At 46.8% G+C, this 57,671-nt stretch carries 54 protein-coding genes (1 of these 54 running past the window's edge); 10 read left to right on the top strand and 44 right to left on the bottom strand.

The window, feature by feature from the left end:
- The 3 genes from ACKTSF_RS11155 to ACKTSF_RS11145 all read left to right on the top strand — a co-directional run.
- Nucleotides 1–506, top strand: the end of a protein-coding gene (locus ACKTSF_RS11155; RefSeq protein ID WP_407889457.1) for an agmatine deiminase family protein. The gene continues 526 nt to the left of window position 1, outside the view; 506 of the gene's 1,032 nt are visible here — the last part of the coding sequence; its start codon lies beyond the left edge, outside the window; its stop codon occupies nt 504–506.
- An 80-nt stretch (nt 507–586) separates the two neighbouring features.
- Nucleotides 587–997, top strand: coding sequence for a hypothetical protein (locus ACKTSF_RS11150; protein ID WP_407889455.1), 411 nt, complete (start codon nt 587–589; stop codon nt 995–997).
- Between the two features lie 299 nt (nt 998–1,296).
- Entirely contained in the window at nt 1,297–1,863 is a 567-nt protein-coding gene (locus ACKTSF_RS11145) for a hypothetical protein (RefSeq protein ID WP_407889453.1), read from the top strand.
- A gap of 316 nt (nt 1,864–2,179) precedes the next feature.
- Here the strand turns inward: ACKTSF_RS11145 and ACKTSF_RS11140 are convergent, their stop codons facing one another.
- From ACKTSF_RS11140 to ACKTSF_RS11110, 7 genes are all read right to left on the bottom strand, one after another.
- Nucleotides 2,180–2,773, bottom strand: a complete 594-nt coding sequence (locus ACKTSF_RS11140) for a hypothetical protein (protein WP_407889451.1) — start codon at nt 2,771–2,773, stop codon at nt 2,180–2,182.
- Nucleotides 2,774–3,154: 381 nt separating this feature from the next.
- On the bottom strand, nt 3,155–3,427 hold the full coding sequence (locus ACKTSF_RS11135) for a DUF3781 domain-containing protein (protein WP_407889449.1): 273 nt from the start codon (nt 3,425–3,427) through the stop codon (nt 3,155–3,157).
- Nucleotides 3,411–3,662, bottom strand: coding sequence for a hypothetical protein (locus tag ACKTSF_RS11130; protein ID WP_125579977.1), 252 nt, complete (start codon nt 3,660–3,662; stop codon nt 3,411–3,413). The genes ACKTSF_RS11135 and ACKTSF_RS11130 overlap by 17 nt, the downstream gene beginning before the upstream one ends.
- 123 nt (nt 3,663–3,785) lie before the next feature.
- The gene (locus ACKTSF_RS11125; protein WP_407889448.1) at nt 3,786–4,478 is read right to left on the bottom strand and encodes a 2,3-diphosphoglycerate-dependent phosphoglycerate mutase; all 693 of its coding nucleotides are present in this window, start codon (nt 4,476–4,478) and stop codon (nt 3,786–3,788) included.
- 151 nt (nt 4,479–4,629) lie between these two features.
- Entirely contained in the window at nt 4,630–5,730 is a 1,101-nt protein-coding gene (locus ACKTSF_RS11120) for an AI-2E family transporter (RefSeq protein ID WP_407889447.1), read from the bottom strand.
- Between the two features lie 218 nt (nt 5,731–5,948).
- Nucleotides 5,949–7,133, bottom strand: a complete 1,185-nt coding sequence (locus ACKTSF_RS11115) for an ROK family protein (protein WP_407889445.1) — start codon at nt 7,131–7,133, stop codon at nt 5,949–5,951.
- A gap of 556 nt (nt 7,134–7,689) precedes the next feature.
- Nucleotides 7,690–8,577, bottom strand: coding sequence for a hypothetical protein (locus ACKTSF_RS11110; RefSeq protein ID WP_407889443.1), 888 nt, complete (start codon nt 8,575–8,577; stop codon nt 7,690–7,692).
- 209 nt (nt 8,578–8,786) lie between these two features.
- Between ACKTSF_RS11110 and ACKTSF_RS11105 the strand changes: the two genes are divergently transcribed.
- Nucleotides 8,787–9,989, top strand: a complete 1,203-nt coding sequence (locus ACKTSF_RS11105) for a class I SAM-dependent methyltransferase (protein ID WP_407889441.1) — start codon at nt 8,787–8,789, stop codon at nt 9,987–9,989.
- Between the two features lie 173 nt (nt 9,990–10,162).
- On the opposite strand, the gene ACKTSF_RS11100 is transcribed toward ACKTSF_RS11105, so the two are convergent.
- From ACKTSF_RS11100 to ACKTSF_RS11050, 11 genes are all read right to left on the bottom strand, one after another.
- Nucleotides 10,163–10,510 carry an AzlD domain-containing protein gene (locus ACKTSF_RS11100; RefSeq protein ID WP_407889439.1) on the bottom strand — a complete coding sequence of 116 codons (348 nt, stop codon included), beginning with the start codon at nt 10,508–10,510 and terminating at the stop codon, nt 10,163–10,165.
- Nucleotides 10,511–10,527: 17 nt separating this feature from the next.
- On the bottom strand, nt 10,528–11,253 hold the full coding sequence (locus tag ACKTSF_RS11095) for an AzlC family ABC transporter permease (protein WP_407889463.1): 726 nt from the start codon (nt 11,251–11,253) through the stop codon (nt 10,528–10,530).
- Between the two features lie 287 nt (nt 11,254–11,540).
- Nucleotides 11,541–12,035: a GNAT family N-acetyltransferase gene (locus ACKTSF_RS11090; protein WP_407889437.1), complete on the bottom strand. Its 495-nt coding sequence runs from the start codon at nt 12,033–12,035 to the stop codon at nt 11,541–11,543.
- An 86-nt stretch (nt 12,036–12,121) separates the two neighbouring features.
- A complete protein-coding gene (locus tag ACKTSF_RS11085; protein ID WP_434056356.1) occupies nt 12,122–15,091 on the bottom strand; it encodes a YhgE/Pip family protein in 2,970 nt (989 codons plus the stop codon).
- Between the two features lie 411 nt (nt 15,092–15,502).
- Nucleotides 15,503–16,828 carry a serine hydrolase gene (locus ACKTSF_RS11080; RefSeq protein ID WP_407889433.1) on the bottom strand — a complete coding sequence of 442 codons (1,326 nt, stop codon included), beginning with the start codon at nt 16,826–16,828 and terminating at the stop codon, nt 15,503–15,505.
- Nucleotides 16,829–16,908: 80 nt separating this feature from the next.
- On the bottom strand, nt 16,909–18,078 hold the full coding sequence (locus ACKTSF_RS11075) for a sensor histidine kinase (RefSeq protein WP_407889431.1): 1,170 nt from the start codon (nt 18,076–18,078) through the stop codon (nt 16,909–16,911).
- Between the two features lie 450 nt (nt 18,079–18,528).
- Nucleotides 18,529–19,218 (bottom strand): response regulator transcription factor CroR, encoded by a 690-nt coding sequence (croR, locus tag ACKTSF_RS11070; RefSeq protein ID WP_020089649.1) that lies wholly within the window; start codon nt 19,216–19,218, stop codon nt 18,529–18,531.
- 181 nt (nt 19,219–19,399) lie between these two features.
- The gene (locus ACKTSF_RS11065; protein ID WP_407889429.1) at nt 19,400–19,573 is read right to left on the bottom strand and encodes a hypothetical protein; all 174 of its coding nucleotides are present in this window, start codon (nt 19,571–19,573) and stop codon (nt 19,400–19,402) included.
- A gap of 161 nt (nt 19,574–19,734) precedes the next feature.
- Nucleotides 19,735–20,874, bottom strand: coding sequence for an IMP dehydrogenase (guaB, locus tag ACKTSF_RS11060; RefSeq protein WP_407889427.1), 1,140 nt, complete (start codon nt 20,872–20,874; stop codon nt 19,735–19,737).
- A gap of 197 nt (nt 20,875–21,071) precedes the next feature.
- Nucleotides 21,072–22,718: a teichoic acid glycosyl transferase gene (locus ACKTSF_RS11055; RefSeq protein WP_407889425.1), complete on the bottom strand. Its 1,647-nt coding sequence runs from the start codon at nt 22,716–22,718 to the stop codon at nt 21,072–21,074.
- A 229-nt stretch (nt 22,719–22,947) separates the two neighbouring features.
- On the bottom strand, nt 22,948–23,478 hold the full coding sequence (locus tag ACKTSF_RS11050) for a hypothetical protein (protein WP_407889423.1): 531 nt from the start codon (nt 23,476–23,478) through the stop codon (nt 22,948–22,950).
- A gap of 193 nt (nt 23,479–23,671) precedes the next feature.
- On the opposite strand from ACKTSF_RS11050, the gene ACKTSF_RS11045 reads away from it, so the two are divergent.
- On the top strand, nt 23,672–23,908 hold the full coding sequence (locus ACKTSF_RS11045) for a hypothetical protein (RefSeq protein ID WP_407889421.1): 237 nt from the start codon (nt 23,672–23,674) through the stop codon (nt 23,906–23,908).
- A 113-nt stretch (nt 23,909–24,021) separates the two neighbouring features.
- Here ACKTSF_RS11045 and ACKTSF_RS11040 read toward each other — a convergent pair whose 3' ends face one another.
- The 15 genes from ACKTSF_RS11040 to ACKTSF_RS10970 form a co-directional block, all read right to left on the bottom strand.
- Nucleotides 24,022–24,747, bottom strand: coding sequence for a DUF1129 domain-containing protein (locus ACKTSF_RS11040; RefSeq protein ID WP_407889419.1), 726 nt, complete (start codon nt 24,745–24,747; stop codon nt 24,022–24,024).
- Between the two features lie 16 nt (nt 24,748–24,763).
- Nucleotides 24,764–25,864, bottom strand: a complete 1,101-nt coding sequence (gene ychF / locus ACKTSF_RS11035; RefSeq protein WP_407889417.1) for a redox-regulated ATPase YchF — start codon at nt 25,862–25,864, stop codon at nt 24,764–24,766.
- Between the two features lie 5 nt (nt 25,865–25,869).
- The gene (locus ACKTSF_RS11030) at nt 25,870–26,076 is read right to left on the bottom strand and encodes a DUF951 domain-containing protein (protein WP_125701740.1); all 207 of its coding nucleotides are present in this window, start codon (nt 26,074–26,076) and stop codon (nt 25,870–25,872) included.
- Nucleotides 26,077–26,093: 17 nt separating this feature from the next.
- Nucleotides 26,094–26,978: a ParB/RepB/Spo0J family partition protein gene (locus tag ACKTSF_RS11025; RefSeq protein ID WP_407889415.1), complete on the bottom strand. Its 885-nt coding sequence runs from the start codon at nt 26,976–26,978 to the stop codon at nt 26,094–26,096.
- Nucleotides 26,968–27,735: a ParA family protein gene (locus ACKTSF_RS11020; protein WP_407889413.1), complete on the bottom strand. Its 768-nt coding sequence runs from the start codon at nt 27,733–27,735 to the stop codon at nt 26,968–26,970. The genes ACKTSF_RS11025 and ACKTSF_RS11020 overlap by 11 nt, the downstream gene beginning before the upstream one ends.
- A 14-nt stretch (nt 27,736–27,749) precedes the next feature.
- Nucleotides 27,750–28,580 (bottom strand): nucleoid occlusion protein, encoded by an 831-nt coding sequence (gene noc / locus ACKTSF_RS11015; RefSeq protein ID WP_407889412.1) that lies wholly within the window; start codon nt 28,578–28,580, stop codon nt 27,750–27,752.
- Between the two features lie 19 nt (nt 28,581–28,599).
- The gene (gene rsmG, locus ACKTSF_RS11010; protein ID WP_407889410.1) at nt 28,600–29,328 is read right to left on the bottom strand and encodes a 16S rRNA (guanine(527)-N(7))-methyltransferase RsmG; all 729 of its coding nucleotides are present in this window, start codon (nt 29,326–29,328) and stop codon (nt 28,600–28,602) included.
- Nucleotides 29,329–29,622: 294 nt separating this feature from the next.
- Nucleotides 29,623–30,504 (bottom strand): metallophosphoesterase family protein, encoded by an 882-nt coding sequence (locus ACKTSF_RS11005; RefSeq protein WP_407889408.1) that lies wholly within the window; start codon nt 30,502–30,504, stop codon nt 29,623–29,625.
- Nucleotides 30,505–31,228: 724 nt separating this feature from the next.
- Nucleotides 31,229–32,143, bottom strand: a complete 915-nt coding sequence (gene rihC / locus ACKTSF_RS11000) for a ribonucleoside hydrolase RihC (RefSeq protein ID WP_407889406.1) — start codon at nt 32,141–32,143, stop codon at nt 31,229–31,231.
- 84 nt (nt 32,144–32,227) lie between these two features.
- Entirely contained in the window at nt 32,228–33,544 is a 1,317-nt protein-coding gene (locus ACKTSF_RS10995) for an NCS2 family permease (RefSeq protein WP_407889404.1), read from the bottom strand.
- Nucleotides 33,545–34,214: 670 nt separating this feature from the next.
- Entirely contained in the window at nt 34,215–35,474 is a 1,260-nt protein-coding gene (locus ACKTSF_RS10990) for a NupC/NupG family nucleoside CNT transporter (protein WP_407889402.1), read from the bottom strand.
- A gap of 287 nt (nt 35,475–35,761) precedes the next feature.
- Nucleotides 35,762–36,589, bottom strand: a complete 828-nt coding sequence (locus tag ACKTSF_RS10985) for an alkaline phosphatase family protein (protein ID WP_407889400.1) — start codon at nt 36,587–36,589, stop codon at nt 35,762–35,764.
- Between the two features lie 732 nt (nt 36,590–37,321).
- Entirely contained in the window at nt 37,322–37,627 is a 306-nt protein-coding gene (locus ACKTSF_RS10980; protein ID WP_407889398.1) for a hypothetical protein, read from the bottom strand.
- 295 nt (nt 37,628–37,922) lie between these two features.
- Nucleotides 37,923–38,564 (bottom strand): SDR family oxidoreductase, encoded by a 642-nt coding sequence (locus ACKTSF_RS10975; protein WP_407889396.1) that lies wholly within the window; start codon nt 38,562–38,564, stop codon nt 37,923–37,925.
- A gap of 388 nt (nt 38,565–38,952) precedes the next feature.
- Nucleotides 38,953–39,219, bottom strand: coding sequence for a hypothetical protein (locus ACKTSF_RS10970; RefSeq protein WP_125701751.1), 267 nt, complete (start codon nt 39,217–39,219; stop codon nt 38,953–38,955).
- Between the two features lie 414 nt (nt 39,220–39,633).
- On the opposite strand from ACKTSF_RS10970, the gene ACKTSF_RS10965 reads away from it, so the two are divergent.
- The gene (locus ACKTSF_RS10965) at nt 39,634–40,242 is read left to right on the top strand and encodes a hypothetical protein (protein WP_407889394.1); all 609 of its coding nucleotides are present in this window, start codon (nt 39,634–39,636) and stop codon (nt 40,240–40,242) included.
- 139 nt (nt 40,243–40,381) lie between these two features.
- Nucleotides 40,382–40,645, top strand: a complete 264-nt coding sequence (locus ACKTSF_RS10960) for a hypothetical protein (RefSeq protein WP_407889392.1) — start codon at nt 40,382–40,384, stop codon at nt 40,643–40,645.
- A gap of 328 nt (nt 40,646–40,973) precedes the next feature.
- Here the strand turns inward: ACKTSF_RS10960 and ACKTSF_RS10955 are convergent, their stop codons facing one another.
- On the bottom strand, nt 40,974–41,360 hold the full coding sequence (locus ACKTSF_RS10955) for a MarR family winged helix-turn-helix transcriptional regulator (RefSeq protein WP_407889390.1): 387 nt from the start codon (nt 41,358–41,360) through the stop codon (nt 40,974–40,976).
- Nucleotides 41,361–41,587: 227 nt separating this feature from the next.
- Nucleotides 41,588–42,376, bottom strand: coding sequence for a hypothetical protein (locus ACKTSF_RS10950; protein WP_407889388.1), 789 nt, complete (start codon nt 42,374–42,376; stop codon nt 41,588–41,590).
- Between the two features lie 326 nt (nt 42,377–42,702).
- On the opposite strand from ACKTSF_RS10950, the gene ACKTSF_RS10945 reads away from it, so the two are divergent.
- On the top strand, nt 42,703–43,335 hold the full coding sequence (locus tag ACKTSF_RS10945) for a hypothetical protein (RefSeq protein WP_407889386.1): 633 nt from the start codon (nt 42,703–42,705) through the stop codon (nt 43,333–43,335).
- Between the two features lie 62 nt (nt 43,336–43,397).
- On the opposite strand, the gene ACKTSF_RS10940 is transcribed toward ACKTSF_RS10945, so the two are convergent.
- The 5 genes from ACKTSF_RS10940 to ACKTSF_RS10920 all read right to left on the bottom strand — a co-directional run bounded on the left by ACKTSF_RS10940 (nt 43,398) and on the right by ACKTSF_RS10920 (nt 48,911).
- The gene (locus tag ACKTSF_RS10940; RefSeq protein ID WP_407889384.1) at nt 43,398–44,783 is read right to left on the bottom strand and encodes a hypothetical protein; all 1,386 of its coding nucleotides are present in this window, start codon (nt 44,781–44,783) and stop codon (nt 43,398–43,400) included.
- A 190-nt stretch (nt 44,784–44,973) separates the two neighbouring features.
- Nucleotides 44,974–46,362, bottom strand: coding sequence for an S-layer protein (locus tag ACKTSF_RS10935; protein ID WP_407889382.1), 1,389 nt, complete (start codon nt 46,360–46,362; stop codon nt 44,974–44,976).
- A 189-nt stretch (nt 46,363–46,551) separates the two neighbouring features.
- Nucleotides 46,552–47,082 carry a helix-turn-helix domain-containing protein gene (locus tag ACKTSF_RS10930; protein ID WP_407889380.1) on the bottom strand — a complete coding sequence of 177 codons (531 nt, stop codon included), beginning with the start codon at nt 47,080–47,082 and terminating at the stop codon, nt 46,552–46,554.
- 209 nt (nt 47,083–47,291) lie between these two features.
- A complete protein-coding gene (locus tag ACKTSF_RS10925) occupies nt 47,292–48,356 on the bottom strand; it encodes an FRG domain-containing protein (protein WP_407889378.1) in 1,065 nt (354 codons plus the stop codon).
- Entirely contained in the window at nt 48,357–48,911 is a 555-nt protein-coding gene (locus ACKTSF_RS10920; protein WP_407889376.1) for an ImmA/IrrE family metallo-endopeptidase, read from the bottom strand. It abuts the gene before it with no gap.
- Nucleotides 48,912–49,409: 498 nt separating this feature from the next.
- Here ACKTSF_RS10920 and ACKTSF_RS10915 point away from each other — a divergent pair, with 498 nt between their 5' ends.
- Nucleotides 49,410–50,717, top strand: coding sequence for a tyrosine-protein phosphatase (locus ACKTSF_RS10915; protein ID WP_407889374.1), 1,308 nt, complete (start codon nt 49,410–49,412; stop codon nt 50,715–50,717).
- Nucleotides 50,718–51,168: 451 nt separating this feature from the next.
- The gene (locus tag ACKTSF_RS10910) at nt 51,169–52,530 is read left to right on the top strand and encodes an S-layer protein (RefSeq protein ID WP_407889372.1); all 1,362 of its coding nucleotides are present in this window, start codon (nt 51,169–51,171) and stop codon (nt 52,528–52,530) included.
- A gap of 135 nt (nt 52,531–52,665) precedes the next feature.
- On the opposite strand, the gene ACKTSF_RS10905 is transcribed toward ACKTSF_RS10910, so the two are convergent.
- The 4 genes from ACKTSF_RS10905 to ACKTSF_RS10890 all read right to left on the bottom strand — a co-directional run bounded on the left by ACKTSF_RS10905 (nt 52,666) and on the right by ACKTSF_RS10890 (nt 57,492).
- Nucleotides 52,666–54,093, bottom strand: a complete 1,428-nt coding sequence (locus ACKTSF_RS10905; protein ID WP_407889370.1) for an Eco57I restriction-modification methylase domain-containing protein — start codon at nt 54,091–54,093, stop codon at nt 52,666–52,668.
- 3 nt (nt 54,094–54,096) lie between these two features.
- Entirely contained in the window at nt 54,097–54,693 is a 597-nt protein-coding gene (locus tag ACKTSF_RS10900; protein WP_407889461.1) for an HNH endonuclease, read from the bottom strand.
- A gap of 79 nt (nt 54,694–54,772) precedes the next feature.
- The gene (locus ACKTSF_RS10895; protein WP_407889368.1) at nt 54,773–55,270 is read right to left on the bottom strand and encodes a hypothetical protein; all 498 of its coding nucleotides are present in this window, start codon (nt 55,268–55,270) and stop codon (nt 54,773–54,775) included.
- A gap of 107 nt (nt 55,271–55,377) precedes the next feature.
- Nucleotides 55,378–57,492, bottom strand: a complete 2,115-nt coding sequence (locus ACKTSF_RS10890) for a sensor histidine kinase (protein WP_407889366.1) — start codon at nt 57,490–57,492, stop codon at nt 55,378–55,380.
- Nucleotides 57,493–57,671: the final 179 nt, after the last annotated feature.

Below are 57,671 nucleotides of genomic sequence, written 5' to 3'. Positions count from 1 at the left end.
TCAGTCAGGCCAAGGCAGAGGCCTATTTGACGAAATACTTCGGCGTGACCCACTTTATCTGGCTCGACGGTGTTGTCGGTGAAGATATCACTGATGCCCACATCGATGGTATGGCGCGGCTCTTCGATGATCAGACTATCCTAACCGTGTCAAAGACTGACTTTTATCAACTCTACGAAGGGATCCACCGACAAGATTACACGAAGCTCCAAAACGCGACCAATGCTCACGGTAAACCCTATAAGCTTGTGACACTGCCAATGACTGCTAAAAACGTGCGGGGCTTGGACTACAAGGGTAGCTATCTTAATTATTACGCGGGTAATGATGCCGTCCTCGTGCCAACTTATCACGATAAGAATGATCAGACCGCGCTAAAAATATTCAGTCGCCTTTATCCAGATAGAAAGGTTGTCGGTATTGATGTGACCGCGCTGTATCAATACGGCGGAATGCTGCACTGCGTAACCCAGCAGCAGCCCCAGGCATTAACGCCCAGTCATTGACCCTGAAAAGCGACGCATCACCACCTCTAAGTCTGCTATACTGGTATTAGCAATGTTCTACCAGAGAAACTTTGAGGAGGATGAACAATATACATCGTGGCGTGTCACTTTTTCTACTTTCCTTAGCAGTACTGACACTGAGCGGCTGTGCCAAGGTCGCTTCAGAGAAAACGGGGACTGATTATCTCAAGATCTACAACGCCCACAATCACCGGATTTTTACGGCAACTGGTCGTCGAAGCAAGACGCTTGTTTCCCACATCCCACAGACTTACAACAATATTTCTAATAAGAAGATTCCGCAATCTGCGAATCCCAGCTACCGGTATGTCATGCACAAAGAAAAGCACGACATTACAATCACCATGCAAGTCTACGCAAATTACCGCTATGCCAAGTTATCTGGTGTGCCGGTCATTGGCGGTGGGACCGTCAAGCTCACGTCAAGAAATTACCAGAAATTGAACCATCCTCAAAACTTTATCGATTAACCTTTATTCGTCAAAAACGGCTAGACTCCCCTAAATCGGGGAATCTAGCCGTATTTGTTTGCTCACTGTTCTGATAGTCGATTGACCGTAATCAACCGGTAGTTACAGACATTGACGGTCAATTACCCCCTAATCACTGCCGTTCATCCTATTTAGAAATGCATTAAAATCCGAAGTTGCAAGTATTATCCTTTCATAACAGATAGAAACATGGTCATAGCTGTACAGCATTAAATCAACTATAATTAGATAAAGTGAGGATTGAATCTTAGTCACAAATTCTATTACGGAGGTTATTCATGCGTCCATTTAAAATCGATACTGGTTATCAACATTTTAGCGGCATCATTTCTCACTATGGGAAGGATCTCGATGGTAGACCCGTAACGGCTATTATAAATGTTGAAGATGATTCCGGTCGATTAATTACTGATCATATTTGGGTACAGCACTGGCTTAAGCCACGAAAAGGTTCAGAAGAAAAGAACATTGGAAAAATCATTTCATTTACCGCTAAGCCTGTTCTCTACACCCGCCACAATGCTCAGACACAGGATTATAGCTTGGATAATTTCGGTAGAATATTTCGGGCCATACCACTTCCAACAGAACTAAGTCCCAAATTTTGTAAACGAATGCGTCGCCACCAAAACAATTACTTTGCTGGCGTCATTCATCAACACCAGTTAAGTTTTATTGGCCAAGGCAGTGATGGAAAAATTACAGAGACAACTGAAAATACACGCTTTTTCACCGGGATTAACGAGCTAATTTCCAAGACATCCCCCTATCTTAACAATCACACTCCGGTCATATTCAAAGTAATCATTTATCAGGGAATTCTCTTTCTTGGTATTACGCGTTAATGTGGTGTAGCTGTCAGATTTGTAAAAATCCTGAACTTAAGCAACGAGCAAACAAATACGGCCGCAAATTTTAAGAACAATGACAATCATTACGACGAAATCAACGCAATGCCGTCAGCTCAATCTAACAGGTTCAAGGAAACTGTGTCATATCACCTATGCGACTTGTTTCTTTAATTTATGTGGATTCAAAAATAGTTCTAAAATATCTGTTGTTGGTAATCAGATAAATCCGATTACTGGCTACGGATATTTTAGAACCTCTATTTCGAATGAAAAATCCTGTTGACGAACGGGTAATCTTTAGTTCCACACTTTATATTTTTTCTAGAGCCTGCCAGTTTCCTAGGTATTTTTCAGCATTCAGATCATCAGTTCTTGTTTCCAAGATCTCACCATTCTTCGTCTTCTGGAAATAGAAGTGGTATTTCCCGTCCTCGAGAATCTTCTTATTAAGCATTTCTTTCATTTCCTTGTGGTTTAATACAAAGACTGCTGGTTCAGTATCCGTTTCCACAAAAAAGATATAGCCCTCGAATGAATTTTTTGAAAACGCTTCCTTTTCAACCATAAACCAAGAGCTCCACTCAAGGTTCCCCTCCGATTTAACAGAATCATGGGCATAATTTCTGGAACGCCGTAACATAATTTTATGAGTTTCATTTAACATAAGACCTCCACCATCTCTTAAACTGGCCTTATCAAAGGTTAAATTGCTTTTAGCATTTAGTCTTTGGATTTTTTCGATGACCTCTGCCTTGTTAAATTTAGTCATTGTGCTAGCTTTTTCTGATGAGATTTTTTCTTTATCTGGAAATATTTCTGAAATTGTTTTTTTCAATTTCTCCACTTCATTTCCTAATCTGTTAACCTTTTCCATTGTTTCTAGCAGTAAGCTTTCGTAATTCATTCTCATTTCCTCCTAAAAAATCTTTTGAATTTTTCTATACATTTATACTAATACGATTTTTTAAATAAATCAACAGATATTATATAAAATCTGAAGATATTTTGGATGATTCTAGTTTTGATGATGCTCGTCAAATAATGGGACGCTGGTCTTTGACGCTGAAATATAATATGAGTCCCAGCAGCAGTTCTTGCTGACAACCTTTACTCAGGCAATGAATATGAATGGCTTTCACCATCATATAGCGGGTCGTAATAATCGCCATACGTTTAACTAATTTGCTAATGAAAATCTGAATGATGACGATATCAAACGATTATCAACCGGCTTATCACAAAAAGGCTAGATTCCCCTAACAGGAAATCTAGCCGTATTTGTTCGCTATTCTGATAGTCGATTGACCGTAATCAACCGGTAGTTACAGGCATTGACGGTCAGCTGTACTCTGCGCCTCTGATTTGCCACGTAATAGTTCTTACCACGCCGTCCAACCAAAGAGTCCGGATCACCCAAGATAGCCTGTACCCATACCTCAGTCTCACTGCGGGACCAGTCAACCGCAAGTTTCTTATTCACCCGTTCATACATCAGCTCGGTATAACAGATGTTCTCACTGATTTTAACCAGTAAGTCCTGACTAGCTAGCGTCGGCATTTTCCGTCACAAACGTATGCTTGTCATCAAGCACGTACTGGAATTCAACGGCGTTCAACATCAAGCTAGCCTTGAACAGCGCCTTGATGCCCTGCTCATTGCTCATGACCACAAAGAATTCCCTATCAGTGCCACTCACGCGTTGGAAAGTCTCATACTCTCCCTTGAAACCTTCTTTACGGAACAGCGCGATAATCTTCATCATTTCAATCTGGGTGACTTCTTTTTCTGCCAATGCAATCTCTTTTCTTTATGCTAAATTTTCGGTCAAAAGTGGCCCACCTAGTGACCACTAGTGACATTTTTTCCCATGAAAAAGCCGCCTCTACATTCAAGGCGGCTTCAACGAATCAGATAATTACTTACCCATCTTCGTCTTGCTAGTCATGTTTAACTTGTCATCGAAGTCGTAGACAACTGGTTCACCGGTTGCCATTTCAAGATCCATGATGTCGTCATCAGAGATCCGTTCGATGTATTTGCTTAAGGCCCGCAGAGAATTACCATGAGCGGCGATGATGACGTTCTTGCCATCAAGCAGCTTTGGGGCAATTTCGTCTTCCCAGAAAGGCATAACGCGTTCCAGGGTAACCTTTAAGTTTTCGCCACCAGGCACGATGTTGGGGTCCAAGTTAGCGTAACGTGGGTCCTTAACAGCTGAGCCTTCAGCGTCTGCGGCCAAAAGTGGTGGCAAGACATCGTAAGAACGACGCCAGATGTGCACTTGGTCGTCACCGTACTTTTCAGCGGTTTCCTTCTTGTTCAAGCCTTGCAATGCACCGTAGTGACGTTCGTTCAAACGCCAAGTCTTGGTTTCTGGAATCCAAAGTTGGTCTGATTCTTCCAAAACGTAGTGTAACGTCTTGATTGCCCGCTTCAGAACTGACGTGTAAGCGTAGTCGAATTTCATGCCAGATTCCTTGATCTTTTGACCAGCAGACTTGGCTTCTTCAACACCCTTTTCGCTTAAATCAACGTCAACCCAACCAGTGAACTTGTTGGCCAAGTTCCATTCACTTTGGCCGTGGCGAATCAATACTAATTTTGCCATCACTTATAACCTCTTTCTTTGGTAGAATACCTTGTTATTTTACACCATCTAGCGGTGAATTTCAGCTTAATTGTGAGGTTCTTTTCATGACACCGCTTACTTGTCGGCATTTCTCCCCACAACGGTTGTCAGACCAGTAATCCAACTCGGACTAGTCATCATCCTCATCAGACCCGTCCGACTTCCCATGATGATGCCGATACTCGCGAATCTTCTGCACGTCGACCTGTGGCCGCGGATGCAGGCCATGAACTGGCCGCACACCCAAGATATCTAGGAAGAAGGTGAAGATTGGCACCCCCACAATCAGCCCCCAGACACCGAATAGTTGTTCGCCCGCTAGTAATACCACAAAGGTATAGAAGATTGGCAACTCCGTACGGCTCGACATGAATTTCGGATTCAACACATAGGCTTCTAACGCATGGACCACCACGATCATCACGAGAATATAGACGATGTAGCGGACCCCGCCGACCGAATAACCCAATATCGTCAACGGTACCACAGAAACGATAACCCCGGCGACTGGAATCAAGCTCAGAATGAAGATCATAATCGCCAACGTTGGCAGCTGTGGCATATGCATAATGGCCAGCACCACCGTCGTAATCACCGTATTGCAGAGGGCAATAAAGAATTGGGCTTCCAGCACGACACCAAACGTATTCACGAACTTCGTCGCAAAGAAGTTGATGTCTTGGAAAATCCACCCATAGGTACTCGTCAGGAAATGCTTGGAGAACGATGCCATTTGCTTACTTTCAATCGTAAAGAAGTAACTCAGAATCATCGACATAAACAGCGTTAACCCAAACGACCCAATGGTGGAGATGTACGTCAAAACAACCTTAGCCCCATTTTGCAGCTGGTTAACCACATCGGAACTCTTAATATAATCCGAAATCCACCGGATGACCTCATTACCATCCGTCTGCGGGTTCTGGTAGAACTTAAAGAGTGTCTCTCCACCCTTCATAGACGACGTGATCAACGCCGGCAAGTAGGTCGTAATCGCCAAATACAAGCCACCAATGATGATGATGTAGGCCACCGACACAATCAGTGCTGGCGGTAGCTTGACCACCTTTCGCACCGCTTTGACCAGTTGTAAAATCAGAAAAGTAAAAATAAACGTTAGCAAGATCATATTCATTTCAGACCGGATCAGCCACAAAATAAAGATCAGCACGACTAACACCACGAAACGGCGGAGTCGAATGTTAGCGATAAATCGTTCCCACAAGCTCAATTATAAATCCCCCATTTCATCTTAGTTTCATTATACAACATCGCGCTTGAATCCCTAGCGATTTTTGACCACTACTCGGCCATTACCGGTCGAAGCGGTGACGCCCACCGTTTGCGGCTTAGTAAAAAGCTTTGATTTAGGTTATTTCAGACTAAAAACCGCGATGAACGGGCGCTCAAAGGCCCATTCATCGCGGTTCAGTGTAACCATATTTTCAATTATGACTCGACACCCTCCAAGACGGCCGACCGCTGATTGCTAAACGTCAATTGCAAGTCGTCCAAGGCCAGTGCCTTGTGGATGATAGCCGAAGCCCCACCCTTCAAGGATGCTTCCTTCGCATTCTTAGTTAATAGCAGCGGTGCCTTACGAATGATCGCCATGTCATCGACATACTTTCTCACGGTATCCATCATCTCTGGCAAGAGCTCCAGGATCGGTGCATTCACGATGATTGCGTCCGGAGCGAAGGTATTCGACAGATTGCCGAGCACCTTGGCCAGGTAGTACGAGAATTCATCGAGGATTGACAACAGCTCTGGCCGGTGTCCCAGATAATCCCGGCGAATCCGGTTAACATCCACGCGATCCAGCTTCTGATACGCCATGATCCGTTGCAGGACGGTTCCTTCCGCCACGTACTGGTTGACCGTCTGCATACTCTTTTCCTGATAGCGATCCGCCAGTGGACAGGTTCCAATGTTCCCCGCCTCACCGTTATGGCCGCGATAGAGGTGGCCCTCCGTCACAATTCCGGCGGAGACCTGGTCACGAATCGTCACGGAGATCAAGTTGCGATAGATCCCCTCACCAGCGAAGTCCCGCTCGTAAATAGCGGACTCGTTGGCTAAGTTTTCCAAAATAACGGGAACTTGGAACTTGTCACTGAAGTACTTCGCCAGATCAAAGTTCTTGAAACCCTTCAATGAAGCCCCTAAGATTTGATTGTCATAAATAATGCCGTCCAGACCAAAGGCGATACCCAGCAGACGATTGTCACTCTCCGCCACGGTCGTTGCAATCTTCTCATCGATCATATCCAACACCGTCGTAAGATCTACGTCGCGGGTGGACACGCTCGCATAATTCTCAGACCGACCATCCAGCCGACTGCTGATCATCGAGAACCGTTGCCGTAAAATGTTGATGCTGACGACATAGCCATACCCCACGTTTAGCAATGCCATGACTGGTTTCCGTCCACCGTTACGCGTGCTAACACCGTGGCCCACCTCGCGGATCAGGCCTTCGTGCAACAGTTGACTGTAAATGTCGGAAACGGTCACTTTATTTAAACTAAGATTCCGGGAAATTTGACTACGCGAAATGGGCCCTGCGTTAACGATCTGCTGAAGCACTTGCTTCTCATTAGTTGTCCGCATGATATGTTTGTTGATAATCATAATTTTCTGTAACACTCGCTCACTGTGACTTCGTGGTGATTCGGGAATCAAATCAGTTTTAGGTCTCGCCCCATCCCCCAAGATTGGTGCTCACCTAGCCACTGTGAGAAGCGTTACTCTACCCCCCTTAGTAGAATTTTCTGATTCTAAGTACATAGTAAATCACGCTTACCAATTTGGCATGAAAAACGACTTGTGAACTTTTTGGGGACTTTTAGGGCTGTCGTGGCGGGAACTCCTTGCTGTGATAGGCTTTCTAGCCACAAAAATGCTTGTAGACCAATTAATTTCATTATATACCTACATAAACTATTTGTTTGATAAACTTACCATCTTGTCAAATTTTAGAACTTATTCGTTAGAAATGGTAAGTTTGCCTACCAAATTGATTAACTGAATTTACAACTCAGAAAAAATGTGACTTGCCACCTAAGCGACCAGAAAGTCAGGTCACCTTTGGAAAAAGACCGATTGTGGTTGCTAAATTTTTCATATCACGCGCATCACGCGCAAAGAAAAAAGGAACACCACCGTAGTCGCGTCCCTTGCTAGAAATTTATTTCAAATATTGTTGCGTGTACTTTGTCAGGGAAAGCCCCTTCTTGTTGGCCTGTTGCAGGGCCACCCGCACATCCTGATCACTCATGGCGTCGGCCTGACCGCCAGCGGCGTTAATCGTCTGCCGTGCGCTACCAATCTGACCATTGGTAATCGTCTTGCCATCCAGTTCCTTCTGGCTCTGCGTGACGGTGTACTCGTTACTACCAGAGTAGTTACTTGCCGCTTGCTTCTCAGAAGACGTCAGTGAGGCACTAGAGCTGCTAGCAACACTGCTACTACTGTCCGTAGAGGATGAGGACGATGCTGCCGAACTGGTTTCACTCGTTTGTCCAGCGTTATTCGACTTCCGTAATGCCAAGGCTTCCTCATACAAATTCTTGTAGTAGCTCTGACGGAACTTCGTATTGTTGAAGAGTTCATCCAGCGTGGTGTTGGACTGTCCATAGTTCAGCGCCTTATTTTCACCTTGCGCCTTGTTTAAGATCTGTTTGAATTGTTTAACGTTGGCCCTGATGTCCTTAACCTGCTTATAACGATCCTTAGCACGTTTGACCAGCACCGTTGATGCATTCGTCGTGTCCTTGACTTCCCCGTAATAGCCCTGGGCACTGCTAAAATGCCGCGCTTCCAAGGCATTCTCCCCGGAAACATACCGTTGTGTCTGCGTCAGGTAGTGCTGCGCCGTCTGATCGTTCAGGCGCCGTTTCAAGGCATTCTGGAAATAGCTCTCTGCCTGTGTGTAATGTTTACTTTGAATGGCTGTACGCCCGTTAGCCATTGCCGCTTGGTACTCTTTAGCTGTTGCGTGATGATTCGAATACGCATAACCGCCAATCAGCAGTGCCACAACGATTGTTGCCACGACCCATACCCATTTTTTCAAAATGAAAGACCTCCGCTGGTTAATTATGTTTATATTATACCATGCCTGTTCCGTGAATCGTTGAATTTTACTGGGCTAAGTCAGGTAAAGAGAACGTTAAGCGCTTACATTGAAACCTCCCCCTTACGTTCACCCTATTGATAGGCGTATAATGGCGTAGTAATTTTGTTTCTTCCATTTTAATGAGGAAACCGGAAAGGACCCATGACATGCTTGAAAAAACTTTCTACAAAACGTTTCTGAGCCACACCTTTAACATCCCTGTCCGCGTCAACTATTGGGACGGCACCAGCGATGTATACGGGACCGGCACTCCTGACATCACCATCACCATTCACGAGGCCATCCCGGTTAAGGAGATTTCCCGCAATGCCTCTATTGCATTGGGTGAAGCCATCATGGATGGCAAGATTGAAATCGACGGGAGCATTGAAGACTTACTGACGGCCGCTTACGAAAACGCCGACAGTTTCTTCCACAACTCGAAGTTCATCCACTTCCTGCCGAAGCAAAAGCACACCGAAAAGGAAAGTAAGGCCGATGTGCAGAACCACTACGACATTGGAAATAACTTCTATCAGCTGTGGCTCGACGATACCATGACGTACTCCTGTGCCTACTTTGAATCACCCGATGATGATTTGCACACAGCACAAGTCAACAAGGTTCACCATATTATTAAGAAATTAAACCCACAACCTGGCAAAACATTGCTTGATATCGGCTGTGGCTGGGGTACCCTGATGTTAACGGCAGCTAAGGAATACGGCCTGCACGTAACAGGGATTACCTTGAGTCAAGAACAATACGATTACGTCAACCAACGGATTCAAGACGAAGGCTTAACCGATGTTGCCGAAGTTCGTTTGGAAGACTACCGTGAATTGGGCAACGAACAGTGGGATTACATTACCTCTGTTGGGATGTTCGAACACGTTGGCCAAGAAAATTTGGGCCAATACTTCGACTGCGTTCAAAAGTACCTGATGAATGATGGCGTTGCCTTGATCCACGGGATTACCCGTCAACAAGGTGGTGCCAACAACGGCTGGTTAAACAAGTGGATCTTCCCAGGCGGCTACGTTCCCGGGTTGGTTGAAAACACCACGCACATCATTGAAAATGGCCTTCAGATTGACGACATGGAACCCCTTCGTCGGCACTACCAAAAGACGGTGGAGATCTGGGACAAGAACTTCAATGAGCACCGTGACGAAGTTGCCAAGATGTTTGACGAAAAGTTCGTGCGGATGTGGGATCTTTATCTCCAAGCTTGCGCGGCATCGTTCAAATCTGGTAATATTGACGTGATTCAGTATTTGATTTCGAAGGGTCCCTCTGCCCGGATGTTACCTATGACGCGGGACTACATGTACGATGGTACACACGCCCAAGCACCGGTAACGGACTAATTCAAATTTTCAGGTGACCGCGGATCATCTGATACTTAAAGCACCACTCGACTCGGATTGATCACCGGGTTGGGTGGTGCTTTTTGGTTCCGGGTAAAGGCTATGGTACCACTATTCTTACCCTAAAAAGGGACCTCACCAACCGGCAAGGTCCCATTAATTTATAAATTTGGTCACGCCATGAACATCGATAAGATGAAGACGCCAATCAGGCCCACGATAACCGAGATGGCCATCGAACGGGTACGGTAAGCGACAAAAATCACGATCACTGCCGCCAACATTTCTGAATACTTGTCGAGTAGCAGCGCGTAACTGGCACTGTCGATGAAGATATCCTTCACGACCAGCGCCGTAAACAGTGATACCGGCACGAACTTCATCCATTCGTTAAACCATTCCGGAATCGCCCGCTTCGTGAACAACATCAGCGGGAAGAAACGCGGGATAAAGGCCACAATAAAGCCTAAGATAATTAGCCAAAAGTGTTGCGTACTGTTCCACGTATTAACTGCGTTCATATAGCTCTCCCTGTGTCCTAATTAGCATCCGAATGCTCCACGGCTTCCTTCTTGGACCCCGGACTTCGCAGGCGCCACAGCCAATGACTGTCAGGCAACCGTTTGCGGAGCGTGGCTTCCAATCCGAAACCAATCAGTGAAGCAATAATTGTCGAAATAACCAACCCTAACGTGCTCTTGGTCAGCATCATGCAGACCGCTGCGAGCACTCCTGAAATCAGGCAAATCACGATGGTCAGGCGATTCTTGATCTGCATAACGATCATGTACAAGAACAGCGCTGTCAGCGCAAAATTAACGATACTGAGGTCAATCTTCAAGGCACTGCCAATCAGACTCCCAACAACGTTACTAGCCGCCCAGAATAGCAAGGAATAATGCTCCACCATTAGAGCTTCCCTACCCGTCCACTTTTTATCAGTGGCAAATTTTAAGTAGTTAATGGCGTAATTTTCATCGTTTAACGAAACCGCGAACATGAATAGAAAGCGGTTAGATGAGCCTTTTAAGTATGGTGATAAACTCGAACTCAGTAATGCATACCGTAATTCCAGGAAAAACAGCATCAAAACAATTGATAGTAATGGGGAATTAATAGTCAACATCGTGGCAATTAAAAATTGTGCCCCACCGGAAAAGATCAACAAAGAAACTAATCCAGTCAGTAAGGTATTGAACCCTGCCGCGTGTAGCAAAATCCCACAAGCCAGCCCAATTGGAATGTAGCTTAAATTAAGGGGCATGGCTACCCGCAATGTCGACCGCCATAAGGGTTCGTTGGGGTCCGGCACCTGCTTGGGGTTTGGCCGTCGTTTATTCAAGAATGTTTGCCTCCGTCGAATACTCTGAGATATGAAGCAACCTAACGGGTTCCCCCGTTATGCATAAAACCACACGATGATATTTTAACATGTTTCAGGGCATTTTCATATAACATATACAATATTTATCACGGATGAGCCCGCATTATTCCCGGTTTCATTAAACATTTGTGAAAAATCACGGCAAGTTTTCATAACTTATGGACGTATTAGAAATGATGCCCATAAACTTCTAAGTCAGCGGAGAATCCCGTCATATCCGCGATTGCGGGCAGGTGTCCCCAGTGAGCATACCCCGCCTTTTCGAAAAGATGGCAGCTCGCCTGGTTGTGCCCAAAGATTCGAGAGATGACGCTGGTGATGCCCAATCGCGGTGCCTGTGTCGCTACCCAGTTCACGGCTTGCGTTCCCAAATGCTGCCCCTGGTGATCCGTATCCAAATACAACGCAATTTCTGCTGTATGGCGGTAGCCTGCCCGATCACTGTAACGTTCCAACCCCACGAAGCCAGCGGTCTCGCCGTCGCTCTCAATCACCCATAACGGGAAGTGTTGCGGGTTAAACGAAGCGAACCACGGCTGCCGTTGCGTCACCGTCACCGGTGTTAAATCAGCGGTAATTCCCTTTGTTGCAACCGCTTGGTTATAGATGGTAATGATAGTGTCCTGATCGCTGACCTCGGCAATCCTAAAGTTAACGGACATATTGTCCCCTCTTTTCTCTCATCTGCAATCCATTATACGCAAAAAGTGCCGCGAAACCAGAGGCTTCACGACACTTCTAAGTTTTTTTATGAGTGAGACTCGGTCTGTGGATCTTCAACCTCTTGTAGCTTTTGGTTGTCATCCAATTGCGAGATCCCCATCAAATGCTTCTTCTGTAGCCAAATCATCGTTGGCCAAAGCAGCGCTAAACCAAGAATGGTAAAGAACGCTAAGACCCACACGGCTTGAGTGACCATCCCAGACATTCCTGACGTAATGGCTTCACGGAACCCAAGGATTGAGTAAGTCATTGGTAGGAATGGGTGAACGACGTTATAGAAGTGGTTCGTCACTTCCATTGGGAACGTCCCACCGGAGCCCCCTAATTGGAGCATCAGGAGGACCATGGCAATGAATCGCCCAGGGTTATCCAGTAGCATCGACAGGAACATGATAATAAACATCGACGCTTCTGCAAAGCAGATTGAAACCAGAATCATCTGTCCCGGATGATCGACTGTCAAACCACCCAACATCATCAAGACTGGTTCAACCAGCCCCATGGCGAGTGCTTCGAAAGCCCCAATGGACACTTTACTCCAGTACCAACCCGTCGCAGTCCCGCCCTTACGTGAGACTTTCCGGATTGGGTAAGCAAAGTTGAAGACGATTGCCCCAACGAACAAGGCAACGGATAACACGTAAGGTGCTAAGGCGTGACCGTAATTTGGCACGTAACTATAGTTTTCATGCTTCAACTTAGTTGGTGCGGCAAACATGTCGGCCGTCTTGCTACTCAAAGGCTGTGCTTTAATCTGGTCAGCACCGCTCTTCAGAGACTTGGCTAACGTGCCATTCCCGTCAGAGAGCTTCTTGGCCCCTTGCATCAATTGGTTACTGTTGTCATCAAGCTTCTTAGACCCAGCAGCCAACTGATTAACCCCACTGGTCAGCGTTGGTACCTTGCTGTTCAGCGTGTTTAAGCCAGAAGTCAATTGACCTGACCCGTTCATGAGTTGTGCGGATGAGCTGGTCAACTTGTTGCCAGCAGCGGTTAATTTGCCCGTGTTGGCGTTGAGCTTGTTGACACCGGCAGCGGCGGTTTGTAGACCACTATTTAATTGCGTAGCCCCACTGGAAACTTGGTTAGAACCGCTCTTCAATGAAGCACCGTTCTTAGCCAACTTGGCAGTCCCATTCATGATCTGAGCTACCCCGTTGGTCAAGGTCGGCACTTGGCTGTTGAGTTGTGACAAACCAGTATTCAGCGTTGTTGAACCAGCAAACGCCTTATCGACCCCAGACGTGTATTGTGTTACGCCAGAAGTCAACTGACTAACACCATCTACAAGACTAGTACCGGATGCGGGATTGACTGCTGCATTAAGCTGCTGAACACCTTGTGCAAAAGTCGTTAACTCACCAGTTGTACCAGTAAGGTTCATACCAGCCAATTGTGTGAGAATTTCAGTCAATCCTTCGTAAACTTTCGTCGTCGCTTTCTGAGTACCCGCAGTTAATTCAACTAATTCTGCACTAGCTTTGGTCGTACTCCCAGTTGACGTTGTCGTACTTGCGCTCGATGTTTGTGTGGAAATCTTACCAGTCGCATCATTGGCCGCAATTGCTTCTTTAGCCAACTCATCAGCTAAAGAGGATTTGGCAGAACTATCACTGGTCGCTTGTACACTAGCCGCAGTCTTTGCAGCTGCTGCAGCCGCAGTCTTTGCGGCCGAAACACCATTATCAGAAGTTGTTTCTGATGAACTGCCACTCCCACTGTCAGTTGACGTCGTGTTTTCACTTGCCGCTAGCTTTGCCGCTTGCTCGGCATAACCCTGAGCTTCTTTAGCACCAGTCTGAGCATCGGTAAGCCCTTTTGTTAAGGCCGCAATTGATGCCGTCATTCCAGGATTTGTAGCTGTACCATCCCCATTGACTGCTACTAAGACTTCATCAGCACCCGCACCCAGAAGCTTAACTTTACTGGACAAAGTAGCTGCTTGAGTAGCCAATGCACTTGCTCCGCTGTTCAAATCACTAGACTTACCACTCAAAGTAGACAGACCAGAGTTCAAGCTCTTACTACCATCAGACAGTTTAGTCACACCACTAGCCAATGATTTTGAACCCTTACCAAGTGTCTTCACGCCTGAATTCAGCGTGTAGACCCCGTCAACATACTTATAAGTCCCAGTCTTTAACGAGCTTGCGCCACTAGCTAACTTGGACGTCCCAGCAGTTAATTGCGGCATCCCAGCACTTAACTTGCTGACACCCGCCGTATACTGATTAACCCCACTAGCATACTGGCCAACCCCGCTGGTATACTTCGCCAGCCCGGTTTGTAGCGTCTGTGCCCCCGTCGACAACTTTTGAATCCCGGTCGCCAATGGCGTCACGGAAGTCTTCATTTGTTGCAGGCCGTTATTCAGCGTGTGAACCCCAGTCGTGTAGGTGTTCAGGCCATCCGTTAAGGTAACCGTCCCGTCCTTTAACTTGGCGGAACCCTTGGCAGCCTTGTCCATCCCCTGACCGACAGCGTAGATCTGCTTGAAGGTAGCTTGGGCATAAGCCTTCGTCACCTTGGCACGGATTTCACTATCCAACTTGGATGAACCCACTTCACTCATGACTTGGGCGATGTAGTTGGCAGAACCATTCGTCTTATAGGTAAACGTCATCTTCTTGGGATTCTTGTTCAGCGCCGTTGCGGCGTTGGCAGAGAAGTTCTTGGGAAGCGTGATCACCGTGTAGTACTTGTGATGCTTCAACCCCTCGGCCGCCGTCTTAGCGGATACGAACCGCCAGCCCAATTGTTTGTTTTTCTTCAGGTTGGTAATCGTTTGATCCCCAACGTTTAGTTTCTGGCCCTGGTAAGTCACCGGTTTATCTTGATTGACCACCGCAACGGGTAGACTTCCAGTCTCCCCATACGGGTCCCAGACCGACTTCAGAAAGAAGATACTGTAGAGGAATGGAATAAACATAATGGCAAGAACGGAGATTAAAATCAACCGATTATGCCGAATGTAATTCCATTCGCCTTTAATCATATTCACAAATGCCAACTCCCTTTATCCTCAAAATTACTTTAAAATTGCGCGTTTTCAGCTAATAATAAAAGTATCTTCGCACATTAATGCTTGACTTGTCAAAAATACAACACGCCATCGACAATCTTTAGAAATCGTCACCAATCCTATAGTATCAGCATTCAAGCGTTCTCACATATAATAAATTAAATTTCATTGGGCACCATGTTCAGACGGATTCTTAACGATATGCCTAATTTTAGCGCGTCTGAATGGCAAGCACCTTGACCGAAATCAAGCTGAATGACGTCCTTAACAATAATAACTGAAAATGACGCAACTGGCACAACTATTTTGCCAAAACCTGTAACTGACATCTTCCATTCAAAAAAGTCGCTCACCAATTGGCAAGCGACTCCGCAATCTCTTCATTTAGAACAAAGCAACAATTGACCGCCACATCCGGACGAAGACGTTCGCCTTCTCAACGGATTGTGTCACCTTCAAGGGTACCTTAGTCGTCTTGGTATTGCCCAAGAATCCTAACTGGTCGCCCTTCAAGGAGAGGTTGGCCGTTCCAATCGTCGTATTCTTCGTCACTGGTGCTTCCAAATCACCCTTGTTACTGTACTTGGACTTCAGTTGCGTCTTAGCTGATACGTTGCTGGCAACTTGGTCATCACGAATCCACAGCTTGACATCCTGACCCAGCGCCGTCTTCGCGGTCTTAACCTTGGCATCATGAGTCGTTACAGTCTTAGCACCCTTAATTTGCGTACCAGCCTTGTAGCTGACCGTTTTAAAGTTGTTGTAGACGTAAGACATCATCTTTTGTGTTTGTTGGAAACGTGAAGCATCGGTTTCCGACTTGTGCGCTGCGTGCAGCACAACTGTCACGATCCGATTGCCATCGTTGTTGGCTGTCCCGGTAAAGTTCGCGCCGGCAGCATCGGATGTCCCAGTCTTCAGGCCATCCACGTGGAGCTTAGAATAAGAAGCGGACAAGCCCTTCAACATCCAGTTCCAGTTATCCATCTTGGTGGCGTCGTTCGTGCCCTTTTCAAACCACATCTTCTTGATGCTCGTCGTCTGTAGGACTTCAGGGTACTTGTTCAACAGGGCCACTGCCAATTTGGCTTGATCAGCCGCAGACCATTCGTTTTCTGCGGACCCCTTAACGTTGCTATAGCCGAGGTTACCGACTTGCTTGTTGGTCAGCCCACAGGCGTTGTAAATCTTAACGTCGGTCATGCCCAACTTCTTGGCTTGTGCCTTCATTTGCGTCACGAACGCATGTGGTGACCCTGCCACGGCACTACCCAAGGCTTCCACGGCACCGTTAGCCGAGTAAACCAAGGATGCCTGATACAGAGCCTTGACCGTGTACTTGTGACCGGCCCGTAAAGGCACGTTAGACAAGTTCGTATTTTGTGCGACCTTAGCAATGTCCTTGCTGATGGTAATCTTTTGATCCCACTTCAACTTGCCCGACTTGATGGCGTCCAATACCATGTAGATCGACAACAGCTTGGTCATCGAAGCGACGGGAAGAGTTTGGTCCGCATTCTTATTGTACAAGATCTGACCGGTCTTGGCGTCGACCGCGATACCGGCCTTCGCTTTCAAGTTAACTGTCGTACTGTTACTGCTGGTTGCGGCCTGGGCCGTAACCGGTGCGCTCAAACTACTAATACCACCAGTGATCAGCGTTACCGCCGTCACCAGTCCAATAACGAGTTGCTGTAATCGTTTCATCATTAAAATCAAAACTCCTCTATCTTATGTAAGGCCAGAAACGGCCCTTGGTTTATGCCAAATTTAGCGATTCAAAACGCAACTTACTGTCCCGGCGTCTTCAACCGTTGCGGGATGGCCAGTGGCTGGTCGTGTTTGACCGGCAAATGAATCACGAAGCTAGTCAACGCATCGTCTGACTCCACGTAAATGTACCCACCGTGAAGGGCCACGATACTCTGTGCAATGGCCAAGCCAAGGCCGGTCCCGCCGGTTTCCTTAGACCGCGACTCTTCGACCCGGTAAAACCGCTCGAAGATCATATTCAATGATTCTTTCGGAATCTTCGGTCCATCGTTGGTCACGCGGACCTCCAGTTCAGTGGGGCTCAGTTGTTTAGCACCTAGATTGATGTGTTTCCCACCATCACCGTACTTCAATGCGTTGGAAACCAAGTTATTGAAGACCCGCACCAACTTCTCGGGATCAGCCTCCATCATAATCGTTTCCGATGAATTCTCGGCGCCAATCGTCATGCCCTTCTTCTGGGCCTCCAGTTCAAAACTGGCACCCAACTGTTCGAGCATCGCCGCCAAATTGATGTTGGTCAAGCTCAGTGGTGTATCCGTTTGACGGACCTTGGTGTACTCGAAGAGATCATCCACCAAAGATTTCATCTGTTTAGACTTCAAAAATGCCGTGTGCGTGTACTTGAGGAGGTCGTCCTCACTGTGATACTGCTTATCCTCGATCAGCCCCAGATAGCCGATAATCGACGTTAACGGGGTTCGGATATCATGACTGACATTGGTAATCAGCTCGTCTTTGGACTTCTCAATGGCCCGTTCTTCATTCATCGAATTGATGACGGAATCCACCAGCGCGTTGACAGAATCCACGACTCGCTGGACGTCACCACTGACCCGAAATGGAATGCGGTGATCGAAGTGCCCGTTGGCAATGTAGTGCAACTCGTCAATAATGTGCCGCAACTGCATTTGCCGGTACCGCCGAATCAGCCGCCACCAGACGACTAACGCGTCGGCCACGAGCATCAGACCAATGAACAGATTCTCCCAGCTCCAGAGCTGAAAGTGATTAGGTCCCAAGACGACGGACCGCTTGATGATAAAGATCCCATCACGCAGTCCGGGGTTACTTTCGATAGCCTGTACAATCAGCACCAGCAACGCCAGATTCAGCATCAGCAGGAGAATGACGGTCACGACCCCTTCCATGAACAGCGCACTCTTCTCGCGCGTGGTTAACTTCATGGTTGTGCCTCCCGGATATTCAATTGGTAAATGTTGATTAAGTCCATGTTGCGCTCCTACTCTTCTGGTTGCGGTTTGATTGGTGATACTGGGAGATTGGCAGCTTCGATAACCTTGGATACATAGTTAGGCTAGTTTGACCCGTGATTGCTCACTGTTCAAACTTCTTTGGCCCATTTGTGCGTTCAGTTTATGTTGCCGAAACGTGTTCCAGCAGGCAGTCAGCTCCGCTTAACCCCGCTAGGCCAAAAATCCAAGCCCGGGATTTTCACCCCAGCGACGTTAATGCTCACTAACTCCCGCCTGCTTCCACACTCTTTTTTGAAACGTGTTCCAGCAGGCAGCTGACTCCGCTTAACCCCGCCAAGCCAGAAATCCAGGTTCGGGATTTCTAACTTGACGACGTTAATGCTCATCAGCTAACCGCCTGCTTCCACACTCTTTTCCTTTTTATCTTGATTCGATCTTATACCCCACACCCCAAACGGTTTGAATGACCTTTTCGCCGTTGGTGGCGTCTTCGATCTTATCCCGCAAGTGGCTAACGTGGACCATGACGGTCTTGGCTGAGACAATACTTTCCTGACGCCATACCCGTTCGAAAATTTCGTCCGCTGAGAAGACGCGGTTGGGGTGGCTAGCCAGTAAGTAGAGAATCCCAAATTCTAGGGCCGTCAATGAGACTGTCTTGCCCGCAATCGTCTTGACTTCGTGAGAATCCTTGTTGATGGTCAACGTCCCAATATCCAAGATATCAGGGCTGTCATCGGTCACTTGGTCTTGACTCCGCCGCAGTAACGACTTAACCCGCGCCATAACTTCCAAGGGGTTAAATGGCTTGGTGACGTAATCATCGGCACCAGAAATCAACCCTTGAATCTTATCCATATCACCCGTCTTCGCCGATAGAATCAGGATTGGGATCTGGGAATCTTTCCGGACTTCCTTCATGACTTCAATTCCACTCATTTCAGGCATCATGATGTCTAAGATCATCAAGGCAATATCTGGCGTGGTGTGTAGCTTGGTCAAGGCTTCCTTCCCATCGTAAGCGGTGATGGGTTCATAACCTTCATTTTTAATGTAAATTTCAAGTAATTGTGCAATTTCTTTATCGTCATCGACAACTAAAATTTTCATGCGGTCTATTCTCCTTTAATCAGCTAGGCTCATTCACTAGCGGTCCTGCCCCGTAGGTTTAAGTCTATTCTAACAAATAACCTGGGCCAAGCGACCGGAAAACCCGAACCTTTAGCCGGGCGTAAGGCACTTAACCATTCCTTAATCTTACACTATTTTCGAGTGACTCGCCAACCAACAGTTAAGGCTCAATTAAGCCCAAACCATAGCTCAGATTGTGGCTGCTACTTGTCAATCTAGCCGTAAATATCGCGTCGATGACCGCTAACGCCTTCCCCTTAGTGGTTGAGTTCGCAAGCGCATCAATATTTGCATAGAGCCATCGCGAAACAATCATGGCCTGATGGTTATCCATTTAAGGAACTTGTTGACGACTACACTACCAATCAGTGAAAGACATGATGGCAGTAATCCCCTGTTTGAAAACGAGGGAATTCTGCCTAACTAATATTAAAACCTAAGGCATTGTTCAAAAAAACTAACCCATGCATCGAGTTAGCTTTTCTCAGTAATAATTTATTTGTAATTAGGTGCGGCCTTCGTGATCTGAACGTCATGTGGATGAGATTCAATCAACCCAGCGTTGGAAATCCGGACAAATTGGGCATTGTCAATCAGGCTCTGCACGGTGGCACTCCCCGTGTAACCCATGCCAGAACGCAAACCACCCACCATTTGGAAGAGGATGTCATTCACGCTACCCTTGTATTCCACGCGGGCTTCAATGCCTTCTGGCACCAGCTTGTTAGCTTCATTCACGCCGCCTTGGAAGTAGCGATCGGCAGATCCATGGGACATGGAAGCTAGACTCCCCATCCCCCGGTACGTCTTGTACTTCTTACCGCCATCTTCGATGATGTCGCCAGGTGCTTCGTCAGTCCCGGATAACATGGAACCAAACATCACGGCATTTCCACCAGCGGCTAACGCCTTCACGATGTCGCCAGAGTACTTGATCCCCCCGTCGGCAATGATTGGCTTGCCAAATTCACGCGCCACGTTGGCAGCGTCATAGATGGCAGTAATCTGAGGAACCCCAACACCGGCAACTACCCGCGTCGTGCAGATAGAACCAGGACCAATGCCGACTTTAACCACGTCGACGCCGGCTTCAAACAGTGCCCGCGTGCCTTCACCCGTGGCAACGTTACCGGCAATCAGCGTGGCATCTGGAAATTGTTGGCGAATCTGGGCAACCTTGCGCAACACCCCAGCGGAGTGACCGTGCGCCGTGTCGATAATGATGGCGTCGGCACCGGCCTTGAGTAAGGCGTCGGCCCGGTCAAATGTGTCAGAGGTGACCCCCACGGCTGCGGCAACCAGCAAGTGATTGTTAACGTCCACAGCGGCGTGTGGGTATTGATCAGCATCGTTAGCGATCGCTTTCACGTCGGCTACCATTTGCGCTTGTGACTCGGCACTCATATTTTTGTGGATGACCCCGAGGCCCCCATTACGGGCCATGGTCGTGGCCATCGTGGTCTCGGTGACCGTATCCATCGAGGCACTTAGGAACGGAACGTTCAGCTTTAAGTTTGGCGCTAATTGGACACTCAGATCGACTTCATTCGGTAAAACGTGGCTTTCTGCGGGTATTAACAAAACATCATCAAATGTGATTCCTTCTTTAGCAAACTTCGTGTCCCAATTAGACATAGTTGATATCGCTCCTCTTTAATTTAGTCTCAGGCTCGGTTAGGAATCCTGGGAGATATTGTTTCTAAATTTACCAGTCTAGGCCACTCAGGTCAAGGACTCTCACCGAACTATCATCATTCAATCGAAGCCACTGGGTAAATTAACGAGTTGTTGAACCACTACTTATCTAATTGGTTTTCCCATTATACAAGTCATCATTTCCGTTGATACAGCCAATAAGTCACGCTGACCCCTTCAAAGACCTGCGTATGCTGGGCAACGCAGTGGTAGTGTCGTGTCAGGTCCTTTGTCAGCTTGCTGGTGCCCGGATTCAGATTGCCACTGGTAATTCGGCCACTGCCCCCTTGCCACTGCTTAACGGTCTTGCCAGCCGGCGTGTTGAGGACAACCCATTCCACCTGATGCCGACGAATCACGTTTTGCTGTGATTGCAGAATCTGAGGGGCTGAACTCTGCGGAATATTGTAGTTTTGGAAGAAATACGTGCTGGGAATGGCCCCAGATGCCGTGTAGAAGCCCATGTCGATCGATCCGTAGTTCAGCAACGTCAGCCGCGTTCCGGCCGGTGTTTCTCGCCGCATGAGTCGTCCGAAATCAATCTGGGCGGGTTGCTGTGGCTTCGTTGTCTGCTTTTCGGTGATCGACGTGTTGTTTGGAAAGACCTTTGAATCAGTCACATTATTGTTGACTCCCAGCACCAGAAACAAGCTCAGTAGTAGCGTCACCAGGATAGGGAACGGCGCATCCCCAGTGGGCAGACCGACGTGTCGAAAGAAGATTTGGCAGAAATACACGAACGGCAGGACGAAAAAGCCAAAGTAAATCAACTGGTAATACTGGTAGACCGCACCCGCCTGATAGCCGTACAGGGCTAATAGATCGCAGCCCAAGGCACTTGCCAAGTACAGTCCCCGGCTAAAGTTACTGGTAAAAATATCACGTTGAAACAGCACAACCAGCGTACCCACGACACCCAGCAGGAAGAACAGGACGTTTCCCCAATAGAATTGCGAAACCAGCGTGATCGACTGGACCAGATTCGCAAAGGCCGCCACGGAGGAAGTCAGGTAAACCTTGGTATTGAACAGAATGTACACGTTAATAAAGGCTTGAAGCGATCCGGTCATCAAGAAATAAATCAGCCAAGGGAGCGTCGCCAGTAGAAAGCCACCGGCACTCCACCCGATGACCCGGCCCAATTGTCGCCACTGCCGCTTAACCAGCAGCCGTCCCATAATTACCAGATAGAACACGATCCAAGCACCGAGAAGCGTGTATTTCGACAGGAAAACAATACCGACCAGCGCCCCCTGTGCAAAGTACCACCAGTGACTGACGCGAAAGTCGCGGCGATCCAACAGCACCATCAAATAAATTAGGGAGAGCAACAGCGGCAGCGTAAAGAATTCCACCGTATCGCCGTAATCGTAATACGGATGGTACAGAAATAATAGCGGGGAAAGCAAGGCTGTTAACAGCGCCGGCAATTCGCTAGCGTTCAGTAACTTGGCTAATTTATAAACAAAGAACATAGCGGCCGTAACCGTGGCAATCTCAACCAAAAAGATCAGTAAAAAACTCCGTGACGAGACCAGATAGGCCAAACCATGGAGAAAGTACACGTACGGCCCCTTCTGCTCGAAAATATCCTTGTACGGAACGATACCATGCATCATGGCCTTGCCCACCGTAAAGAATGCGTTATTGTCCGGCGATGTATCGAAGTAGAAGGCCGGTGACGTGTAGGAGCAAAATGTCATGATAAACGCGCCAACGATGGCTAATAACCCCAACGATTGACAATCCGGACTGCGTAATTTCAAGCGAATTCGCTGCAACATGGTGACCCCTCCTCATTAATTCGGTGAACAATCAATCTGAGCGGATAAGAAAAGGCGTGGTTACCCACGCCTTTTCTCTGTGTTAGATAGTTGTCGCATCACGCGACAGTCTCGGTAAAATGATGTTCACCATTTTCCGAAGCACTCTCGTTCTGGCTGTGATGTGACCCCACCTCAACTCATGATATCAGTCTACGCACTTACGCCATCTACGAACAGTAAACTCACTCTATTTGTAAATGTAGTAGCGGATCTGGTAGGCCTTGTACCCCTTTTGAGCAACGTCAAAGCGGAAGTACTTGCCACCTTCGGCTAACTTCTTAGCTTGCTTCTTGCTCAATTTGATTTCAAAACGGCCATTCTTGGCAACTCTGAACTTCTTAACTTCCTTGCCCTTACGGTTAAAGAGTGCCACTTCAGCACCCTTCTTGCCCTTTTGGAAGAGGATCTCGCGGGCGTCCTTCCGATAGTGAAGACGACCCCGCATCTTCTTAGATGCAGCTAATACCTTTTCCTTCTTAGCAGGTTTCTTGGCTGGCTTTTTAGCTGGTTTAGCAATACTACTACTTTCAGCAGAACTACTTACGGCCGCGCCCCCAGCTTCGCTAGACCCCATGGCTGGCGCCACCATTTCGCTACCAGCACTACTCCCACTCGCGGCGTCGGCATCGCTGCCGTCGGCGTTAGCGGTGGTCGCAATGGCCCCCGCAGCGAATAATGCAGCAACTAATCCCAATACATACCCAAAGATTTTTTTCATAAAAAATCCTCCCCTATGAAATGAAATTTTTCATCGAGTCCATGACCGGCTCAACTACTTAGTGGCATCATAGGTCTTTTACGAATGGGCAACAAGCCATAGAATTTAGCGACTTAGCGGCAAAATAAAATCAGCGGAATTCGCAATGGTTACCGCGGATTTTGTCCTCTACCAATCAGGTGGCACGCGAATAATGATGATTGATCACCGGTTGTCGCCTGCGACTGATAGGTTTCTGACTGCTGTGGGGACCGATTCAAACCAGAGCCCGGTCTTGGTTCTCGACTTGAGGCCTCGCTTAAATCAGCGTGTTTTCAAGCTCATCCCACGGACGAGTCTCCACAATCAGCCAACTTTCCAACTGATTGCCAAAAAGCCCCATCCAGCAGTCACCACACAGGTAACAACCAAACGGGCCTCATTTGACTGACATTTTAACGATTACTTCGGATTAACGACGTCAGAACCAGCAACCGGCAGAATCCTTGATTCCCGCAAGCGGCGCCAGTTGCCAGCGTCATTAATCAAATCCGATTGAGGTGATTAACCGAAGAAACCACCGTTGATCTTGTAAGTCCGCCGTAACCAGAACATGGCTGCGATGGAAACCAGGCCCAAGATAATACTTGGCCATGGCATCAGGATTGGGTTAACAATACCTGGCAACATTTGTGCCAAGTAGAACAACGCCATCCAGACCAGGAACCCAACTAAGACGATCAGGGCCCGCAAGAACCCATTGAGCGTGTGTTTGATCTTAGGACTGAATAAACGCGGCATGATTGGCAAGATGAACCCAGCAATCAGTGCACTGACGGTGATGGCCGTGATTCCAACGGGGCGGCTGGTCGTCATCAGCTTTGGTGAGAAGAGGTACATCACCCCAAACATCAAGTTAAAGATCATGAAGAACGTCAAGGAATTGTAGATCATGTTTGGCCAATAGTTGCGCCCAAACAATTCATTATCTGGCCGCGTTGGCCCTTCGACAACTTCCTTAACCCGTGCTTCGATGTCGCCGTAAGTATTCTTACCCGTTTTCCCGCTCTTTTGGCCCTCAACCAGTTCATTAACCATATCTTGAACGGCCGCAGCCTTCTTTTCTGGCGTCAGCTTGGTATTTTCGAGTTCCTTGTTGAAGCGGTACATGTATTCGGCATTACGCTTGGTCAACCCAATGTTGTCAAACGCTGCCCGTTCACTTACAGCGACGTTATTGCGCTTCTGATGAACGCCCGCATTACGCGGAGTTTGCTTGTTATCACTCATCTACTTCTGTTCCCTTCTAAACGTTGAAACGGAATTCGACGATATCGCCGTCTTCCATCACGTAGTCTTTACCTTCAACCCGCAGCTTACCGGCTTCTTTAACAGCAGCTTCGGTCTTGAATTGGTCTAAGTCGTCAAACGCCATCACTTCGGCACGGATAAACCCGCGTTCGAAGTCGGAGTGAATAATCCCGGCAGCTTGTGGTGCCTTCGTGCCCGTCTTGTACGTCCAGGCACGCGTTTCTTTCCCACCAGCCGTGAAGAACGTTTCCAAGCCTAAGAGGTGGTATGAGGCCCGAATCAACCGGTTCAACCCCGGTTCCTCAACCCCTTCAGCTTCCAAGAAGTCTTGCTTTTCGTCATCATCCAACTCAGCAATTTCTTCTTCAGCTTCAGCGGCCACGGCAATGGCTTCGGCGCCTTCTTTGGCGGCGTAGTCCTGAATCAGCTTGAAATACTTGGAGCTTTCAGGATCAGCCATGTCGTCTTCGGCAATATTGGCCACGTACAGCACTGGCTTAGACGTCAACAGGAAGAGGCCCTTGACGACCTTCATCTCATCTTCGTCAAAGTCGATGGTCCGCACAGCACCACCATCTTCAAGGACCGGCTTGATCTTCGTCAAGACAGCCAATTCTTCCTTGGCTTCCTTGTCGCTTCCTTTAGCCGCCCGTTCAACCTTAGCCAACCGCTTGTTAACGGCTTCCAAGTCGGACAAGCCGAGTTCCAAGTTGATCGTTTCGATATCATCGATCGGATCGATCTTCCCAGAAACGTGGGTGATATTGTCGTCGTCAAACGCCCGCACAACGTGGACAATGGCGTCGACTTGGCGAATGTTTTCCAGGAACTTGTTTCCCAGGCCTTCACCCTTGCTGGCACCCTTAACGATCCCGGCAATATCGGTAAATTCAAAGGTCGTTGGGACGACTTTCTTGGCTGGAATTAATTCTTGAATCCGGTCGAGACGGCTATCTGGAACTTCCACCATCCCCACGTTTGGGTCAATCGTCGCAAACGGGTAGTTCGCCATTTCGGCACCCGCCTTGGTAATCGCGTTAAATAAAGTTGACTTCCCGACGTTCGGCAGGCCAACGATCCCTGCAGTTAATGACATAGCAATTATTCACTCTTTCCATTATCGGTGTCGGCCTTACGAACCAATACCTTTTTTAATTTCTTTTCAAACTCGCGCCGTGACAACATCACAACGTGACCACAATTTGTACACTTGATTTTAATATCGGCACCCATCCGGGTAATTTCCCAACGGTTCGTCCCGCATGGATGTGGCTTCTTCATTTCCACCAAATCGCCTAAATCATACATACTTTGGCCTCCCTAGCTTAATCCGATTGGATGTTCAACAGGTCTAAGATGCGGTTCAAGTCGTCGTTTGAGAGATACTCGATCTCGATGCGGCCCTGATGGTCATCACCATTGCCTTCGTTGATGGAAACCTGCGTGCCAAAGCGTTCTTGGAGCTGATTTTCCGTCGACCGAAGGAATGGTGACTTCTTCTTGGCGGGCTTCTTAGCGAGCTTCTTAGCTGCGCCATTCAGCTTGCTAACTTCTGCCTCCAGGGTTCGTACGGTCATACCATCGGCAACAGCCTTCTTGGCTAAGGCCACTAACTTGGTCTTATCCTTCAGGGACAGCAACGTCCGCGCTTGGCCCATCGACAACTCGTTCTTTTGCAGCATGTCTTTGACCGCCTTAGGCAACCCAAGTAACCGTAAATAATTGGCAATGTACGGGCGGCTCTTGCCTAACCGTTCAGAAACCTGAGCCTGCGTCAAGGTGAGCTTGGTCATCAAGGTGTCGTAGGCTTCGGCCTCTTCAAGTGGTGTCAGATCTTCGCGTTGGAGGTTTTCCAACACGGCGATCTCCATCATTTGTTCTTCAGTAATATCTCTAACAATCGCGGGAATCGTCTCCTTACCAGCTAATTTGGAAGCCCGGAAACGCCGTTCACCCGCAAGAATCTCGTAGCGGTTAGTCCGTTTATCCGGTTGACGCACAATAATCGGCTGGAAAACCCCCGTCTTTTCGATGGAAGCCGCTAAGTCGTTTAATCCCTTATGATCGAACTTCTGCCGTGGTTGATACGGGTTGGGGCGAATATCGGTCAGGTTCAGATCCATAACCGTTTCTTCACCAGCATCCACGCCATTCTCAGCAAATAGCGCGTCGATTCCGCGCCCTAAACTTTTCTCTTTCTTACTTGCCATGGGCAGCTAGCACTTCCTTTGCGAGTTCAGTGTATACCTCAGCACCTTTGGACTTTGGTGCGTAATCAATAATTGGCATCCCATGACTGGGTGCCTCCGCCAACTGGACATTCCGCGGAATAATCGTGGCGTAAACCTTGTTCTGGAAATACTTCTTCACTTCTTCATTGACCTGCTTGCCCAGATTGGTCCGGGCGTCGTAAAGGGTCAACAGCACCCCTTCGATCTTCAGGTCACGGTTGAAGTGTTTCTGGACCAACTTGACCGTGTTCAAAAGTTGGGTCAACCCTTCCAGCGCATAGTATTCACTCTGCACGGGGATCAGAATCGAGTTGGCTGCGGTAAACGCGTTGATGGTCAGGAGCCCCAGCGAAGGGGGACAGTCGATTAAAATATAATCGTAATTGTCACGAATCTCGTCCAAGGCATCCTTTAACCGAGTTTCGCGCGCCATCATTGGCGTGAGCTCGATTTCAGCTCCGGAAAGCTGGATCGTTGCGGGAACGATGTCCAACCCTGGATGTTCTGTATGCCGAATCGCCTCGTTGATCGGTGTCTCGTTGACCAAGACATCGTAAACTTCGCGTTCAATGGTGGCTTTTTGAATGCCGACCCCACTGGTCGCGTTGCCTTGGGCATCGGTATCGACCAGCAAGACTTTTTGGCCAGCTGATGCCAGTGCGGCGCCTAAATTGACGCCAGTCGTGGTCTTACCCACGCCACCCTTTTGATTGGCTAATGCGATGATATAGCCCATATGTCGTTCCACCTCTAGCTTTCTTTGGGAATGTCAATGATGATGCGGTAACTATCTGCGGTTTCTTCTTCCTTGGTCGTCAGTGCCATCCCGGCATCCGTGACCATCTTAACAGAGTGGCGAATCGTATTGACCGCCACCCGCGTATCCCCGGACACGCTGTGTTTGGTGACTTTACGTCGTCGCTTCGGCTGCTTCTGCTTGGCAATCAACGCCTCGGTCTCCTTGACCGTCAACTGATTAGCCGCAATCTGCTTCAGCATCGTCGGTTGATCATCGACTGCCAGAGAAAGTAAGGCTCGACCATGGCGCTCGGTGATTTGCCGATTCAAAATGGCGTTACGTACCGGTTCAGCCAATTTCAATAAGCGTAACTTATTGGCAACGAAGCCCTGACTCTTCCCAATCCCCTCGGCAAGTTGTGCTTGGGTCATGTGGTTAAGTGTCATCAGCTGCTGGTAGGCGTGGGCCTCTTCAATGGCAGACAATTCTTCCCGTTGGAGGTTTTCGATCAGTGCCATGGAGGCCGTCTCGTCATCGCTCATTTCTTCGACGATAGCGGGAACTTCAGTCCATTTTAAACCGTTGATCGCCCGAAAGCGCCGCTCACCGGCAATAATCTCGTAGTGATCGGCCTCGTACTGACGCAACACGATAGGCTGCAGGAGCCCATGTTCCTCAATGGTCTGGGCCAGTTCGCCGATGGCTATGGGATCAAACCGTTGCCGTGGTTGAAACCGGTTCGGAATGATCTGGGCGACCGGAATCATCACCACGTTTTGTTTCACGGGATGTGACGGCTGCGTGGCCTTTTCCCGATTATTTCCAAATAATGAAAATGGCAATTATCTTACCCCCATTCCATTAATCTTCTAATGGTTCTTTGTTCGGCGTTCCCGCTTTGCGGGGGTAACGCTTGGGTGTGTGCTTGACCTTATCGATGATGACAATATGACGTTGGTCATGACTGACCGGTAACTCGAAGGCGTGGTCTGCGGCTAGCTGGCCACCCAACGTCGTAATGGCGGATTGGCTCACGGCTAATTCGTTAGCGGTGGCTGCAGCTTTCAGGGCCACGAATTGCCCGCCCACCTTAGCCAGCGGCAAGCACAGTTCGCTGAGGACGGACATCCGAGCAACGGCACGCGCCAAGACTAAGTCGTAGCCTTCGCGGTTGGTTGCTCGCTTGCCGCCAAACTCCTCGGCGCGCGCATGGTGGAAAGCCACACCGGTCAGGTTGAACTTAGCCGCGAGTTCATTTAGAAAAGTGATCCGCTTGTTCAGCGAGTCGACGATGCTGATCTGTAACTGTGGAAAGACGATCTTCAACGGAATCGATGGGAAACCGGCACCAGCGCCGACATCCACGACCGTCAGGGGTTCCGTTCGCATCGTTGGCACGTAAAAAGCGGGCGTCAGTGAGTCGTAAAAATGCTTCAAATAGACATCTGGCTCCGCAGTAATGGTCGTTAAATTTACGTGTTCGTTGGTCGCAACTAAGAACTCAAAGTACGTCGCAAATTGCTGTTCCTGTGTTGCGGTTAATTCAATGCCTTGCGTGGCTAGCGCGGCACGAAACTCTTCTGGATTCATACACTATCTCCCAGTTCACTTCTGTGAAACACAATTGTTTCACGTTTGATTATACTTTACCTTACTTACAAACGAAACGCAACCGACCTGCCAGTTAAAAACCGCCTGCCAGAGGTTGCCCTGTTATCACGTCGTTTCCTATTATACCGAAAATCCGGTTCACATGAAACGCCTATCGCTGGGAAAATAATAAGAGGGATGATTCCCGCTGTCTCGCTAGGAACCATCCCTCTTGAAAACTTTTAACGTCTCATGACTATCGTCTAACGTGGGCCTTGTCGACCGCATCACCCGTTAGAGAAAGTTTTCGTTGACCATGCGCCGCGATCCGGTCGGTCTGGGCCGGTGCTTGGCAAACCCCGTATTACCGATCGTAATCGTGTCGATGACGGTCTGCCCCAGATACAACGGGTGATTCGTCACGCTCGCCATCCCCCGCTGTATGGTGATGACGTTGTAATTAATAGCGTCGTGAACCTCGTGATAGTGTGGGTCCTGACAGTTAATGTAAGTCGTTGCCGAACCCACGGTCGTCACGGGGATCGTGTTGTCCACCAGGTAGCTGGCGCCAAAGTGTAAGTGACCGGTAAAGATTCCCCCAATATTGTGCCCGTGGAGAATCGCCAAGAGTTCCCGATTGTTCTGTAGCAAGGCGTAGCGCATCGACCGCAGCGCCGGTGCGTCCAATGGGTGGTGGAGAAAAATAAAGGCTCGCCGGCGCGGCGCAATGTGGAGGTTCTTATTCAACCAATCTAACTGCTCGCGATCCAGCCACCCGGCCTCTTTATTGGTCTCCCATTTAGAATCCAAAAAGTAAAAATCCATGTTCTGATACATCTGCTTATAGGCATAATATGGCTGATGTGACTGGGATAAATACCCAGCGTTGAAAGCCTCCCGATCATCTTGATCACCGAGAATCACCTGAATCGGCGCCTGTAAGCGCTCGGCCTGTTCACTTAAGTAGGCCCGCAACTTGGCGTAATCCTGCGTCGTGCCCTTCTGTATCAGGTCTCCCCCGATGACAATGAGATCTGGCGCAATCTGATGCACCAAAACATCGTCAAAGATCTGCTGGAGCTTCTTGATTGGTGACATCTGCTGATGATACTGTGGTTCGACGGCGGCCGCGGTTAATTGCGGATCCGACAAATGCACAATGGTAAATTTGTTCATGGCCCCGTTGCTCCCCCCCGAAATAAAATCCGGTCGTCGGAAATGGTTTCCCAGCGACGGTGAGATAGACTGTCCCTAAGTTACTTCCAGCATAGCGAACTTATGTAAATAATTGGTATGGTCCATGTCAACATCGTGTAAAATTTTCGCAAATAGTGAGCAATCTCACGAAGGGGCTGAACTGATTGGTACCACAATAATTTCTTGAAGAATGGGCTTGGTCGCCGTTTGTAGCCGAAGGAACTGCCACTTACTGCACCCCAAAAATGATCAATTCAAAAAGCGCAACGAATTTCACAGAATTCGTTACGCAATCAACTTGGTCGATGAAGGTATTCACCAACTAGCTATGACGTTTTGGTGGTCGGGAAAACCACAACATCGGTAACCAAGTAACAATCAGTATGATCAGCGTCTCAGTGTCTGTCGCGGACATACGACCATCCTCTTCCCCTTGATTTAAGTCCATGATACCAAGTGCTTGTATCGTTTCTGTATGGAAAGTCCCTTATTTTTGTAAAGGTTTGATGTCAATTACCGACCCCGCAAGCACCTGACTGCTACCGGGCCAGATCCCAGTGTAATCAAAAAAGTCCCAATTAAGCCAACTCACGGTTAGCTTAATTGGGACCCATTATTTGTAAATTATCCCTAGCAATTAACGGCTATAGCCTTTGCCAAGCCTAAGCCTGTCCATTGCAGACAGTCAGCATTTGACAAGTCACTAGTTCTTGATTGCCCGGACTTCTTCGAGGAACCACTTGTTGAATTCAACCGCGTCGATATCAACGGATACCTTAGCATTAGTCTTGCCATCGTGGTAAGCCCCACGAATATCGCCGACCGTTTCACCAATGGCTGGGCCATCAGTTTGGACGTCGATCCACATGTCTTCCGTGGTAATTGCTTCTGGGTGAAGCAGGTAGAAGATGGTGTTCACGTCATGCATGGCGATACCCTTGTCGCTGTTGTCACCATCGTTAACGATGATGTCATGCAGCATCTTACCGGTTTCGCTGATTTGTGGCAATTCTTGGATGCTTTCGTGGGTTAACAAAGCCTTCATGGTAATGTCCAACCCAACCATAACGATTGGCACACCGGATTTGTACACGATAGCGGCAGCATCTGGGTCGGTGAAAACGTTGAATTCTGCGGCACTGGTCATGTTCCCTTTGCCCAAGGCACCACCCATGGCGACAATTTCCTTAATGTTACGCTTAACTTCTGGGTATTCAGAGAAGAGTAAGGCAATGTTGGTGTATGAACCCGTTGGCACCAAGGTGATGGGTTCGTCGCTAGCCATGATTTCGTCATGTAAAGCTTCAACGGCAGTCTTGTCTAAAGGTTTTGGCAAATCAGTTGGGAAGTCGTAGCCAGGCATCCCTGATTCCCCGTGAATCCGAGCGGCGTCTTCAAAGTCCTTGAACAGGGGTTGTTCAGCACCCGCAGCCACCGGAATGTTGGCATTGAAGAAGCGCACGATCTTTTGCGCGTTGATGGTGGTCTTGTCGACCGTCACGTTACCAGCAACCGTCGTAATCAGCTTCAAATCAATGCTAGGATCGTTGATCGCCATGGTTAAAGCAGCTGCATCGTCAATCCCGGGGTCAGTATCCATAATAATTTTAGTTGTCATCTGTGTTTCCTCCCAATGAAATTAATTTCAGTTTCGTCAGCGGCCGTAACCGCTTACGTTTAACCCGTAAGTGAAACCCTGCCGTTACAGCAGGGCACTAAAGACTAAATCAAGTAGGAACAGCACGCCTAACAAGTAGACGGGCCAAGTCATTTCCTTAGCTTTACCCAGGGCCACCTTCATAATCGGGTAGCAGACAAAGCCAAAAGCCAGACCGGTTGAAATGCTGTTGGTGAATGGAATCAGCACGATAATCAGAAATGCTGGGAACCATTCGGAAAAATCAGCCATCTTAATGTTGCCGATAGCCGCCATCATCAGCGCACCCGTGATAATAATCACCGGCGCAATCGCTGCGGATGGCACGTAGGCCAGGAGTGGTACAAAAATCAGTGACAGTGCGAATAGGACTGCGGCAACTAACGCCATGATCCCGGTCCGGCCACCAGTTTCGATACCAGAAGCACTTTCAGCAGCGGCCACCGTTGGACTGGTTCCTAAGAAACCAGACAGGAAGGTCGTCACGGCACTCCCTTCAAAGGTCTTCTTGAACTTCTTTTGGTTCGGCAGTAAACCTTGCAGAAGGCCCATGGATTCAAAAACTAGAATCATGGTCATGGAGAAGGCTGCCAAGATAAATGGCGTGCTCAACCAGTGAGAGAAATCATTCTTGAAGACGATCTCGTGGTACTGCCCTAACCGCGCTAAATCAACGCTAGGGGTGTCGGCATCCTTAATCCCAAAGAAGAAGGCCACTAGACTCGTCGCGATAATCGCGATGAAGAAGTTTCCCTTTACCTTTCGAATGTACAGAACCAAACTGAGAAGCAGACCGAACAGTGCCAACATTGGCGTTGGTTTGGTCAGATCTCCCAAGACGACTAGTGAGGATGTCTTTCCGGCGACAATCAGCCCGGCTTTCTCCAGGCCGATTTCCACCAGGAAGAGACCAATCCCCGCAGTAATCCCGCTCTTCAGCGATTCTGGAATGGCGTCCGATAGAATCGTTGACACCTTGGTAAAGGCGATCAGCATGTAAACAAAACTGGCGACCGCCGCAATCCCAAGCGCCTCACGCCAACTCAGACCCATATTCACCACAATGGTGTAGGTAAAGAAGGCGTTGACCCCCATTCCCGGTGTCAGAATGATCGGTGCGTTCGCCCAAAAGGCCATCACCAAACACCCAATTACCGAAGAAAAGATGGTTGCGAAGACACTCAAGTCGGTGGGAATCCCGGCATCCTTTAAGATTAGCGGGTTCACGATAATAATGTAGGAGATGGCGAAGAAGCCAGTTACTCCTGCGATCAGTTCGTTGCGGACGACATCCTTATGCCGCAGCGCTTCTCTTAGCGTCATATCATTGGCTAAGTCCACCTGCGATTGTTGCTTGTCCATAAAAATCCCTATCTTTCGATGCGTCATTACTCGACGCACAGACTTCAACGGGCTTTGCAACCGAATGGTCTCACGCATCCGGCTGGGTTTCACTTCCCGTCTAGGAAGGTCGGCACCCGTACGGACTAATCGAGCAGCTGCTCGTTAGTCTCGCTACATATTGTACATGACGTTCGTTAAAAATCTTGGTGAATTGACTCGGGGGACAAACTGCGCCGATAAAGTCGCCTTACCGGGCAGTTAAACTGGACTGGGACGCTGTGGGCGGATGCTGGAAGCCACAGTGCGGTCTTCCAGCTTACTTTGAACCTCTGAGAACCGAGTTACAAAGTCACCAATTCTCTAAGCGGCAAGCCGCCAAGAGAATTCCCACGGCTGGGTCCATTTTAACCACTCTCACGGCTTACGTCAGTTTGGGCCCCCAAATGACCATGTTCACTTGTTGCATGAATGTCTATCCAGTCCCTGTGGCACCATCATCTAGCATCGGTACCTTTAGCTTATTTCAGCCACGAAGGCAGTCAGGTAAGGCGCTCAGCCACCACTACCTGACGGACAAAATCCGGTACTAGATGTGCTAAACCAGGGGCATTTGACACAGATAGCCCAAAGCCAACGGCCCTGGGCTATCAATTTTTAAACTTCAATCAAATCTAAGATTGGTAAAATCTTACCAAACGAAGAGACCAACAATCCCGGCAGAAAGCAAGGAAACTAAGATCCCAGAAAGTAACATGTAACCAACGTTCTTCGAGATCAATTCGTTGTTTTCACGGTCAACGATCCCCTTGAAACAACCGATAATCATCCCAGTAGTTGAGAAGTTAGCGAATGAAGTCAAGAAGACAGTCAAGATGGCACGGTAGTGATTAGAGAATGCATCCGTGTTGATGGTTGAAGCAATCTTACCCATAACAACGAATTCATTCGTAACCAACTTAGTCCCCATGTATTGGGCAAAGCCGAATGCATCGTGGACGTTCAGACCCATTAACCAAGCGAATGGGAACATGATGATCCCAAGGATGTGTTCCAAGGATAACCATGGGTTGAACAATTCAAGAATACGGTCAATCAATGCAGCTAAGGCAACGAAGGCGATAACGTTAGCAGCGATGATCAAGATCAGACGACCGGCACCTAAGATAGAATCACCCAAGAATGAGAAGAATGGTTCTTTCTTACCGTCATCTTCAACGGCACCCTCTTCAACAGCAACAGAGCTAGAACCACCGACTTTAGCGATAGTGTCTTCTTCTGGTGCAACTTCAACAGGGTTCAGCATGTTCGTTACGATGATGGCGTTCAAGATGTTAATTGGAACGGCCGTCAAAACGAATTGCCCAGGAACCATTTGGGTATATGCACCCAGAATGGAAGCCGTGATACATGACATTGACATCATCGCAAGCGTTAAGTTACGTTCTTTACGCATGCTCTTTAATTGTAATTGAGAAACGGCTAAGGCTTCAGTGTTCCCTAAGAACATCATTTCAACAGAGAAGAATGATTCGAACTTAGGTTGGCCAGTAATGAAGGAAAGACCACGGCCGACCCACTTGATGATCCAAGGTAATACCCCAATGTAAGTCAGGATATCGAACATTGGAACAACCAATAAAATTGGCAGCAATGAGCTCGTAACGAAATTCATTGTCTTAGCAGTCCCACCGAATTCTGGGGTTACCCAGTTAGGTAAGGCGAAGACGATCCCTTGGTAAGCCACTTGGACTAACCAGTTGAATCCATCGGCGGCACCCTTGACGATGTCTTGCCCGATTGAGAAACTGGTGAAGAACCAAGCCAAAACCAAGTTAAGAACTAAGACAATGGCAGTTGATTTCCAGTTGATTTTCTTCTTATTCTTAGAGAATAAGAAAGCGATTGCGAGGTAAACAATTACCCCTAAAATATTGACTGCGACTAGCATTGGTCAAAATACCTCTTTCCGATATTATTCTTTGATGTATGGCCCTTTGTCATACAAAAGTTGACGCGATGTGTTGCGGCAGAAATTATGTAACGCATAACTTCTGTTACGAACGTAATCAGTTCGTAACGGCTAGATTTCAACGTGTGCGGCGAATGGTGAAATTGCTAAACCTAAAAAATAATGGATGTTTCAGTACCGCAAACACGTTGACCTTTGCAACCTAGTGGTTAACCCCTGATGGTGCGACGACATCACCTCCCTTCATGGTACACGTTCGCTCATATCTACTGCGTAAATTCATTTAAAAAACTATGTCCGGCGGCATGGCCCGCTAACCCGAAATTCTCAAGGACGGTGGCGCCGACATCAGCTAACGTACGACGAACACCTAGCGCATGCGTACTTGGCCGCGAAGCCGAGTACGCAATGATCGGTAAGTACTCTCGTGTCGGCGTGACAGTTGCCGTTGGATCGACGGCGTGGCTAGCGGTCACGAGTAACAGGTCATTGACCCCCATGTCGTGAATGACTTGGCCTAACGCGCGATCCGCGTGAATCAAAGCCTCTCCGAAGCCTGTGATGTCGCCCTGCTCTCCGGCAAACCGAAAATCTGGTAGCATCACTAGGGCCATCCCTGAGGACGGGCGATACAACATCTCGTCAATCACCCTGAACGCATCCTGATTACTGCCTAGTTGAACTTTCTCTGCGGCATCCTGCGTCTGCAAATAACTCAGGAAGGGTGCGGCGATAGTGACGGGATAACCCGCCTCAGGCAAGGTAGCCAAGACGCTCTGCGTCCTCGTCTGACCATTGTAATCCCACATCTCCCGTAATCCCGTAGCAGCCCGGTTATCCTGTGCTGCCATGTGTAGGCGACCAAAGAATCCTAAGGGAACCGCAACAGGATCAATACCAAGCAGTGGATGGTCAATCCGAATATTACCGAGACCTAACCGCTGTAATGTTGGAAGATTTAGTTTACCCGACCAACTAACCGCCACATGACCTAATGTATCAGTTCCGACAGACTGAAAGCGGTTTGCATCTGGGGCTTCCCCCAGACCTAAACCAGCAAAGTCAATCACGAAAATGCGGTGAAATGCCACCATTTCTCACTCCTCAGGTCAACACTGACGTTTAATTCCAGTTGATGTTTTTTCGGTCTAGTAATAATATACCGTTTCCAGGAGCGCCTGTAAATGGCTGATTGCAAGAAATCTGAGAAACCTTATTTCCGAACATTGTGCCCCTTAATCGTTGACAGCACACGGACAGCGACAACGGTCTTCTCACAATTACCCGGAATGGTGCCATTTTACATAAAAGGATTTACTTGGTCCAAAGTCCCCTCATGCGAGCGCTACCACTTCCCGGCATGAATGTAAGTTGAATAATCGCGTAAAAAAATACCGTTCAACTAATCCAAGTCGGGGAAGACTTGGTTGAACCGAACAACTTACCTCCAGAATCATAAAAACGGGCTTCAAGTTGGGTGAAAATAACTTGAAGTCCGCTAACTTCCGGAAAGGAGGTTGTGACTTAATTCCCGTTTGATAATCATTTTAATACTTAATCGCCTCATAACTTGTATTTCGAACCAACTGACGCAGCCCCAAATCATACTATATTTTATTTCTGGCTACCGTTTTGGTTTGTAACGGTGACACTTAATTCCTTCATTACCTCAACAGATCACGCTTTAACGATTCTACTTAAAATCCTTGTATGACCTCTGTATCCGTAACATCCGAGCTCTAGTTAAAACCTGTAACACTGTCTACACGTCTCTAAACACATACGCTTACGTGAAGCGCTAAGCTGACACTATATTCAGTTGTTCATCATTCTTGAACTGTTGCTTGAATCCACCAGAGTTCGTTAGAAGGTTTATCGGAGTTGTCAAAAGCATTTTCTTTGTTGCGAGTTTCTCTACTAAAAACCTGTCTCTCGTCAAAACGGAAATCGGTTTCGTAAAGCATTGACTCAACTAGATCATGTGGTGCTGAATCACAACTCTTAATTCCTTTCCGTGACATAATAGTAACACGGGTTGTAAGCGTTTGCAATAGAAAAGCTAAAACTTCTTGATTTATTTTATTCAGATGGCGTAAACCGTTGCAGTAGCGGGACTTTTGCCAAAAAAACACCGTCAGCGAGTCGTGGTCGCTGACGGTGTTTCTGATGTATGAATCAATCCCAGGCAAATTCTATGGGTTCTTGTTTGGAGGAAAAGTTTCACAGATATGAGCTAGTAAATTGATTCCAAATTAAGTAAATCGAACCGAACTGTCGTGTGGAGTTACTCTCAACACACACCATAGTTATACCGCGAATTCATCCGTATTGCACACTTTTTGAATCCAAAATTTCCATCGACGGATTGAAAGTGCCGCCCAGTGGGCATTTTCAGTGTTAAAAGAAATCCATTTGGGTCCTTATTAATTAATACCAAGAAGGCTTGTCTCCATCAGTATTGGGCTTGTTAACACCCAAAGACTCACGGTTAGCCTGGCTAGGATCAGCGACCAGCTTGGCCACAACGGCGGCGATACTCTTCCGGGAAACCTCGGTCCCCTTGAAGGCTTCTCCCTTCTGCGTAGTTTCGTAGTCGATCTCATCCTTGTTGCTCAACCAAGCTGGCCGAATCAGAGTGTAGTCGATATCAGAACTTTCGATGACCTTAGCAGCGGCCGCATAAGTCTCCAGATAGCCACCGTCCAGCATCTGATGATTCCATTTGCCATAGTTGCCCGGAACTTCGTCGTAAATGCCCAGCGTGGAGATCCAGATCAGCCGACTAACTTGGCTTTCGGCCATCGCGGTCACAACGGTCTTGGCCTCGTCCTCAATATTCTTACCAGCGAGGTTAGCATAAACGATATCGATACCGGCCATCGCGGCCTTCAGGTCGGCGACATTGCTGGCATCACCCTCAACGACCTTGACCCGGTCACTGGCGGCAGCTGCTAAACGCTTGGCATTCCGCAGAAACAACGTTAAGTGGTTCTGATCATTTTCCAGCAGCTGTGCCGTAGCCAGCTTGGCGATCTTCCCATTGGCACCCAGTACTAATACGTTTGTCATAAATATTAACCCCTTTTCGTTTTTGTTTACGGTTATACTGTAATACTCATAGTTACATTTAGCAACTGAAAAGGTTGGGATTTTTAGAAATTAGTGCTTAAGATGGCTGCGTAACGGGGGTTCCGGGCATAAAAAAAGCAGTGCTGCGGTCGGCAACATTGCTTAGGTGAGGCTTGGCATTTATTTGGTTTTGACTCGGCGTTTATTTAATTTTGACTCGGTGGCTACGATTGTGGGCGAGACGCGCCTAACCTTCTCACATAGCCGAAACGTGCACCAAGGGGCGGCTGGTTGCGCTTAACCCCAATAAGGAAATAATCCAAACCCGGGATTTTTTCCTTATTGACGTTAATGCTCGCCAACTAACCGCCCCTTGGTGCACTCTTTTCTAAATCAACATCAACGTTACACCATCAACCGGCTTCAAGCTGTCCCCTAAATCACCGAAGACTAATTCCTTCTGGAAGACCGGTGAGTCGAGTTCAGTCAAATTCGTTTTTTCAATGGTCAGATGATAACGGCCATGCCGGTCCTTGCTTAACCCATAATTCACGAATTCCTGTTCGGGGGCGTATTCCGCGAAATGGACGGCGTAATGTCCGAGCTGGTGGGAAACGACCAGACGAATCCCGTTTTCATCTCTAAAAATGTGCAAAATTGTTCACTCCTAAATTGATTGAAACTATCCTGGTATTTGGCACAAAAACAAAAGGAAGGGTCGCGACGACGCTTCCCTCCCGTTATCAGCCCGTAGCCGATCAAGATCGGGAAACGTGCCGCGGCTGTCGACAATCACGGCTCATCAATTCATGATCAACCTACGTGCGCACAGTGATGTCAGCCTTGCCAAACCACGAAGAGTTCGGCTTCACCAGGATAGTTCCTCTATGTACTTAGATTGTACCATACTTACCCTAAAAAGATTAGGGACACCCAGAAAGCTGTCGTTTTTTTCCAAAAAATGGGGCCACTCCCTTGCCAGTTGTGGGGCAAACATGGTTCAATATTAATAACAATATAATTAATTATTAAATCAACTCGTCATTCTGTATTTCGATGGAGGCCCACTATGGCAAATACAAAGAACAGTCAGGCAGCAAAAATTCGTCAGCAAATTATTACTTGGTTACAAGATGATCAAACGTCAGAGATTGTTTCTGAAGAAAAATTCCCCGGAATTCGTGGGATTCGAGCGGTCAAGCTACGCGATATGTTAGGTAAACTCGGCTACGTCTCCTCGGTCGTGATGGGTGCCGTATCCGCGGCCCCATCAATCGACCACCGGATCAAGAAGGCCGCAGTGAAGCCACGTGAGGTCTACTACTACTTCGACAGCAATACGCCAGCGCCGGCAAAGGTCCAACGCCAAGCCCAACAGACAGCCAGCGCCGCAACGGTCACAGCTGCTACAGCCTCTGCATCTACAGCCACCCACATGATCCAAACGACGGGACTTACTGGACTTTCCGGTACGCCCGCCTTCAAACAACTTTTGGTGGCCAATGATCAGTTGGCCAGCGCTATGGATGACCTGCTCATGGCAGCACAGAGCGAGCGCCCCCTCTCTGACTTGGAATTAGACTTCTTAACGGACTTTGCGACTCAGGTGGCCAAACAAACGGAATCTCTACAGAATTTTACCGTCCAAACACGAATCGATCGCTTACGTCGTCTGTAACCTTCTGTTAGGACATTCACTTATTAGATGGCGGCCATAATTATTTAACTATTTTAACGTTTTTTGCGGAATTTCCTTGACTTTTAGGCACTCGACCTTTAATCTATTATAAATTACTTTTATGGGGGGACGATTGCTTATGGCATTACACGAAAATAACCGGGTGTTTTGTGAAAAGACCGAACTTTTCTCAGACTCATTCTACGGCACCATTACAAAAATCTACGAACATTCCGCATTGGTGAAGGTTGAACCCGACCAACTCTCCAAGAAGGAAACGGACAAGATCGATTCTTTCGGAGATCTTGTGGTTATCCGGTTCAAGGAGCTCCAATTGGTGGACGCCGCTGGTAAGCCTATGGACGAACCAGAAGATGAAGAACCGTTAGAAGCAGCTGAATAATCGTTATTGATAGCCAGTCCACATTGCGTGGGCTGGCTTTTATTGTGTCTTTGCTCCCGGTTAACAGTGTTTCCGCCGCCATGTAGACCGTCTTGCTATTAATAATTCAACCTTTTCCTGATAATCTCCTCGCAACACAAGAAGAGCCTAGGACAAAACCCCAGACTCTTTTCTTGCTCGCCAAAGCTATACTGCTGAAACGTGGGACAGAAGGCAGATCCCTGCGCTTAACCCCATAAGGAGAATAATCCAAACCCGGGATTTTTCTCCTTATGACGTTAATGCTCAGGATCTAAACGCCTTCTGCCCCACTCTGTTTTGTTTAGATTTAACGTGTATTAACAATTTCGGTGAGCTGTTGAATAAGTTCCGGCAGCTCCTCATTGAGGACATCACTGACATGTTCCTCGATGCGCCGACCCCGCGGTGTGATTTCGAAAACGTGGTAGCGGCGGTCGGTCGCCAACGTCTCGTCATCAATGTAGCCGTTATTTAACAGCCGGCTGATCTGGATTGAAATCATGGATTGGCCGACGTTCAGGCGTCGGGCCAGTTCACTCGTGCTGACTTTCTCCATTGCCAGTTCATGCAAAATTCGATATTGTTCAAACGTGATTGCATCCCCGCTGCTTGGCCGTTTGATAAAGGGACGCAGCAGTGAATTCAACTGGTGAATCCGCTGGACATCCACGGCTAATTTATTGGCTTCCATCATGTTGCTCTTCCTCCTCGTGACCACCGACAATCTTGCTTCGTCGGTCCGTCTTTAACATAGTCATCGCGTAGTGGTAACTTAGTGGGTAAAACCATAAGCCCTGAAAGTTACCTCCCCTAAACATCCTACCACAGATAACAGACTACATTATAAACAAATCACATCTTAGCCAAATTTGCTATTATTATCTTTATACGGAGTGCCCGCAAACGTTTAAATGGCGGGATTTATGCCCGGAACCGTTCATCATCGAAATGCAGGGCTTCTTTGTTACCCTGACGTAGTCGCTTGAGCAGTAGCGTCACGTCCACCTGAGATTCCGAGATGCCCATGAGATTGAGCCCATTGACCAGCAAATAGCGCTGATGAAACTCAATCGCCGCCTGACCATCGTACGCCCCTCGTGGTAGTCGTGCATTCACGGGCTGGGCGTGATACTGGGTATATTGAAATTCAGTCGTCATTTGATGGGCGATGCGCAACGTTTCGTCATTCTTCTTACGTAAGCGCTCAGCCGAATCACTGAAGATCATCTCCATCCCATTCTCAAGTTGGGCCCGGACCTGCTTCTTCCCCCATACAGCATTGATATTATCGACGAATTGAAGCCCAATCCAGCTATTATGACCGCCACGCTTGGGTTGCTCTGTCACGACGACCCGTAACCTCCCACTGACGATGGGCAACGGTTCACTCAACCCAAGCATTTTCACATAACTCCCCATGTTGAGCCAAACCATATTGGTCGACATCAGTATCAGGTTAGCGAGCGCCTTGGGCGTTAACGCCGCTCGAAAAAAGCCATCACGCATCGTCACAACAACGGAATCGGCAGCCAGATTCGTTTGGCGAAAGTTCTTAATAAAGACCACCGATTGCCAATCGAGTTCGGGTTCACCGGTAGGAAGGCGCCGGATAACATCGTCTAGCTGTAGCTTCGTAAAATCAATCACATTTTCCCTTTCGATCTGACTACGCAGTTCGGGGCGAAGACCGCGGGTTAATGGGTTAACCATAGATATTCTCCTTAATAGGAAAATTGAGGTATTCGATAGCTTACCATGGCCTTCCTGTTACCCGGCTATAGGTTCCCACAAAAACCGAATGATAGCAAGAAATATACACTGGATTTTTAAAAATATTTTCCGAACAAATATCGTCCTAAATCGCCGGTATGAATGATTTCTATGGGTCATTATTTGATGGATAATAGACGAACTATAATTTAAATTATACTGATTAAATTCGATTTTTCTCATAAATCAACGTAAATTTTCATTGGGATTTCATGCAACGGCCAGAATTACTTGGTATACTCTAGAAAAAGGTGAGGTGAAAGGGTATGGCTAAGCAACGACATCCGTTGGGCGACGTGCTGTACAAGGCTCGCTTGGTATTGGCAGATGGTGCCAGCCACGCGGAGGTTCTGAAAAATTTAGATATTCCTGGCTGGTATCTGAGCGAGTTGGAGCACAACCACATCGCCCACCCTAACTCAGGTCTGTTAGCATTGATCATCCAATGCTATGGCCTGGACGATGCTCAAGTTGCCGCCCTAGAGCAGACGCCGGATTTAACCACGGCGTTATTCGAATTGACCCTCACCACGGAACTAAAATTAGCAGCCAACCACCATGAAGTGTTGGACTGGCCCGACAGCGCAATATTTGCCGCCGAGCACGGCATCATCAAGATGCGTGACCCCCGCGCCATCAACAGTTACGCCGATATTCTTCGCTGCATTCGTCTAGACAATGAGTGGTGCCCGATTCACACGGCTAGCCTAATTTATGGTGTTTCCCCAATGGCCTACTGGCAAATGGAAGCGGCTCAGATCCCCGTATCCAATCAGGTCATGGCCGTGTTGGCCGAACGTTTACGGACAGACGATCTACAACCTTTTTTGGAGGCGGAGAATCTATATGCCGCTGTCAGTGCACAGCTGCGGGAACACCCCGAAAATTTACCGAATTGACTATTTGAGACTAGAAAAGGACCGCTCCGTTTGGGGCGGTCCTTCGTGTCACCGTGTTTTAACTACTTGTTTGTGTGGTAATCGTTGACGCCAGTCGTGCTCGTCGTCAGGTTAGTTGCTGGAGACGTTCCAGTCTTTTCTGAAGCTGTGTAGAAGGCCTTAGTCGTGCTACCGAAAGTACCGGCAATCGTGCTAGAAAGCTTGTATTCTGTGTAGTAGTCTTTTGTATCGTTAGACTTCTTGTAGTTAGGCGTATCAAGTGTTGATAAACCAGCAGTCTTCAGATAAGTGGCTGCATCTGAGGCAGTGAAAGTTGCTTCGGAGATACCAGTGAATCCGGCAGATACGCTAGGGAAGACAACCGTGTTTGCGCTAGCCGTTACCCCAGTCGTGTAAGCTTGGATACCAGTTGCGGCTTCGGAAAGATCACCGTTACCAGACGTCTTGTAGAACGTGAATTGAGAAGTCGTTGATTGGTTTTGGTTAACGATTAAGGAAATCGTGTCACCAGTCTTGGCATTGCCCAACGCAATCTTGTTGGAACTGTCACTAGCCGTGTAAGTGTAACCTGTACCAGTCAAGGCAGCCTTGCCCCAGTCATCAGTCGCCGTAGCAGTGGCATCAGTGCCAACAGCGGTGCCCTTAGCCGTTGATAAGGCCTTAGTTGCATCAGCCTTTAGAGCAGACAATGTCGTTGAAGCAACAGTCTTACCGGCAGTCGTCGTGAAGTTAACCTTAACGTCAGTAGCGTCGTTAAACGTTGCGCCGGCTGGCTTCGTCGTGGTTACAGCCTTTGCGTAAACCCAACCGTTAACGGCAGGATTCGTGGCATCAGTCACGTAGTAGTAGGTTGACCCTTCACGCGTCTTCTTGATGGCAGACGTCACAGTCAGTACGTCGTTAGCGTAGTCGGTCGTGTCCTTAACAGACTTCGTTGCCTTGTATTGCGTGTAGTTAGGGGCACTCCACGTAACGCCAGACTTACCAGGCTTGGCAAAGTAAACGGTCGTGTTAGCAGGCATCGTTGCGGACTTCGTGGTTGAAGCTTTCTTGATCCCACCAGCAAAAGTTCCGGCCTTCTTACCACCGTAAACGTAACCACGGTACTTACCATCCATGGAAACGATCTTATAGTAAACAGAACCCTTGTTCGTCGTCTTTTGATAGTAAGCACGGAAGTAGTCAGCGGACTGCTTGGAAGAAGCTAACTTCTTCATAGTATTCGTCGAGGCAACCGTCTTGGCACCCTTAACAGTCCCAGGCTTGGAGTAGAGGGCGTTCTTTCCAGTAGGTTGAACGTTCCGCTTCGTGGCGTCGGTGGTCAGCGTCTTACTTGAAACGATCTTAGCCTTGCTAGCAGCTTGGGCAGTGGTTGAAACCATGGCAACGGCTCCTAAGCTCAAAGCAGCTAAACCAAGGTAAAGTGATTTGGCTAAACTTGATTGCATAATGTACTGTCTCCCTTGAATGTTTAAGTTATGTGTTAACGCCCTCTAGTATACCAAATTACTTATAAATTTACTGATAATTAGTCAAACTTTCAATAACCTAATCGCTAGCATCCTCTCCCATTGCCCCAAAAATATGCACTAAAAAAGGACCGCCATTTCTGACGATCCCTGAATCCAAGTTAAGGTGCTAGGACACACTCCAACTTCCGCCATTGGCGGTTGCAGTTGCCTTACCGCCGACTAGTGTCGCCTTGAAGTTGGCGGTCAAAACATCCCCATACCTCGCCAATCGTTGGCTACTTGCAAAAGTGCCCGCTTCAAAGGTGAAGGTATAGTGGTAGAAGTTACCGCTATGATCTTGATAGGTTATCGTTCCGCCAATATTGCCACGTGTAACACCGGTTTCAATCTTGGCCAGACCAACTTCCCCGAATGACTTCCCTGCCTCGCCAGTCAGCGATGCCGTCGCATCAGGAGAGAGCGCCACAGCAAGATCTTTGCTAGACAGCCGACTGCCGGTGCTCAGACCATCTATCACGGCAATCTTACCGTTGTCAACACCGCTAACGGTCAGTTGAAGCTGTGAGCTTACTGCCGACAGAACATCCACGTAAACCGTGTTGCCGTACGTCGCACCGAGCACCGCACTCGACACAGCCTTGGCAGACGCTGCCTTATACCCGCTCGGGGTCATTGCCGTCACATAATCGGTCAGATTGATCCCCGCGATGTTTTTAGCATTGTCCACCCGATTCCCCGCGTGCGTATTTGCCTGTGCGGTCACCCAAGTGGCGTTTCCCACTGATTTGCCGTTCTCGCGATAGACCACTTTGACACTGTTATCACTCGTCGGCGTCTGGTCGACCTCACCCACCATCAGGCCGCCGAATGACGTATTAGCCGCGTTCTGGTAGCCTTTTCCGGCATAGATCCAGCCAGCGATCGACGCATCCGTTGTGGACGTGACGTAGTAATACAGCGTTCTTTCACGCGTTTTAACCTCAGCCTTGGACACTGTGAACGTATCGTGCTTGTTGGAGCCATACAGACTGACCTTGTGGGCCTTGTATTGCGTATTCTTCGGTGCCGTCCATAGTGTATTCTTCTTAACGTTCTTCAAATGAAAACCGGTTGTGCGCGTCGGCATCGTAGCGGGCTCCGTGGTCTCGACCGTCTCAATACCGGCCGCTAATACGCCCTTGGTACTACCGCCGTAGATGTATCCCCGATATTTGCCATTCATCGAGACAATCTTGTAGTAGACCGATCCCCGATTCGTAACAGCCATATAGTACGCTCGAAAGTAATCCTTGGAATATCCCGATTTTGCCAATTTCTTGACCTGCTTGGTAGAGGCTACCAGCTTGGTACCGCGCACCGTTCCCGGCTTGCTGTAGATGGCGTTAGACCCGGTCACTGCCACGTTATAAGCGCTCTTGCCCAACGCTGACTTAGACACAATCTTTGCGCTCGACGAAGCCTCTGCCGGTTGTGTTGAACCGGTCGTGGTCGCAACCGCGCCGAAACTTAAAGCCACAGCGCCTAGGCACAGTGATTTCACTAAACTAGATTTCATGCTATTTCTCCCCTGAAAAAGTTGTAGGTGAACAGGGCTAGTATAACGAGCTACAAGCAAGTTTAAAAGAGGCTGTTGAAAATATCCAATGTAAATAATTATAATCGTTTATCAGTTTATTTATAAAACAGTCGCTAGCTATCGCCACGACAACAGCGCCACCGATTATAAATCTCAGCCCATTTATTTTTAAATATCTGTCATCTGTTCATAATGGGCTAACTTCTCTAGCAAGCCCTCAGCGTCCACCTCAGCCTGGCGACAGCGTTCCGCCATAATCTCTTGGTGATTGCGGACGAGGCTGCTCAGCGTCGCTGGAGACAGTAACCAACGCAACTTGAGCTCTTGGTCGTAGGGTTGAAGGGCCATGTTGGCCTCGATGTCGGCCAGGAGATTGGCATCGAGGCCCAGGACGACTGCCGCTTCCGCTTGGGATAGGCCCATTTCCTGGCGAGCGGCCCGGATCTCCTCCGGCTGAAGGAAGTTGTATTTCTGCCGGTAAATGGCAAAATCCGTCCGAAAATTGTAGTCTGGATCATCAACGGGTTCCAGATATTCCTCCTCGTCATTAACGTCGACGGTGGCCGGGACCCAGTAACGATGCGTGTTGGCAATGGGTTCACTAAAAATCGTAAGACGTTCTTCAACTTCAATAACCTTGAAATCCACGGGTGCCCCGGTAATATCCGGGTGACTGACATGTGCAACAACTTTGACCATGTAGCTGACTCCCCTTTCAAAAAAACAAGTGGCTTGACGCTTACATAAATTCAATAATAATCTGCAAATTCCGTTCCGTTTTCAACGTCTCCATGACTATACCGAATTTCGCCGGTTTAGTCATGGATGTTGGCTTACAAATAAATTCATACAGTATGGGGATAAACAAAACGGACTCGATGCAAATTTCTCATCAAGTCCGTTCCACTTTACTTTTTATTTTCAACCACTTGATACCACTTGTTCACGTCAACATGTCCAACATCAGCGTACTTACTCTTTAGAACACCCAAAAACATGTAGAAGTCTGGGAACAAATCTTCTGTTCGATAATAGTAAGAATTGAGCTTGCTTTTTATATCGTTTACAGCTGTCGCAAGAACGTTTACTTTCACACGTCCTTCATCCTGAGCAACTGGTAAGTCCCCATCAGGAAGATTCACTACCGTTGCTGAGTCCAACGAACTCCGAACGTATTGCAGCCGTAAACAGATTCGAGGAATCTTACGCTCACCCGACAGCCCGTTCATGTCCAGCTTATCAAAGTTTAAAAAAGCACCCTTTTGAACCGAAATTCGCCTATTCTGCTCGCGCTTAGTAACTTCTTGATACAACGAATTCTGTCCATCTTCGCGAACAAAAAATATATCGAGCTGTGGCTCATCACCCTGATTGGCATAACCGTCTACCATAAACAACAGAGAAATAAATGGATTCGAGCTAACATCGATTAGGGGCGTCCCCAACCCATAATGCTGTAATTCTGCTAAATTTGCAGCTCGCTTATCCAAATTTTCATGAATAGAAAAGTATGAGACGTTTTCCGGAAATTTTTGAGCAACCGACTTATAAATTTGCTCATAGTTGCGTCTAAACTCATCTGTATATCCGGAGACCCCTTTTCTAAACAAGGTTGGCCGCAATTCCCAGTCACCTGGCTGACCACGATATACAGTCTTATATCCTACTTTCAACCGATTACTGATCTGATCAATGATTTCCTTTAATGCATAAAATACTGACCAAGACGAATGGTCCTCCGTATAGGCGTGATCAACCTCTAATCCTCTAAAAACTGGTCCTAAACTTTCCTGCAATTCTTTTAATAGTTCGTTTTTATGCAGTTTACCATCAACTTTAATTTGTTTTAATAAATAAATTAAATTGCCATCGAACTCTGTGTTAGTCAATTGTAAATCAACAGTCATCGTGTCAAAGACCTTTTCAGAATCGTACAGCTCCTGCTTGGATTGATAATTGTCTTCTACTGGCACTCACTTACCCTCGGCTGGGACAAAAATCCCCAAATTATCAATCCGATACTTCATTGCCATTGTTGACACGTCTAATTGACTAGCAACCGTTTTAATGATTGCCGTGACTTCTGACATTTGTAAATGACCACTGTCGAGGTGTTGATCTGAAATAGCTTTGCTAATTCCCTGTGAGACTAGGACCTTGGGCATCAAGAATTGCGCAGCAAAAGCATTCGCAAAAACCTCATCCTGTCGATCCTCAGAGCTATAATCATTAGAATTATCATTGCGATTCGCATATCGAACGTTTTGCATCGCATGGCCCAGCTCATGAGCCATTGAGAACCGTTGTCGTTGCTTATTCTCAGAACCATCAATAAATATGTCATTATTGCTAATTTTGCCACTACCGTTCATTTGCCGCTCAATATGGACCTGAAAATTAAGCTCTTTGAGGTATTTTTCAACATCAACAGGTCCTTCAACCTCTTCATTAGGATTCACATGCCCATCTTTATTCAAACTGTTTAATCGTGAAATGAAGTCATTTGAAAATATCTCGTTTAATTTCATCATTGGCCTCCCATCAATCAGCTTTACCTTCTACTGGCTAAAGGTAAATATTACTTACCTTTGTCCATTATACAGATTACACTTGAGAATATGCTACTAACAAGCCCATTTTAGAAAATAATCCAAGTTCCTAATTGGATATATAGGTGTTCGTCTCACGAGCCTGCTGAATTTGCCCCAGCATAACACGCTTCATCATAATCCCCTAGAACTATCGTATTATGCGCTAATTAATTGTTCCCCATAATCATAATTTCGACATCACTTTCATCACTAATACCCCTTCTCCTCCTAATCTTATTTAATAATCCTTACAGAATGCGTCCAACCACAGAATTCAGCCTCATCCCGGTTAACACACTAAAGCCTAGCCCCGCCAACTAATTCATTATTTCACAAATCTTTACCAAGTTTATACATAAAATCTACAATACCGCAACATTCCCCTGCTATACTCATTTCTTGTCATCAAGAAAACCACATCACAGGAGGAATCACATGCAACGTGCAACGATCGTCAAATCACTAAGCCTCGCCTGGGTCGCTCTTTCTTTGGGGGGCCTGGGGACTTCCAGTGCCTTAGCCGCTACGACCGCCGCTACACCAGGAAACACGCCAATCACACAGGCTGCGGCACCGACCGCAACCCAGCCCAAGCCTGGTTCGCCAGAATATCCCGCATACTTAGCCAGCCAAGTCGCGCAATATGGCGACGTTAAAGACACCCTGATTCCTCTTGAAGGTACCAAGAATACCCGGGATATTGGCGGGTACAAGACGGCTGATGGTAAATGGCAGATTCGTCAAAACCGTCTCCTCCGTTCCGACAATTTAAGTGCCCTGACCCCCACCGATGCCACAAAATTAGCCAAGGACCACCACGTGACATCCATCGTTGACCTCCGGACGCCGGGACAACAAGCTAAGCAACCCGATAAAAACATCCCCGGTGCGCCCCTGACGACTATTTCAATCCTGGGAAACCTCGCCGATACCAACGGTAAGGGCGACGGCGAGTTCTACAACTGGCAGCTTGAGTTCGGTTACCACGCCGTTACTGGTTATCACCAATTTCTAAATATGCTGCTGACGAACCCGAACGCCACGCTCTTCCACTGCAGCTCAGGTAAGGACCGGACGGGGATCGGTGCCGTTCTCATCATGACTATCCTGGGTATGGATCGGAAGACCATCATTAATGACTACATGCAATCTAATCAAACGGGTCGCCGCGTCGAACGGGCTTGGATCATGGAGTATTACCGAGAGATCTTTGCTCGCTATGGCACGATGGACAAGTACATCACCGACCTGCTAAAGTTCACACCAGCACAACAAGCACAATTACGCGCGAAGTATCTGGTCTCCACGGATGGCAAAAACACACCTTACCCTAGCGCTCCCGTGACGACACCCGTCGCTCCTGTCGCACCAAGCACCCCCGCACCGACGCCGGAACCAGCAAAACCAAGCCAACCCAACAAACCCACTAAGCCTGCCAAACCAGCACAAAATGGCAACCAAACGGCTAAACCGCACAAGAAACAAGCCAAGGCCAAAATCGTGTCAACCAAGAAGTTCAACACGAAATTCAATTACCGGTTGAAGGCCAACAAGCCACTCTTTAAGGACGCTTACCTCCACAAAGCGAACGGCCACACACCTAAGAAATCCACCAAGAAGTGGAAATTAATCAAGATCACCAAAGTGAAGTTTAAAGGTAAGATCACTACCCACTATCAGGTCAAGGACCGATCCGGTCACAAGGCTTGGATTATCAAGCAACACGTTATGAAACTTAAATAGATCATCACTTGGAATGACGCCTCAGACTGAGCGCGTCATTTTTTGCGCACGCTCAGTTGAGTTGTCCCTAACTCGTCACCCTCTGTCAGAGGAGTCCGCAATTTCGCCAGGTTCCGTGTACTCTTATCAACCGGACCAATCATCTGGAACTCTTATCAATTTCTTCAGCTTGCTTAATCAAATCTAAAGTGGCAAAAGCTTTTTTCAACCAAGCCACTATACCTTTCATCCACTCCCCCTAAGCGTTCTCGCTTCGCCGCAACGCCCGCGTTATTCGAAGCGGTTATACGCCGCCGACACCTTCAACGGCATTCCGCCACACTAGCCAACCCTGAGTTCACCCGACCACCCACAAACTCCCAGATCACCTAAATATAGCCAAATCCTTTGCTATACTTACAGCCGTTAAGCCGAATTGACTTAGCCACTTAAAAATAAGGGAGACATAGATATGCAATCAAGCTTAAAGAAATCACTTTACGTTGGCTTAGCTGCCCTGAGTTTTGCGGGGATCGCGACTGCCACTGCGACGACTGCTTCTGCCAAGTCTTATGCGACTGCTGGCGCCTATACCACTTTGAAGACGGATTCAAGTTCACGGAACGTGGCCGTTAACGGCACAAACGCCTTATACTCAAAACCTGGTACGGTCAAAGGGGCCAAGGTTGTTGTTTCCAAAGCAACCGTGAAGAAGCTAGCAGCTTCCACGAGCTCCGCTAGTTACTTCCGCGCTTACGGTCAGAAGACGACTAACCGCGGGTCGGTTTACTACAAGGTCGTTTCCATGGACGGTAAGTACCGTGGCTACATCTACGGTGGGAAGACCGCGGGTACATTTGCCGGTGGGATCACCTCTGCCAGCACCACGACCACGGCAACCACACCATCGACCAAGACTTACTACTTAAAGAATCCGGGCACAGCTAACACGTTGTGGAGTGCGCCGAAATACACCCAATACAAGGCAAGCAAGGTCATCAACAGTACCAGTGCCTTAGCTTCTGACTCCTTCACGGTGGATTCCGCGGTCACGAAGACCAAGGAAGGCTCCCTGTACTACCACGTGACCGATAACAATAACACTAAGATCACAGGCTGGATCTACGCCGGTGCCCTGCAGACGGGTGAAAATAGCACGATTACCAGTGCCAAGAGTATTACCGTTAACTACGTCGATAACACCACCGGTAAGACCGTGAAGAGTGGCGTGTTAATCACCACTTCTAGTGCCAAATCAGGTGCCGCCTTAGGGACGGATGACGCCGCAACTGTCAACACTGACATTGCCGCATCAACCTACCTGCCAGCCGGCTATAGCCTGTCGAACGCCTCGAACTCTTATGTCTCCAGCACCACGACTTGGGGTAGTAGCGTGACGGTTCCCGTAACGGCCAACGCGGACGCTGGGATTACCATCGCTAGCTCATACGCTTTGAACGCCACATCAGGTGCTTCTGAAAAGCTGACGACGACTGGTGCCTTAGCATCTGATGGCAGTACCGCCGTCGCAACGGCCCAATCTAGCTTCACCTCGGATTACCAGGGTGTGGGTGGCACGACCGCGTCACAGAGTGATCTGAGCACGGCATTGACCTCGGCTAAATTAAACACCATCTACGTGCCAACCTATGAGTCAGATGGCACAACACAAGCCACCAACTCGGCTGGCAACAAGCTCTACACCAAGTACACGCTGAACACTGGCGCCTTACCAACGGGGATTACGTTCGGTAGTTCTTCGTTAGTGTTGAACTATAACGCCGCTGGGAGTTATGCATTGACTGCCGGGAGTGGGAGTATGACGGCGGAATAGGCTTGAATTAGAATCAGAGTAAACTTGAAACTGCTACACCTCCAAATAAAATCAGAGAGCTGTCCCGCATAAACAGCTGCGGAATATAGGAAACGGGAGAAAAACCATGAAGTTTGGTTTTTCTCCCGTTTAAAATTAATTTGATCTAAAATGGTAATCTTCTATGTCTTTCACTGAAAGCCTTTTAGATTTTCCATTAACGCTTATTCCAACTGACAATAAATAGTCTTTCATCTCCGAATTTTCTAAAATCTTCATCCCTTGCTGCAAACTAAGATCCCGTTTCTGAGTTATATAAAATCCAGAAAATGGTATCTCTACATCACTTAACAATGTTGGATTAACGCTATGAGTAAGTACAGAAGATAGAATTATTTTTTCGGAAAAAATATTGGACAATCCCTGAGAACGTCCAAACTCGAACCAAGACATGGATTTATCAACCGCTCTTTTACTTAATTCACGCCGATGCATTTTAAGGTATGACAATGCCAATGGGTAATTTTGACTCAGCTCCTCTTCAGTCATCTTCTCTGCTTTTGATCCTATACGCTTGTATGGGAAAATTATTTTCAATCTCTCTCCCCTAGAAATACTCCCTGCACTGAATGCATCAAGGAGTATTTTTTGTTCAATTTTCTCTCCTCGCTCTAATAAATAATCTATACCAGTCTTTTCCACCTTATGGACAAATATTGAATTTCTCAATGTAGCAGGACTATTTTGAACCCTAAAATAATCACCAAATCGCTTTCCAGATGACTTAGAACCTTTTATTTCAAATATCCACTTATCCTGACTCAAAGCTGTCTTTTGTAGCACTCTTTGATTATTGCCAGTAGCATACTCTAACTTTTCCGTTGAATATCCTCTATTAAAGTAAATAATAGCTGAGGCTGTCGTCGCATCGCTGAATAAACTATTTCCAGAAAAGTCTTCAATTCTGTATAAGCTTGGCAACATTAATTTCCGCAATCTTTTTGCAAACACGTTTTTAAAAATGCTACTAGGTACTAAATAAGCCATTTTCCCTTGCTCGCTTGTTAAATCAATACTTTTTTCTATAAACGGATAACAATAGTCAAACTTTCCTGATTTACATGATTCAAACGTGCTTTTTAGAATACTCCGTACATTGCCATCAATTTCCTGATATTTAATATATGGTGGATTACCAACAATGTAATCAAAATTCTGTTTTAAATCACTTGTTAAAAAATCTTCATTATACAACGACCAGTCTACCGCACCAATATCACTACTTTTTATCAACATATTCAGTTTCTGAATAGTACTATCGTATAATTTTTTATCAATCTCATATCCACAGAAAAGTCCGCTTAATTGGTTAGCAATTTCGTTTCGAGATAAATCTACACTCTTTGCCACTTCAATATATCTCTTGACACTTTCGAGAAGTACCACTCCTTCACCAAACGAATTTTCCAAAAAACTCTTACCTATAATTTTGATTCCACAGTAACCGATGGAGTCTAACATATCATTTACAATCCTTATTGGCGTAAATACTTGAAACTTTTTAAATTTATCATTTTTGACCATTCACTAACCTTCAATCCTTCGTCTGCCAAGAACCTCATCGTATTCATCTCTCAACGTATCAATTAGTTTTCTAACTTCAACGCTCTCATGTAACCCATGTTTTCTTAAATATTCTGGAGACTTCAATTCTTTTAAAAGTGTATCTATTTGCATCAACAAATAATCCATTCGCTTTATCTGATTTCCAAGTTGCAACTTTTGATAGAACGCTTTGATATCATCATTTTCTTTAAACCCGTCAGAAATCCGAATATAATATCTTTCATCGCGATAGAACACCTGATCCAATAAATTCTCATCAGGATTCAAAAGTCTCTCTGATTCCTTTTTCTTTGGTACAAAGTTCGATTTTTGTCTATTACATGATCTGCAAGCCGGAACAAGATTATAAATAGAATGAATTTTTTCATCAGAAATATGTCTTTTATAAAGAACATCCTTTGAAACAATGTGGTCTATCTGAAAATTTGACAAATCCATCAATTTAACGGTCGCACCACAGTACACGCAACGATCATGGTATAGCTTATGAATAAACCGTCTTCTTTCATCCTTATGATTGCCTAGATATACGTAGTACTTTTTAATTTTCGGATGCATCTTCTTCAAGAACTTAGAATACACCCTCTTTTCAGTCTTAATTCTCCTATTAAACTGTCTTGGGAAAACGGTTCTGTAATCACTTCTCAATTGTATTTTTCACCTCTTGAAATAGTTTGACAAACCTATCGATATCTTCTTTTTTAAAGGGTGTATCAATTGGATTACCACTATCTATACTATCTGCAATTTCATCAATCGCAACTGTCATTGGAATATCTCCAGAATTTTCATTCTGAAGATCTGAAAGAGTCGTTTGATCCTCTCTTATTTCTTTCTGCGCCTTAAGAAATAACGGACCTAAGCGTTCTTCATACCAATCGATAAAGTTCTGATTGCTGCCTGAAAACTTCTTAACCGTTAAGGAGTTGGTTCCAATATCATTACGCGTAATCACAATCGTCACCTTATAAGGATAGTATCTTCTCATCATTAGCTTAAAAACTTCACCCGTTTGAGTGGATGCGCTTGAACTAGATTCTTCAAATAGCCTAGAATCGATTAAGATAATATCATTGTCTTTAATTGAAGGTGAAAGAATTAGATCTCTCAGGGAACTATTCGTATCAAACTCCATATCCGAAGCCGAGAAACTATCATTTCCCGTCTCAAAATGATCAAGATAGCGTTCTAAACCACTATCTCTTATATCATCGACGTATAATATTTTTGTCCTCTCGTCCCTCATTCCACCATCTCCTTAAGTGTAAACATAATTTCAAAACCATTCTTCGACGGTTCTCCAATAAAATCAACCTCTCCCCCAAGTACGCTAACTAAAAGATCATTAACAATCCACATGCCTAGTCCATGTCCATCTTCGCGTGTTGTTTCCTGCACATTCAAAATATCCATAGATTTTCCTTTATATTTTTCGGAAAGTCCAATTCCATCGTCTTTATACCTAATCTTGATATTCTCATCAACATCAAGAAGTTCAATGGAAACATTTAGAATTCCCTTTTCTCTATTTTGTTCTTCACTATTCATTATTAGATTATCTAAAATTGTCTCCAAAACATCTCTAGGTATCCTGACCTTTTCCTTCATATTTTGAAAATTATTGTTCAATGAAAAATTTATCCATCCAAACTCCGAATGCCATTTTTTAAATATTCTTTCTATTTCTACACTAAGATCAATATCTACGGCCAAAAAGTTTTTCTTCTCTGACTGGGATAATAAAGTTTCTACAAATCTAGAAAGACGATTGTTTCCCTTCTCAAGTTTATCCAAAGTTCCAGGTACATCTTTGTACAAATACTTCCCCTTATTTTTCTCCAATGTATCCCACAGCTTCAATTCCTTTAGCCGTTCTTCAATGTCGCCAACCGATGTTAACAAAGACTGTCTGTCCGTTTTTAAGTTATGCGCTTCTCGACTTGCATGTAACCCTTGAGTTGCCAGAGAACTAAGTACCCTAACTTCATATTTATAGTCTGCCTGGATTGACTTAATTCTCTCTCTCTGCGCCGCATTAATATTTTGTAAATCAACAATCCCTTCAACAGTTAACCTTGTTTCATCCTCAGAAAAGCCTTGAATCACTCCAGGATTAGCAACAAAGTCCTTAATCAGCTTGTTCTTCTGCTGGCCTCTTTCTTTACTTTCTTCCTGTATTAGCTCTTCTTCTTGAGCATCACGATATTTTCTTATAAGTCTTATGTTGTACTGACGGTACTTTTCAAACACCTCTAATCCCGTATAAACGATATTTCTTAGATTTGCTAAAGCCTCGTTGTCCTCAACTCCCTGTCGATTTGACAAATCGCGTATCTTAAAATTAGTTTGCTTGTCAATTCTAACCAATCCGGCTAACTGATTTCCTCTTACTCTCCATTTTCCTGTCGGGTGGGTAGCAACTGCAGGAGATTTTCGAACTCTTTCATCTATCTTTAGCCAATCGGACATTCCTTCAAAACCATTAATACTAAATGCATTCCGATATAAAATCACTCCAACATTTTTATAATTCTCCTTTAATATGTTGTTTCTTAAATAAAACCATTTTTCAATTTCATTCCTCGTTGATGACATATTGAAGAATAAGGTTGCTGAGAAGTTTCCCGGATCAGACTCATCATTAATATTTTTATCGTCAATCAGCGAAATATCTTCGTGAGTCCCACCCAGCTTCACACCAGAAACTTTTTGACCTACATTCTTTTCAAATTCATGCTCACTAACATCTACATCTACAACCCTAGTCGATGAGTCATATTGAATTTGTATCACATATCGTGAATCTTTTAGGATACTCTCATCTGAAAACAAATCCACGTGTCTAAGTGTATCCCCGGTTTTTAAGACAATTTCAACTTGCATCTCAGAGTCATTATACATTCTATTTAAATAATCAATTAGCTTTCTCTGAGTCTCAATTCTCCAACCATCTCTAAGTTCGCGAATTTCTAAAGTTGTACCGCTCTTCATGCTCACGTCTGAACTATCGCCATAAACATTTTCCTGCCAATTGGTTTTCCAAATAATAGGATTCCCATCATCCCCTTTTCTTGTAGTCATCGTTATCTTATTTCCTAATCGAGCCAACGCAAATCTGCCCACACCTTTAGAACCCGATAGGATCCGATTGTTTTCTATATACTTTTTTCTACCATTCCCTACATGCATCCATCGTGTTTCAATGTCGTCCATGCTCATTCCACTGCCATCATCTGAAATTTTAATCAAGCCAGCAGAGAATATAATCGTGCATTTTCTGGCTCCACAGTCATATGAATTTTTTACCAGTTCCAAAATCGCCGACTCTGGAATAGTGAAATTTTGTCTTCCTAACATCTCGGCAATAACTTGATCATCAATTATAAAATTGGCTTTTTTCACAGTTGTCGAGTGTTTAAATAATTATGTGTAAATAGAAAAATAAGCAATTGAAAAGGGAAAGCCTCTCCCTTATGATAGTTAGCAACCACACTCACTTCATAGGACATAGGAGGCTTTCCCCATGACTCAGTTTA

The organism is Levilactobacillus muriae (assembly GCF_045862015.1).
Lineage (GTDB): Bacteria > Bacillota > Bacilli > Lactobacillales > Lactobacillaceae > Levilactobacillus > Levilactobacillus muriae.
Note: the sequence above shows the minus strand (reverse complement) of the source record. Positions and strands in the feature narration are given on the sequence as shown.

Coding starts and splice junctions, on each gene's coding strand:
- ACKTSF_RS11150 (WP_407889455.1), top strand. CDS start 587: ATGAACAATATACATCGTGGCGTGTCACTTTTTCTACTTTCCTTAGCA.
- ACKTSF_RS11145 (WP_407889453.1), top strand. CDS start 1,297: ATGCGTCCATTTAAAATCGATACTGGTTATCAACATTTTAGCGGCATC.
- ACKTSF_RS11140 (WP_407889451.1), bottom strand. CDS start 2,773: ATGAATTACGAAAGCTTACTGCTAGAAACAATGGAAAAGGTTAACAGA.
- ACKTSF_RS11135 (WP_407889449.1), bottom strand. CDS start 3,427: ATGCCGACGCTAGCTAGTCAGGACTTACTGGTTAAAATCAGTGAGAAC.
- ACKTSF_RS11125 (WP_407889448.1), bottom strand. CDS start 4,478: ATGGCAAAATTAGTATTGATTCGCCACGGCCAAAGTGAATGGAACTTG.
- ACKTSF_RS11115 (WP_407889445.1), bottom strand. CDS start 7,133: ATGATTATCAACAAACATATCATGCGGACAACTAATGAGAAGCAAGTG.
- ACKTSF_RS11105 (WP_407889441.1), top strand. CDS start 8,787: ATGCTTGAAAAAACTTTCTACAAAACGTTTCTGAGCCACACCTTTAAC.
- ACKTSF_RS11100 (WP_407889439.1), bottom strand. CDS start 10,510: ATGAACGCAGTTAATACGTGGAACAGTACGCAACACTTTTGGCTAATT.
- ACKTSF_RS11095 (WP_407889463.1), bottom strand. CDS start 11,253: ATGCCCCTTAATTTAAGCTACATTCCAATTGGGCTGGCTTGTGGGATT.
- ACKTSF_RS11090 (WP_407889437.1), bottom strand. CDS start 12,035: ATGTCCGTTAACTTTAGGATTGCCGAGGTCAGCGATCAGGACACTATC.
- ACKTSF_RS11085 (WP_434056356.1), bottom strand. CDS start 15,091: ATGATTAAAGGCGAATGGAATTACATTCGGCATAATCGGTTGATTTTA.
- ACKTSF_RS11080 (WP_407889433.1), bottom strand. CDS start 16,828: ATGATGAAACGATTACAGCAACTCGTTATTGGACTGGTGACGGCGGTA.
- ACKTSF_RS11075 (WP_407889431.1), bottom strand. CDS start 18,078: ATGAAGTTAACCACGCGCGAGAAGAGTGCGCTGTTCATGGAAGGGGTC.
- croR (WP_020089649.1), bottom strand. CDS start 19,218: ATGAAAATTTTAGTTGTCGATGACGATAAAGAAATTGCACAATTACTT.
- ACKTSF_RS11065 (WP_407889429.1), bottom strand. CDS start 19,573: ATGGATAACCATCAGGCCATGATTGTTTCGCGATGGCTCTATGCAAAT.
- guaB (WP_407889427.1), bottom strand. CDS start 20,874: ATGTCTAATTGGGACACGAAGTTTGCTAAAGAAGGAATCACATTTGAT.
- ACKTSF_RS11055 (WP_407889425.1), bottom strand. CDS start 22,718: ATGTTGCAGCGAATTCGCTTGAAATTACGCAGTCCGGATTGTCAATCG.
- ACKTSF_RS11050 (WP_407889423.1), bottom strand. CDS start 23,478: ATGAAAAAAATCTTTGGGTATGTATTGGGATTAGTTGCTGCATTATTC.
- ACKTSF_RS11045 (WP_407889421.1), top strand. CDS start 23,672: ATGATGATTGATCACCGGTTGTCGCCTGCGACTGATAGGTTTCTGACT.
- ACKTSF_RS11040 (WP_407889419.1), bottom strand. CDS start 24,747: ATGAGTGATAACAAGCAAACTCCGCGTAATGCGGGCGTTCATCAGAAG.
- ychF (WP_407889417.1), bottom strand. CDS start 25,864: ATGTCATTAACTGCAGGGATCGTTGGCCTGCCGAACGTCGGGAAGTCA.
- ACKTSF_RS11030 (WP_125701740.1), bottom strand. CDS start 26,076: ATGTATGATTTAGGCGATTTGGTGGAAATGAAGAAGCCACATCCATGC.
- ACKTSF_RS11025 (WP_407889415.1), bottom strand. CDS start 26,978: ATGGCAAGTAAGAAAGAGAAAAGTTTAGGGCGCGGAATCGACGCGCTA.
- ACKTSF_RS11020 (WP_407889413.1), bottom strand. CDS start 27,735: ATGGGCTATATCATCGCATTAGCCAATCAAAAGGGTGGCGTGGGTAAG.
- rsmG (WP_407889410.1), bottom strand. CDS start 29,328: ATGAATCCAGAAGAGTTTCGTGCCGCGCTAGCCACGCAAGGCATTGAA.
- ACKTSF_RS11005 (WP_407889408.1), bottom strand. CDS start 30,504: ATGAACAAATTTACCATTGTGCATTTGTCGGATCCGCAATTAACCGCG.
- rihC (WP_407889406.1), bottom strand. CDS start 32,143: ATGACAACTAAAATTATTATGGATACTGACCCCGGGATTGACGATGCA.
- ACKTSF_RS10995 (WP_407889404.1), bottom strand. CDS start 33,544: ATGGACAAGCAACAATCGCAGGTGGACTTAGCCAATGATATGACGCTA.
- ACKTSF_RS10990 (WP_407889402.1), bottom strand. CDS start 35,474: ATGCTAGTCGCAGTCAATATTTTAGGGGTAATTGTTTACCTCGCAATC.
- ACKTSF_RS10985 (WP_407889400.1), bottom strand. CDS start 36,589: ATGGTGGCATTTCACCGCATTTTCGTGATTGACTTTGCTGGTTTAGGT.
- ACKTSF_RS10975 (WP_407889396.1), bottom strand. CDS start 38,564: ATGACAAACGTATTAGTACTGGGTGCCAATGGGAAGATCGCCAAGCTG.
- ACKTSF_RS10965 (WP_407889394.1), top strand. CDS start 39,634: ATGGCAAATACAAAGAACAGTCAGGCAGCAAAAATTCGTCAGCAAATT.
- ACKTSF_RS10960 (WP_407889392.1), top strand. CDS start 40,382: ATGGCATTACACGAAAATAACCGGGTGTTTTGTGAAAAGACCGAACTT.
- ACKTSF_RS10955 (WP_407889390.1), bottom strand. CDS start 41,360: ATGATGGAAGCCAATAAATTAGCCGTGGATGTCCAGCGGATTCACCAG.
- ACKTSF_RS10950 (WP_407889388.1), bottom strand. CDS start 42,376: ATGGTTAACCCATTAACCCGCGGTCTTCGCCCCGAACTGCGTAGTCAG.
- ACKTSF_RS10945 (WP_407889386.1), top strand. CDS start 42,703: ATGGCTAAGCAACGACATCCGTTGGGCGACGTGCTGTACAAGGCTCGC.
- ACKTSF_RS10940 (WP_407889384.1), bottom strand. CDS start 44,783: ATGCAATCAAGTTTAGCCAAATCACTTTACCTTGGTTTAGCTGCTTTG.
- ACKTSF_RS10935 (WP_407889382.1), bottom strand. CDS start 46,362: ATGAAATCTAGTTTAGTGAAATCACTGTGCCTAGGCGCTGTGGCTTTA.
- ACKTSF_RS10930 (WP_407889380.1), bottom strand. CDS start 47,082: ATGGTCAAAGTTGTTGCACATGTCAGTCACCCGGATATTACCGGGGCA.
- ACKTSF_RS10920 (WP_407889376.1), bottom strand. CDS start 48,911: ATGAAATTAAACGAGATATTTTCAAATGACTTCATTTCACGATTAAAC.
- ACKTSF_RS10915 (WP_407889374.1), top strand. CDS start 49,410: ATGCAACGTGCAACGATCGTCAAATCACTAAGCCTCGCCTGGGTCGCT.
- ACKTSF_RS10910 (WP_407889372.1), top strand. CDS start 51,169: ATGCAATCAAGCTTAAAGAAATCACTTTACGTTGGCTTAGCTGCCCTG.
- ACKTSF_RS10905 (WP_407889370.1), bottom strand. CDS start 54,093: ATGGTCAAAAATGATAAATTTAAAAAGTTTCAAGTATTTACGCCAATA.
- ACKTSF_RS10900 (WP_407889461.1), bottom strand. CDS start 54,693: ATGCATCCGAAAATTAAAAAGTACTACGTATATCTAGGCAATCATAAG.
- ACKTSF_RS10895 (WP_407889368.1), bottom strand. CDS start 55,270: ATGGAGTTTGATACGAATAGTTCCCTGAGAGATCTAATTCTTTCACCT.
- ACKTSF_RS10890 (WP_407889366.1), bottom strand. CDS start 57,492: ATGTTAGGAAGACAAAATTTCACTATTCCAGAGTCGGCGATTTTGGAA.